The organism is Streptomyces sp. NBC_00536, assembly GCF_036346295.1.
Classification (GTDB): domain Bacteria; phylum Actinomycetota; class Actinomycetes; order Streptomycetales; family Streptomycetaceae; genus Streptomyces.
In genome coordinates this window covers 4,857,880-4,911,329 of the sequence record NZ_CP107819.1, presented here as the reverse complement: position 1 = coordinate 4,911,329, position 53,450 = coordinate 4,857,880, and the positions used below count along the sequence as shown (strand labels likewise).

The 53,450-nt window shown below is 69.9% G+C and carries 67 protein-coding genes (1 of these 67 running past the window's edge); 12 read left to right on the top strand and 55 right to left on the bottom strand.

All coding sequences use genetic code 11. The features are described from left to right. A protein-coding gene (locus tag OHS33_RS21815; RefSeq protein WP_330332073.1) for a WhiB family transcriptional regulator crosses the window boundary here: on the top strand, positions 1-236 show its 3' portion. Its footprint begins 106 nt before the window's first position; 236 of the gene's 342 nt are visible here — the last part of the coding sequence; its start codon lies off the left edge, out of view; its stop codon occupies positions 234-236. A 136-nt stretch (positions 237-372) separates the two neighbouring features. On the opposite strand, the gene OHS33_RS21810 is transcribed toward OHS33_RS21815, so the two are convergent. Beyond that, positions 373-1,278 carry a LysR family transcriptional regulator gene (locus OHS33_RS21810; protein ID WP_330332072.1) on the bottom strand — a complete coding sequence of 302 codons (906 nt, stop codon included), beginning with the start codon at positions 1,276-1,278 and terminating at the stop codon, positions 373-375. Between the two features lie 80 nt (positions 1,279-1,358). On the opposite strand from OHS33_RS21810, the gene OHS33_RS21805 reads away from it, so the two are divergent. The 3 genes from OHS33_RS21805 to OHS33_RS21795 all read left to right on the top strand — a co-directional run bounded on the left by OHS33_RS21805 (position 1,359) and on the right by OHS33_RS21795 (position 3,621). After that, entirely contained in the window at positions 1,359-2,048 is a 690-nt protein-coding gene (locus OHS33_RS21805) for an MOSC domain-containing protein (RefSeq protein ID WP_330332071.1), read from the top strand. Positions 2,049-2,073: 25 nt separating this feature from the next. Then, on the top strand, positions 2,074-2,847 hold the full coding sequence (locus tag OHS33_RS21800) for an SDR family NAD(P)-dependent oxidoreductase (protein ID WP_330332070.1): 774 nt from the start codon (positions 2,074-2,076) through the stop codon (positions 2,845-2,847). Between the two features lie 75 nt (positions 2,848-2,922). Beyond that, entirely contained in the window at positions 2,923-3,621 is a 699-nt protein-coding gene (locus OHS33_RS21795) for an ester cyclase (RefSeq protein ID WP_330332069.1), read from the top strand. Positions 3,622-3,731: 110 nt separating this feature from the next. Here the strand turns inward: OHS33_RS21795 and groL are convergent, their stop codons facing one another. Further along, positions 3,732-5,360 carry a chaperonin GroEL gene (gene groL / locus OHS33_RS21790; RefSeq protein ID WP_330332068.1) on the bottom strand — a complete coding sequence of 543 codons (1,629 nt, stop codon included), beginning with the start codon at positions 5,358-5,360 and terminating at the stop codon, positions 3,732-3,734. A gap of 132 nt (positions 5,361-5,492) precedes the next feature. After that, a complete protein-coding gene (gene groES / locus OHS33_RS21785) occupies positions 5,493-5,801 on the bottom strand; it encodes a co-chaperone GroES (RefSeq protein ID WP_008739621.1) in 309 nt (102 codons plus the stop codon). A gap of 221 nt (positions 5,802-6,022) precedes the next feature. Between groES and OHS33_RS21780 the strand changes: the two genes are divergently transcribed. From OHS33_RS21780 to OHS33_RS21765, 4 genes are read left to right on the top strand one after another with little or no spacing between them, the layout of a single operon-like run. Continuing rightward, positions 6,023-6,712 carry a response regulator transcription factor gene (locus OHS33_RS21780; RefSeq protein WP_330332067.1) on the top strand — a complete coding sequence of 230 codons (690 nt, stop codon included), beginning with the start codon at positions 6,023-6,025 and terminating at the stop codon, positions 6,710-6,712. Beyond that, on the top strand, positions 6,705-8,087 hold the full coding sequence (locus OHS33_RS21775) for a sensor histidine kinase (RefSeq protein ID WP_330332066.1): 1,383 nt from the start codon (positions 6,705-6,707) through the stop codon (positions 8,085-8,087). The genes OHS33_RS21780 and OHS33_RS21775 overlap by 8 nt, the downstream gene beginning before the upstream one ends. A 57-nt stretch (positions 8,088-8,144) precedes the next feature. Beyond that, on the top strand, positions 8,145-9,362 hold the full coding sequence (locus OHS33_RS21770) for an LCP family protein (protein ID WP_330332065.1): 1,218 nt from the start codon (positions 8,145-8,147) through the stop codon (positions 9,360-9,362). Next, positions 9,350-10,738: an FtsW/RodA/SpoVE family cell cycle protein gene (locus tag OHS33_RS21765; protein ID WP_330332064.1), complete on the top strand. Its 1,389-nt coding sequence runs from the start codon at positions 9,350-9,352 to the stop codon at positions 10,736-10,738. The genes OHS33_RS21770 and OHS33_RS21765 overlap by 13 nt, the downstream gene beginning before the upstream one ends. Positions 10,739-10,751: 13 nt before the next feature. Here OHS33_RS21765 and OHS33_RS21760 read toward each other — a convergent pair whose 3' ends face one another. The 3 genes from OHS33_RS21760 to OHS33_RS21750 all read right to left on the bottom strand — a co-directional run bounded on the left by OHS33_RS21760 (position 10,752) and on the right by OHS33_RS21750 (position 13,430). Continuing rightward, positions 10,752-11,534, bottom strand: a complete 783-nt coding sequence (locus tag OHS33_RS21760; protein ID WP_330332063.1) for a GNAT family N-acetyltransferase — start codon at positions 11,532-11,534, stop codon at positions 10,752-10,754. 85 nt (positions 11,535-11,619) lie between these two features. Then, complete coding sequence (locus OHS33_RS21755) at positions 11,620-12,519, bottom strand: polysaccharide deacetylase family protein (RefSeq protein WP_330332062.1); 900 nt, start codon at positions 12,517-12,519, stop codon at positions 11,620-11,622. Further along, positions 12,516-13,430 (bottom strand): polysaccharide deacetylase family protein, encoded by a 915-nt coding sequence (locus OHS33_RS21750; RefSeq protein ID WP_330332061.1) that lies wholly within the window; start codon positions 13,428-13,430, stop codon positions 12,516-12,518. Before OHS33_RS21750 ends, OHS33_RS21755 begins: the two co-directional genes overlap by 4 nt. Positions 13,431-13,566: 136 nt before the next feature. Here OHS33_RS21750 and OHS33_RS21745 point away from each other — a divergent pair, with 136 nt between their 5' ends. After that, entirely contained in the window at positions 13,567-14,751 is a 1,185-nt protein-coding gene (locus OHS33_RS21745) for a THUMP-like domain-containing protein (RefSeq protein ID WP_330332060.1), read from the top strand. Here OHS33_RS21745 and OHS33_RS21740 read toward each other — a convergent pair. The 5 genes from OHS33_RS21740 to tsaB form a co-directional block, all read right to left on the bottom strand. Continuing rightward, a complete protein-coding gene (locus OHS33_RS21740; protein WP_330332059.1) occupies positions 14,681-15,397 on the bottom strand; it encodes a hypothetical protein in 717 nt (238 codons plus the stop codon). The two genes, OHS33_RS21745 and OHS33_RS21740, sit on opposite strands and share 71 nt — an antisense overlap. Before the next feature lie 100 nt (positions 15,398-15,497). Continuing rightward, positions 15,498-15,779, bottom strand: a complete 282-nt coding sequence (locus OHS33_RS21735) for a hypothetical protein (protein ID WP_330332058.1) — start codon at positions 15,777-15,779, stop codon at positions 15,498-15,500. After that, entirely contained in the window at positions 15,776-16,939 is a 1,164-nt protein-coding gene (tsaD, locus tag OHS33_RS21730) for a tRNA (adenosine(37)-N6)-threonylcarbamoyltransferase complex transferase subunit TsaD (protein ID WP_330332057.1), read from the bottom strand. The genes OHS33_RS21735 and tsaD overlap by 4 nt, the downstream gene beginning before the upstream one ends. After that, the gene (gene rimI / locus OHS33_RS21725; protein ID WP_330335142.1) at positions 16,932-17,426 is read right to left on the bottom strand and encodes a ribosomal protein S18-alanine N-acetyltransferase; all 495 of its coding nucleotides are present in this window, start codon (positions 17,424-17,426) and stop codon (positions 16,932-16,934) included. The genes tsaD and rimI overlap by 8 nt, the downstream gene beginning before the upstream one ends. Positions 17,427-17,479: 53 nt before the next feature. Next, a complete protein-coding gene (gene tsaB, locus OHS33_RS21720; protein ID WP_330332056.1) occupies positions 17,480-18,142 on the bottom strand; it encodes a tRNA (adenosine(37)-N6)-threonylcarbamoyltransferase complex dimerization subunit type 1 TsaB in 663 nt (220 codons plus the stop codon). 108 nt (positions 18,143-18,250) lie between these two features. On the opposite strand from tsaB, the gene OHS33_RS21715 reads away from it, so the two are divergent. Further along, positions 18,251-18,814 carry a hypothetical protein gene (locus OHS33_RS21715; RefSeq protein ID WP_330332055.1) on the top strand — a complete coding sequence of 188 codons (564 nt, stop codon included), beginning with the start codon at positions 18,251-18,253 and terminating at the stop codon, positions 18,812-18,814. Between the two features lie 62 nt (positions 18,815-18,876). On the opposite strand, the gene OHS33_RS21710 is transcribed toward OHS33_RS21715, so the two are convergent. The 8 genes from OHS33_RS21710 to OHS33_RS21675 all read right to left on the bottom strand — a co-directional run bounded on the left by OHS33_RS21710 (position 18,877) and on the right by OHS33_RS21675 (position 27,167). Then, complete coding sequence (locus OHS33_RS21710) at positions 18,877-19,062, bottom strand: hypothetical protein (RefSeq protein ID WP_330332054.1); 186 nt, start codon at positions 19,060-19,062, stop codon at positions 18,877-18,879. Between the two features lie 141 nt (positions 19,063-19,203). Continuing rightward, positions 19,204-19,746: a tRNA (adenosine(37)-N6)-threonylcarbamoyltransferase complex ATPase subunit type 1 TsaE gene (gene tsaE, locus OHS33_RS21705; RefSeq protein WP_330332053.1), complete on the bottom strand. Its 543-nt coding sequence runs from the start codon at positions 19,744-19,746 to the stop codon at positions 19,204-19,206. Further along, a complete protein-coding gene (locus OHS33_RS21700; RefSeq protein ID WP_330332052.1) occupies positions 19,706-20,878 on the bottom strand; it encodes an alpha/beta fold hydrolase in 1,173 nt (390 codons plus the stop codon). The genes tsaE and OHS33_RS21700 overlap by 41 nt, the downstream gene beginning before the upstream one ends. 68 nt (positions 20,879-20,946) lie before the next feature. Continuing rightward, the gene (gene alr / locus OHS33_RS21695) at positions 20,947-22,086 is read right to left on the bottom strand and encodes an alanine racemase (protein WP_330332051.1); all 1,140 of its coding nucleotides are present in this window, start codon (positions 22,084-22,086) and stop codon (positions 20,947-20,949) included. A 380-nt stretch (positions 22,087-22,466) separates the two neighbouring features. Beyond that, positions 22,467-23,909, bottom strand: coding sequence for an NAD(P)H-hydrate dehydratase (locus tag OHS33_RS21690; RefSeq protein WP_330332050.1), 1,443 nt, complete (start codon positions 23,907-23,909; stop codon positions 22,467-22,469). Positions 23,910-24,006: 97 nt separating this feature from the next. Continuing rightward, the gene (locus OHS33_RS21685) at positions 24,007-24,375 is read right to left on the bottom strand and encodes a holo-ACP synthase (RefSeq protein ID WP_330332049.1); all 369 of its coding nucleotides are present in this window, start codon (positions 24,373-24,375) and stop codon (positions 24,007-24,009) included. A 25-nt stretch (positions 24,376-24,400) separates the two neighbouring features. Further along, on the bottom strand, positions 24,401-26,251 hold the full coding sequence (glmS, locus tag OHS33_RS21680) for a glutamine--fructose-6-phosphate transaminase (isomerizing) (RefSeq protein ID WP_330332048.1): 1,851 nt from the start codon (positions 26,249-26,251) through the stop codon (positions 24,401-24,403). Between the two features lie 130 nt (positions 26,252-26,381). Beyond that, positions 26,382-27,167, bottom strand: a complete 786-nt coding sequence (locus OHS33_RS21675; RefSeq protein ID WP_330332047.1) for a hypothetical protein — start codon at positions 27,165-27,167, stop codon at positions 26,382-26,384. A gap of 1,180 nt (positions 27,168-28,347) precedes the next feature. Here OHS33_RS21675 and coaA point away from each other — a divergent pair. Both coaA and OHS33_RS21665 read left to right on the top strand, forming a co-directional pair. Next, positions 28,348-29,439 (top strand): type I pantothenate kinase, encoded by a 1,092-nt coding sequence (coaA, locus tag OHS33_RS21670; protein WP_330332046.1) that lies wholly within the window; start codon positions 28,348-28,350, stop codon positions 29,437-29,439. A 38-nt stretch (positions 29,440-29,477) separates the two neighbouring features. Beyond that, complete coding sequence (locus tag OHS33_RS21665; protein WP_330332045.1) at positions 29,478-30,452, top strand: DUF389 domain-containing protein; 975 nt, start codon at positions 29,478-29,480, stop codon at positions 30,450-30,452. Positions 30,453-30,460: 8 nt separating this feature from the next. On the opposite strand, the gene glmM is transcribed toward OHS33_RS21665, so the two are convergent. The 36 genes from glmM to rpsJ form a co-directional block, all read right to left on the bottom strand. Continuing rightward, a complete protein-coding gene (glmM, locus tag OHS33_RS21660) occupies positions 30,461-31,819 on the bottom strand; it encodes a phosphoglucosamine mutase (protein WP_330332044.1) in 1,359 nt (452 codons plus the stop codon). 135 nt (positions 31,820-31,954) lie between these two features. After that, on the bottom strand, positions 31,955-32,476 hold the full coding sequence (gene rpsI / locus OHS33_RS21655; RefSeq protein ID WP_330332043.1) for a 30S ribosomal protein S9: 522 nt from the start codon (positions 32,474-32,476) through the stop codon (positions 31,955-31,957). 44 nt (positions 32,477-32,520) lie between these two features. After that, a complete protein-coding gene (gene rplM / locus OHS33_RS21650; protein WP_330332042.1) occupies positions 32,521-32,964 on the bottom strand; it encodes a 50S ribosomal protein L13 in 444 nt (147 codons plus the stop codon). 237 nt (positions 32,965-33,201) lie between these two features. Next, entirely contained in the window at positions 33,202-34,449 is a 1,248-nt protein-coding gene (locus tag OHS33_RS21645) for a glycosyltransferase family 87 protein (RefSeq protein ID WP_330332041.1), read from the bottom strand. A gap of 67 nt (positions 34,450-34,516) precedes the next feature. Next, complete coding sequence (locus OHS33_RS21640; protein ID WP_330332040.1) at positions 34,517-36,145, bottom strand: ABC-F family ATP-binding cassette domain-containing protein; 1,629 nt, start codon at positions 36,143-36,145, stop codon at positions 34,517-34,519. Positions 36,146-36,213: 68 nt separating this feature from the next. Beyond that, entirely contained in the window at positions 36,214-37,065 is an 852-nt protein-coding gene (truA, locus tag OHS33_RS21635; protein WP_330332039.1) for a tRNA pseudouridine(38-40) synthase TruA, read from the bottom strand. A 102-nt stretch (positions 37,066-37,167) separates the two neighbouring features. After that, positions 37,168-37,635 carry a 50S ribosomal protein L17 gene (gene rplQ, locus OHS33_RS21630; RefSeq protein ID WP_330332038.1) on the bottom strand — a complete coding sequence of 156 codons (468 nt, stop codon included), beginning with the start codon at positions 37,633-37,635 and terminating at the stop codon, positions 37,168-37,170. An 80-nt stretch (positions 37,636-37,715) separates the two neighbouring features. Next, the gene (locus OHS33_RS21625; RefSeq protein ID WP_283521070.1) at positions 37,716-38,738 is read right to left on the bottom strand and encodes a DNA-directed RNA polymerase subunit alpha; all 1,023 of its coding nucleotides are present in this window, start codon (positions 38,736-38,738) and stop codon (positions 37,716-37,718) included. A 148-nt stretch (positions 38,739-38,886) separates the two neighbouring features. Further along, complete coding sequence (gene rpsK, locus OHS33_RS21620) at positions 38,887-39,291, bottom strand: 30S ribosomal protein S11 (protein WP_006376016.1); 405 nt, start codon at positions 39,289-39,291, stop codon at positions 38,887-38,889. Between the two features lie 66 nt (positions 39,292-39,357). Further along, positions 39,358-39,738, bottom strand: a complete 381-nt coding sequence (gene rpsM, locus OHS33_RS21615; RefSeq protein WP_053682609.1) for a 30S ribosomal protein S13 — start codon at positions 39,736-39,738, stop codon at positions 39,358-39,360. A gap of 200 nt (positions 39,739-39,938) precedes the next feature. After that, entirely contained in the window at positions 39,939-40,052 is a 114-nt protein-coding gene (rpmJ, locus tag OHS33_RS21610) for a 50S ribosomal protein L36 (RefSeq protein ID WP_003956441.1), read from the bottom strand. A gap of 73 nt (positions 40,053-40,125) precedes the next feature. Beyond that, positions 40,126-40,347 (bottom strand): translation initiation factor IF-1, encoded by a 222-nt coding sequence (gene infA / locus OHS33_RS21605; protein WP_003956442.1) that lies wholly within the window; start codon positions 40,345-40,347, stop codon positions 40,126-40,128. A gap of 143 nt (positions 40,348-40,490) precedes the next feature. Further along, positions 40,491-41,342 carry a type I methionyl aminopeptidase gene (gene map, locus OHS33_RS21600; protein ID WP_330332037.1) on the bottom strand — a complete coding sequence of 284 codons (852 nt, stop codon included), beginning with the start codon at positions 41,340-41,342 and terminating at the stop codon, positions 40,491-40,493. Positions 41,343-41,436: 94 nt separating this feature from the next. Then, positions 41,437-42,084 carry an adenylate kinase gene (locus OHS33_RS21595; RefSeq protein WP_330332036.1) on the bottom strand — a complete coding sequence of 216 codons (648 nt, stop codon included), beginning with the start codon at positions 42,082-42,084 and terminating at the stop codon, positions 41,437-41,439. Continuing rightward, a complete protein-coding gene (gene secY / locus OHS33_RS21590; RefSeq protein WP_330332035.1) occupies positions 42,084-43,397 on the bottom strand; it encodes a preprotein translocase subunit SecY in 1,314 nt (437 codons plus the stop codon). Before secY ends, OHS33_RS21595 begins: the two co-directional genes overlap by 1 nt. Positions 43,398-43,583: 186 nt before the next feature. Then, positions 43,584-44,039 (bottom strand): 50S ribosomal protein L15, encoded by a 456-nt coding sequence (gene rplO / locus OHS33_RS21585; RefSeq protein WP_330332034.1) that lies wholly within the window; start codon positions 44,037-44,039, stop codon positions 43,584-43,586. Between the two features lies 1 nt (position 44,040). Then, entirely contained in the window at positions 44,041-44,223 is a 183-nt protein-coding gene (rpmD, locus tag OHS33_RS21580; protein ID WP_053682614.1) for a 50S ribosomal protein L30, read from the bottom strand. Further along, entirely contained in the window at positions 44,223-44,828 is a 606-nt protein-coding gene (gene rpsE / locus OHS33_RS21575; protein WP_214946843.1) for a 30S ribosomal protein S5, read from the bottom strand. Before rpsE ends, rpmD begins: the two co-directional genes overlap by 1 nt. A gap of 45 nt (positions 44,829-44,873) precedes the next feature. Continuing rightward, positions 44,874-45,257, bottom strand: a complete 384-nt coding sequence (gene rplR / locus OHS33_RS21570; protein WP_030026334.1) for a 50S ribosomal protein L18 — start codon at positions 45,255-45,257, stop codon at positions 44,874-44,876. Between the two features lie 2 nt (positions 45,258-45,259). Next, complete coding sequence (gene rplF / locus OHS33_RS21565) at positions 45,260-45,799, bottom strand: 50S ribosomal protein L6 (protein ID WP_330332033.1); 540 nt, start codon at positions 45,797-45,799, stop codon at positions 45,260-45,262. Between the two features lie 20 nt (positions 45,800-45,819). Continuing rightward, the gene (rpsH, locus tag OHS33_RS21560; protein ID WP_007265911.1) at positions 45,820-46,218 is read right to left on the bottom strand and encodes a 30S ribosomal protein S8; all 399 of its coding nucleotides are present in this window, start codon (positions 46,216-46,218) and stop codon (positions 45,820-45,822) included. Between the two features lie 223 nt (positions 46,219-46,441). After that, positions 46,442-46,627, bottom strand: coding sequence for a type Z 30S ribosomal protein S14 (locus OHS33_RS21555; protein WP_003956452.1), 186 nt, complete (start codon positions 46,625-46,627; stop codon positions 46,442-46,444). Positions 46,628-46,632: 5 nt separating this feature from the next. Then, the gene (rplE, locus tag OHS33_RS21550; RefSeq protein ID WP_030388859.1) at positions 46,633-47,184 is read right to left on the bottom strand and encodes a 50S ribosomal protein L5; all 552 of its coding nucleotides are present in this window, start codon (positions 47,182-47,184) and stop codon (positions 46,633-46,635) included. Beyond that, positions 47,184-47,507: a 50S ribosomal protein L24 gene (gene rplX, locus OHS33_RS21545; protein WP_330332032.1), complete on the bottom strand. Its 324-nt coding sequence runs from the start codon at positions 47,505-47,507 to the stop codon at positions 47,184-47,186. Before rplX ends, rplE begins: the two co-directional genes overlap by 1 nt. 2 nt (positions 47,508-47,509) lie before the next feature. Continuing rightward, positions 47,510-47,878: a 50S ribosomal protein L14 gene (rplN, locus tag OHS33_RS21540; RefSeq protein ID WP_003956455.1), complete on the bottom strand. Its 369-nt coding sequence runs from the start codon at positions 47,876-47,878 to the stop codon at positions 47,510-47,512. Positions 47,879-47,997: 119 nt separating this feature from the next. Then, positions 47,998-48,279 carry a 30S ribosomal protein S17 gene (gene rpsQ / locus OHS33_RS21535; protein WP_283455934.1) on the bottom strand — a complete coding sequence of 94 codons (282 nt, stop codon included), beginning with the start codon at positions 48,277-48,279 and terminating at the stop codon, positions 47,998-48,000. Continuing rightward, entirely contained in the window at positions 48,279-48,503 is a 225-nt protein-coding gene (gene rpmC / locus OHS33_RS21530) for a 50S ribosomal protein L29 (protein WP_073912892.1), read from the bottom strand. Before rpmC ends, rpsQ begins: the two co-directional genes overlap by 1 nt. Then, complete coding sequence (gene rplP / locus OHS33_RS21525; RefSeq protein WP_030026326.1) at positions 48,503-48,922, bottom strand: 50S ribosomal protein L16; 420 nt, start codon at positions 48,920-48,922, stop codon at positions 48,503-48,505. Before rplP ends, rpmC begins: the two co-directional genes overlap by 1 nt. Positions 48,923-48,927: 5 nt before the next feature. Then, positions 48,928-49,770: a 30S ribosomal protein S3 gene (rpsC, locus tag OHS33_RS21520; protein ID WP_330332031.1), complete on the bottom strand. Its 843-nt coding sequence runs from the start codon at positions 49,768-49,770 to the stop codon at positions 48,928-48,930. Next, positions 49,770-50,117, bottom strand: coding sequence for a 50S ribosomal protein L22 (rplV, locus tag OHS33_RS21515; protein ID WP_004571827.1), 348 nt, complete (start codon positions 50,115-50,117; stop codon positions 49,770-49,772). The genes rpsC and rplV overlap by 1 nt, the downstream gene beginning before the upstream one ends. A gap of 43 nt (positions 50,118-50,160) precedes the next feature. After that, the gene (gene rpsS / locus OHS33_RS21510; protein WP_023539342.1) at positions 50,161-50,442 is read right to left on the bottom strand and encodes a 30S ribosomal protein S19; all 282 of its coding nucleotides are present in this window, start codon (positions 50,440-50,442) and stop codon (positions 50,161-50,163) included. A gap of 12 nt (positions 50,443-50,454) precedes the next feature. Further along, on the bottom strand, positions 50,455-51,291 hold the full coding sequence (gene rplB, locus OHS33_RS21505) for a 50S ribosomal protein L2 (RefSeq protein WP_330332030.1): 837 nt from the start codon (positions 51,289-51,291) through the stop codon (positions 50,455-50,457). Between the two features lie 39 nt (positions 51,292-51,330). Then, positions 51,331-51,654 (bottom strand): 50S ribosomal protein L23, encoded by a 324-nt coding sequence (gene rplW, locus OHS33_RS21500; RefSeq protein ID WP_215023440.1) that lies wholly within the window; start codon positions 51,652-51,654, stop codon positions 51,331-51,333. Further along, entirely contained in the window at positions 51,654-52,304 is a 651-nt protein-coding gene (gene rplD, locus OHS33_RS21495; RefSeq protein ID WP_330332029.1) for a 50S ribosomal protein L4, read from the bottom strand. Before rplD ends, rplW begins: the two co-directional genes overlap by 1 nt. Positions 52,305-52,308: 4 nt before the next feature. Continuing rightward, on the bottom strand, positions 52,309-52,953 hold the full coding sequence (gene rplC, locus OHS33_RS21490; protein WP_112447750.1) for a 50S ribosomal protein L3: 645 nt from the start codon (positions 52,951-52,953) through the stop codon (positions 52,309-52,311). Positions 52,954-52,967: 14 nt separating this feature from the next. Then, a complete protein-coding gene (gene rpsJ, locus OHS33_RS21485; protein ID WP_003948644.1) occupies positions 52,968-53,276 on the bottom strand; it encodes a 30S ribosomal protein S10 in 309 nt (102 codons plus the stop codon). Positions 53,277-53,450: the final 174 nt, after the last annotated feature.

The following is a 53,450-nucleotide window of genomic DNA, read 5'->3' as shown; positions in this document are numbered from 1 at the left end:
GCGAGCGGGGCGCGGCCAGGAGCGCGCGCGAGACCTCGGCTAAAGAGGTCTGCATGCGATGCCCGGTGCGTTCGGAATGCGCAGCGCACGCACTCGCCGTCCGCGAGCCCTACGGGGTGTGGGGCGGCCTGACCGAGGACGAACGCGAAGAACTGATGGGCCGGGCCCGGCACCGGCTCATCCCGGCCACGAGCGTGACGGGGCCCGCCGCGACGGGGCCGACCGTCAGGCACTGAGTCCACCCGGTCCCACCCCGGTCCACCCCGACAGGACGAAACGCCCGAAGGAACGTTTCTTCGATTTCGGCACAACGACCCGGCACAACCACCATCACCGGTCCGTCACCCGTCCGGCCGTACCGCCGTACGACCGTCAGCGGGTGGCGGCCCGTTCCAGCTGGTCCAGGGTCGCCGCCACCGCGGGGACCCTGGCCAGGTCCGCCAGCGTGAGCGCCACGACCTCCCGCTCCACGGCCGGTTCCAGCGCCAGCGCGGCCACGCCCTTGGCCCGTACGGACTCCACCGCCAGCTCGGGCAGCACCGCCACGCCCAGCCCCGCGCCGACCAGGCCCACCACGGCCGGGTAGTCGTCGGTGGCGAAGTCGATCCGCGGGGTGAAGCCCGCGGCCTCGCAGACGTCGACCAGATGGCGGCGGCAGCGCGGGCAGCCCGCGATCCAGGGCTCCCCGGCCAGTTCCGCCATGCCCACCCGGCCCGCGCCCGCCAGCCGGTGCCCCTCGGGCACCAGGCCGACCAGCCGGTCGGTGAGCAGCGGGCGCACCACCAGGTCGTCCCACTCGGCCGCCGCCGCGTCCGGCGCCGTACCGGCGTACCGGAAGGCCAGCGCCACGTCGCAGTCGCCCTCGCGCAGCATCTCCACCGAGCGCGGCGGTTCCGCCTCGACCAGCGAGACGCGCGTGCCGGGGTGCGCGGCCCGCATCGCGGCGAGAGCGGTCGGCACCAGCGTGGAGCTGCCGCTGGGGAAGGAGACCAGCCGGACCCGGCCGGCCCGCAGCCCGGCGATGGCCGCCACCTCCTCCTCGGCGGCGGTCAGCCCGGCGAGGATCCCCGCGGCGTGCCGGACCAGCGCCTCCCCCGCCTCGGTCAGCCGCGTCTCGCGGCCGGCCCGGATGAGCAGGGGGGTGCCCGCGGACAGTTCCAGCGCCTTCATCTGCTGGGAAACGGCGGGCTGGGTGCAGCCCAGCTCGCGGGCGGCGGCGGAGAAGGAACCCGTACCGGCCACGGCGCGCAGGACTCGGAGATGACGTGCCTCGATCACCCTCCGAGCATAAGCCTTGCTTTGGATGTGGCGCCCGTACTCATGGACGGCTTTGAGGCCGCTCGGTTAGCGTGGTCCGCATGGAGCTGATTTCCCTCAACGTGGGCCGCGCGGCGGTCGTGGACTACACCGACGCCGAGGGCGGGGTGACCGGCAGCGACAAGCGGCCGGTGGCCGGGCCGCTCCGCGTCTTCGCCCCCGGCCCCAAGGGCACCGGCGCCGGCGGTGTCGAGGGGGACGCCGTCTGCGACCTGCGCCACCACGGCGGCGACCACCAGGCGGTCTACGCGTACGCGCGGGAGGACCTGGACTGGTGGGAGGGCGAACTGGGCCGGACCCTGCCCGGCGGCGTCTTCGGCGAGAACTTCACCACGGCGGGGCTCGACGTCACCGGCGCCCGCCTGGGCGAGCGGTGGCGGGTCGGCGCGGACCTGGTCCTCGAAGTGGCCTCTGCCCGGATCCCCTGCCGGACCTTCCAGGGCTTCCTGGAGGAGCCGGGCTGGGTCAGGCGGTTCACCCAGGAGGTCCGCCCGGGCGCGTACCTGCGGGTGATCGAGGAGGGCTCGGTCTCCCCCGGCGACCGGATCGAGGTCGTCCACCGGCCGGACCACGAGGTGACGGTCGGCTTCTGGTTCCGCGCCTTCACCACCGAGCGCGCGCTGCTGCCGCGCACGCTGGCGGCGGGCGACGCGATGGAGCCCGAGGCGCACGAGAAGGTCCGTGCGTACCTGGAGAAGCAGGGCGCCCGTGACGGCGGGGCGCGGGGCTGATACCGCGTACGGCTAGGTTGCGCTTATGACGACTGCGTTGATCACAGGATCCACGGCGGGCATCGGCGCCGCCTTCGCCCGCAAGCTCGCCGCCCAGGGGCACAACCTGGTGCTGGTGGCCCGCGACACCAAGCGGCTGGGCGAGCAGGCGACCGAGCTGCACGACCGGCACGGCATCGAGGCCGAGGTGCTGACGGCCGACCTCTCCACGGAGGAGGGCATCGCGGCGGTCGAGCAGCGCCTGGCCGACCTCAAGCACCCGGTGGACCTGCTGGTCAACAACGCGGGCTTCGGCAACAAGGGCCGCTACCTCGAAGTCCCGATGGCCGACGAGCTGACCATGATCAAGGTGCACATCGAGGCCGTGCTGCGGCTGACCTCGGCGGCGACGGAGTCGATGCGCACGCGCGGCCGCGGCGGCGTGGTCAACGTGGCCTCGGTGGCGGCGTTCCTGCCGCGCGGGACGTACGGGGCCAGCAAGGCCTGGGTCGTGCAGTTCACCCAGGGCGCGGCCAAGGACCTGGCGGATTCCGGGGTCCGGCTGATGGCCCTGTGCCCCGGGTTCGTCCGTACGGAGTTCCACGAGCGGGCGGGCATGGGCACCGGCAACATCCCCAACTGGATGTGGCTGGACGCGGACAAGCTGGTGGCCGAGGCGCTGGCCGACCTGGCGCGCGGGCGGACGGTGTCGATCCCGGACCCCCGGTACAAGGCGCTGATGAGCGTGGTGAAGCTGGCTCCGCGCGGGCTGCTGGGCGGGGTGTCCTCCCGTACGGGCCGCAAGTACGGGCCGCAGTGACCGCCGGGTAAACCACCCAAACAGCGCAATCCTCCCTAAACTGGAAAGGTCCCATTCCTCTTGGGAGGCGACGCGATGACATTCGTACAGGTAATCGATTATGAGACCACGCGCTTCGACGAGATGAACGCCCTCATCGACCGCTACGCGGAACAGACCGCGGGCAAGCGCACGGTCACCCACACCCTGATCGGCAAGGACCGCGACTCCCGGACGCACTACGTGGACCTGGTCGAGTTCCCCTCGTACGAGGAGGCCATGAAGAACTCCCAACTCCCGGAAACCGACCGGATGTTCCAGGAGATGGTGGCCCTCTGTGACGGCATGCCCAAGTTCATGAACCTCGACGTGGTCCGGGACGAGTACCTCAACAAACTCGTCGTGAACCGGCTGTTCGACGAGGTCGCGGTCAAGGGCAACTTCGACGTCATCGAAGAGTGCGTGGCATCCGGCTACATCACCCACGACATGATGGACACCGAAGGCCGGGGCAACGGCCGGGAGGGCCTGCGGCAGACGATCGGCATGTGGCGGGACGCGTTCGACTTCACCTTCGACACGACGCGGCAGATGGCCGAAGGGGACTGCGTCACCACGCTGTGGGACTTCAAGGGCAAGCACAAGGGCGAGTTCATGGGGGTCGCGCCGACCGGCAAGGACGTCACGATGTCGGGTTGTACGACCGTCCGCATCGAGAACGGCCAGATCGCGGAAGACTGGTGGTACTACGACGCACCCGGACTGATGCGCCAGCTCGGCATGCCGGGCATGTAGCGCGCACGGAGCAGGTGAGACGGAGAAAGCCCCGTTCCTCGGTGGGAACGGGGCTTTCTCACGCTGCAGGCGGGCTGGCGGACCAGCGCGCTAGCGCGCTACTGACGAGGTCAGTGGCTGTGGCCGTGGCCGTGGCCGTGACCGGCGTCGCCCTCGTCGTCAGCCGGCTTCTCGACGACCAGGGTCTCGGTCGTGAGCAGCAGGGAGGCGATGGAGGCGGCGTTCTCCAGGGCGGAGCGGGTGACCTTGACCGGGTCGATGACGCCGGCCTTGACCAGGTCGCCGTACTCGCCGGTCGCGGCGTTGAAGCCCTGGCCCTTGTCCAGCTCGGCGACCTTCGCGGTGATGACGTAGCCCTCGAGGCCGGCGTTCTCCGCGATCCAGCGCAGCGGCTCGACGGCGGCGCGGCGCACGACCGCGACACCGGTGGCCTCGTCGCCGGTCAGGCCGAGGTTGCCCTCCAGGACCTTGACGGCGTGGACGAGCGCGGAGCCACCGCCGGAGACGATGCCCTCCTCGACCGCGGCGCGGGTCGCCGAGATGGCGTCCTCAAGGCGGTGCTTCTTCTCCTTGAGCTCCACCTCGGTGGCGGCGCCGACCTTGATGACGCAGACGCCACCGGCGAGCTTCGCCAGGCGCTCCTGCAGCTTCTCGCGGTCCCAGTCCGAATCCGTGGACTCGATCTCGGCCTTGATCTGGTTGACGCGGCCGACGACGTCGTCGTGGCTGCCGCCACCGTCGACGATGACCGTGTCGTCCTTGGTGATCGTGACGCGGCGGGCGGAGCCCAGTACGTCCAGACCGGCCTGGTCGAGCTTGAGGCCGACCTCTTCGGCGATGACGGTGGCGCCGGTGAGGGCGGCCATGTCCTGGAGCATCGCCTTGCGGCGGTCACCGAAGCCGGGGGCCTTGACGGCCACGGCGTTGAAGGTGCCACGGATCTTGTTGACGACGAGGGTGGAGAGCGCCTCGCCCTCGACGTCCTCGGCGATGATCAGCAGCGGCTTGGAGGCGCCCGCCTGGATGACCTTCTCCAGCAGCGGCAGCAGGTCCTGGATGGACGAGATCTTGCCCTGGTTGATCAGGATGTAGGGGTCCTCGAGGACGGCCTCCATACGCTCCTGGTCGGACACCATGTACGGGGAGAGGTAGCCCTTGTCGAAGGCCATGCCCTCGGTGAACTCCAGCTCCAGGCCGAAGGTGTTGGACTCCTCGACGGTGATGACACCGTCCTTGCCGACCTTGTCCATCGCCTCGGCGATGAGCTCGCCGACCTGGGTGTCCTGCGCGGAGAGCGCGGCCACGGCGGCGATGTCGGACTTGTCCTCGATCGGACGGGCGGTGTCGAGCAGCTCGGCGGAGACGGCCTTGACCGCCGCGTCGATGCCCTTCTTCAGGGCGGCCGGGGAGGCGCCGGCGGCGACGTTGCGCAGACCCTCGCGGACCAGCGCCTGGGCCAGCACGGTGGCGGTGGTGGTGCCGTCACCCGCGATGTCGTTGGTCTTGGTCGCCACCTCCTTCACGAGCTGGGCACCGAGGTTCTCGTACGGGTCGTCGAGCTCGACCTCGCGCGCGATGGTGACACCGTCGTTGGTGATGGTGGGAGCGCCGAACTTCTTGTCGATGACGACGTTGCGGCCCTTGGGGCCGATCGTCACCTTGACCGTGTCGGCAAGCTTGTTCACGCCACGCTCAAGAGCGCGACGGGCGTCCTCGTCAAACTTAAGAATCTTCGGCATGGGAGCGGTTCAGCCCTCTCGTTGCGATCCCCGGCCGCTCACCGCGACCGCCTTGAACGAACTACGCCCCTCGCCGCCCGGCATCAGCAGGGGTGACCAGGGGCGTAGCTCAAAGCAAAACTGGAGAAGTGATTACTTCTCGACGATCGCGAGCACGTCGCGGGCCGAGAGGACGAGGTATTCCTCGCCGTTGTACTTCACTTCGGTGCCGCCGTACTTGCTGTACAGGACGACGTCGCCGACGGTGACGTCCAGCGGAAGACGCTGGCCGTCCTCGAAGCGACCCGGACCCACGGCGAGGACGACGCCCTCCTGGGGCTTCTCCTTCGCGGTGTCCGGGATGACCAGGCCGGAAGCCGTGGTCTGCTCGGCGTCGAGCGGCTGGACCACAATGCGGTCCTCGAGCGGCTTGATGGCAACCTTGGAGCTGGTGGTCGTCACGTTCCGGTCTCCCCCTTCGGAGATCTCACGGGGTTAACTGTTTTGGGGTGGCGACCAGGTGGTTCCGTCGTCGCGGGAGCCGGACCTGCCTGTCGCGCTGTTGGCACTCACCGGTGGCGAGTGCCAGGCCCGAGACTATTCCGGCGATTAGCACTCGGTCAAGCGGAGTGCCAATTATCCGCGTCCGGCGTTGCGGCGGCCACGTGTGTGACGCTTGGCGCGTGCGCATTCTCGTGGTCGAAGACGAAGAGGGGCTGGCCGAGTCCCTCCGGCGCGGCCTGTCCGCCGAAGGGCACTGGGTCGAGGTCGCGCACGACGGCCACCGCGGTCTGGAACTCGCGCTCAGCGGCGGCCCGTACGACGTGGTGCTGCTCGACCTGATGCTGCCCGGGCTCAGCGGGTACGAGATCTGCACCAGGATGCGCGCCCACGGCGACACCACCCCCGTGCTGATGCTCACCGCCAAGGACGGCGAGTACGACGAGGCGGAGGGCCTGGACTCCGGCGCCGACGACTATCTGACCAAGCCGTTCTCCTTCGTCGTCCTGGGCGCCCGCGTCCGGGCGCTGGCCCGGCGGGCCGGGGCCCCCGCGCGCACCACCCTCCAGGCCGGTGACCTCTTCCTGGACCCCGAGGGCCGCCGCTGCCGCCGGGGCACCCGGGACATCGAGCTGACCGCCCGCGAACTGGGCGTCCTGGCCTGCCTGATGGAGCACCCGGGGCGGGCCGTGGCCAAGCAGGAGATCCTCGACGAGGTCTGGCGCTCCCCCGGCGGCTCCGCGGGCATCGACCCGAACATCGTCGAGGTCTACGTCTCCTCGCTCCGCCGGAAGATCGACGCCCCCTTCGGCCGCCGGTCCATCCGCACCGTCCACGGCACCGGCTACCGGATGGCCCCCGACGGTGGCTGAGACCCCCCGGGGGAGGCTGCTGGGCAGCGTCCGGGCCCGCGCGGCCCTCGGCGCCGCCCTCGCGATGGCGGCCGTCCTGGCCGTGGGCGGGATCTGGCTCTACGGCGTGCTGCGCGCCAACCTGCTGGAGAACACCACCGGCCGCACCGAACTCGCCGCCCGCAAGGTGGCCGCCCAGCTCGACACCCGGGCCCTGCCCGCCGGCCGGCTGCCCGCCCCCGAGAGCGGGGTGGACCTGGTGTTCGTGCTGGACGCGGCGGGCCGGGTCACCGCGTCCACCGGGGACCCCGGACGGCTCGCCGCCGAGCTGGCGGCCCTGCGGCCCGCCGCCGGGGACGATTCGCGCGCGGCCGTCCTGCCGCCCCCGGCCCCCGGGGGCGGTGAGCGGCGCGCGGTGGTGGTGGTCAGCGCCCCCGGCCCGGCGGGCACCGCCGCGCACTACGTCTACGCGATGACCGTCCTCGGGGACGTGGACGACGCCACCCGTTCCGTCGCCTACGGGATGCTCGGCGGCGCTCCCCCGCTGATCGCCTTCGCCGCCGCGCTCGCCTGGTGGGTGGCCGGGCACGCGCTGCGCCCGGTCACCGCGATCCGCGACGCGCTGGCCGCGGTCACCGGGAGCGAGCTGGACCGGCGGGTGCCCGACCCGGGCGGGGCCGACGAGATCGCGCGCCTCGCCCGGACCGTGAACGACACCTTGGACCGGCTGGAGCGCTCCGACGCGCGCCAGCGCCAGTTCACCGCCGACGCCTCGCACGAGCTGCGCAATCCGCTGGCCGCGGTGCGGTCCCGGCTGGAGGTGGCGCTGGAGGACCCCGACCGGGAGTCGGTCGCGGCGGCCCTCGCCGACACCGAGCGGCTCCAGCGGATCGCGGCCGACCTGCTGCTGCTGGCCCGGCTCGACGGGCGGCCCGCGCCGCGCACCGAGCCGGTGGACCTGGCGCTGCTGGCCGCGGAGGACGCGGCCCGGCGGGGGGCGCCGCGGGTGCGGCTGCGGGTGGTGGCGGGGGCGCCCGTACCGGCGGCCGGGGATCCGGCGCGGCTGGAGCGGGCGCTGGCCAACCTGGTGGACAACGCGCTGCGGTACGCCCGTACGGAGGTCGTCGTACGGGCGTACGCGCGCGATGGCTGGAATGTGCTGGAGGTGACCGACGACGGTCCGGGGATCCCGGAGGCGGACCGGGACCGGGTCTTCGAGCGGTTCGTCCGCCTCGACGCCGACCGGGGCCGGGCCAGCGGCGGCACCGGGCTGGGCCTGGCCATCGCCCGCGAGGTCGCCCGCTCGCACGGCGGCGAGCTGGTGGCGCTGGATCCCGCCGGGGGCGCCGGGGGCGGGGCGCTGCTGGTGCTGCGGCTTCCTGCCGGGTCCTCCTGAACGCCTCTTCAGGACCCTCAGGTTTCCTTCAGCGGCCGTGCCCCAGCATCGACTGGCATGAGTGCGCATCGCAGGAAGACGGACCCTGGCACCCGCGGGACACGGGGACCGCACCGCCGGATCGGGCGCACGCTGCTGCTCACCGGCTGCGTGCTGACCGTGCTGGTGGGCGCGACGGGCTGGTATCTCTACGACGATCTGGCGGGCAGCATCGGCAGCTCCAAGGCGCTGGAGGGCGCAGAGAAGTCCCAGTCCGGGGACCTGAACATCCTGCTGATGGGGCTGGACAGCCGCCGCGACCAGAACGGCGAGCCGCTACCGGAGGCGGTCCTGGACAAGCTGCACGCGGGCAGTTCCGACATCGGCGGCTACAACACGAACACCCTGATCCTGCTGCACGTGCCGGCGGACGGCGGCAAGGCGAAGGCCTTCTCCGTCCCGCGCGACGACTTCGTGACGATGCACGGGGTGCCCGGGGACACGGGCAAACAGAAGATCAAGGAGGCCTACGGGCGGGCCAAGGCGAAGCGCGAGGAGCAGCTGTCCGGCCAGGGGGTCACGGACCGGCGGGAGCTGGAGCGGGAGGGGCGCGAGGCGGGGCGCAAGGCCTCGATCGCGACGGTGCGGGCGTTCCTGGGCGTGCCGATCGACCACTTCGCCGAGCTGAATCTGGCCGGTTTCTACCACCTGGCGGACGCGCTGGGCGGCGTACCGGTGTGTCTGAACAAGCCGGCCAAGGACAAGAACTCGGGGGCGGACTTCCCGGCCGGGCGGCAGACCCTCAACGGGCAGCAGTCGCTGGCCTTCGTCCGCCAGCGGATGGGTCTGGACGGCGGTGACCTGGACCGGACGAAGCGGCAGCAGGCGTTCCTGGCCGGGGCGACGAAGAAGCTGAACGACGGCGGGACCTTCACGGATCCGGTGAAGCTGCTCAAGCTGATCGACACGGCGAAACAGGACGTGGTGACCGATCAGGGCTGGGACCTGATGTCCTTCGTCAAGCAGGCGAAGAACCTCTCCGGCGGCCATGTGGAATTCACGACACTGCCCATCGAGGGGTTCGGAAGCAACCATGGGGCCGACATCAACGTCGTAGACGATATGAAGATAAAGCGCCTCATTGCCGAGCAGATAGGGCCCAGGGCTTCCGCGAGCCCGAGCGTACCGGGCGCCGCATCCTCGTCACCGGGTGCCAGCACTCCGGATTCGGCCCCGGCCGCCTCGCCCGAGAAGAGGTCCGCCATCGACGGCGGCGGCATCCCGTGCGTGGACTGAGCGCGCGTACGACCTCGGGCGCCCGGCGTCGTACGGAAGCACTGCTGCTGGTCCTGGTCGTCGCCATCACCGTCTCCGGGCACGTGAGCGCGAGCCTGGCGATGAACGGCCAGCTGCCCGCCAACCTCACCGGCTTCACGGTCAGCATGACGCTGCTGTCGCTGGTGGGGCACCTCGGCGTGCGCCGGTTCGCGGCGTACGCCGATCCGCTGATCCTGCCGCTGGCGATGCTGCTGACCGGGCTCGGGCTGGTGCTGCTGCACCGGCTGGACCAGTCCTACATCGAGCGGTACAACTCCACGGCGGTCGCGCCCGGGCAGCTGGTGTGGTCGGTGATCGGCGTCGCGGCCTGTCTGGGCGTGGTGGCGCTGCTGCGCGACCACCGCCTGCTCCAGCGCTTCATCTACATCACGATGGTCGTCTCGCTGGTGCTGCTGATCGCGCCCGCGTTCTTCGGCGCGGACAAGTACGGCGCCAAGCGGTGGATCATCCTCTTCGGGATGTCGCTCCAGCCGGGCGAGTTCGTGAAGATCATGATCGCGGTCTTCTTCGCGGGCTATCTGGTGCTGCACCGCGACACGCTCGCCCTGGCCGGGCGCAAGTTCCTCGGCATGCGGCTGCCGCCGATGCGCCAGCTCGGCCCGATCATCACGGTGTGGCTGGTCTCGCTGATGGTGCTCGTCTTCGAGCGTGACCTCGGCACCTCGCTGATCTTCTTCGGGGTGTTCGTGGTGATGCTCTACGTCGCCACCGAGCGCACCAGCTGGATCGTGTGCGGCGGGATCATGGCCGCCGTCGGCGCCTTCGTCGTCGGCTCGACCGAGCCGCACGTCAAGGGGCGCGTCGCGGCCTGGCTGGACCCGCTGTCGTACTACCAGGACCCCCGGCCGCCGGGCATCACCTCCGACCAGTCGGCGCAGGCGCTGTTCAGCTTCGGCACCGGCGGGGTCTCGGGCACCGGGCTGGGCATGGGCCACCCCGAGCTGATCAGCTTCGCCGGGCGCAGCGACTTCATCCTGACCACGGTCGGCGAGGAGCTGGGCCTGGCCGGGGTGATGGCGGTGCTGCTGCTGTACGCGCTGCTGGCCCAGCGGGGGCTGCGGATGGCGCTCGGCGCCCGCGACCCCTTCGGCAAGCTGCTGGCCGTCGGCTTGGCCTCGGCGCTGGCGCTCCAGGTGTTCGTGGTCGCGGGCGGGGTGACCGGGCTGATCCCGCTCACCGGAAAGGCGCTGCCGTTCCTGGCGAGCGGCGGGTCCTCCCTGCTGGCCAACTGGATCATGATCGGGCTGCTGATCCGGATCAGCGACAGCGCGGAACGGCAGCGGGAGGCGGACTCCCGGCCGATGTCGGAGCCGCCGGCGACGCTGGCCGCGTAGGGGCTGGCGGGGCTCAGGCCCGTTCGAAGACGTGTCCCCGGCCCACGGGGACGAAGCCCCGGCGCGCGTACCAGTGCCGGGGCCAGTCCGCCCCGTCGGCGGTGAGGAAGCGCGTACCGCAGCCCGCGGCGGCGGCCGTGCGCAGGGCCGCGGCGAGGACGGCGTCGCCGTGGCCGCGGCCCAGCTGGGCCGCGTCGGCCATCAGGTCCTCGATCTGGGCCGTGCCGGAGGCCGGGTCGAGGTAGAGGTCGGCCCAGGCGGCGACGTCCCCTCCGGGGGTACGGGAGCCCAGGAAGCGCACCGTGTCGGCGCCCCGGAAGCGGGCCCGGCGCCGGTCCACGAGCTGGTCCACGACCTCGTCCTCGGCATCCGGCAGGAACCCGCGCCAGCGGCGGGCGAGCGGCTCGCGGAACGCGGCCAGGTCCACCTCGGCGGCGGGAGGCACCAACGGCGCCGTCGGTACCGGCCCGGTGTGCCGCAACACGACCAGCGTCATGTGGCTGTACCCGGCGCGGACCATCGGCTCGACGCAGGCCGCCCCGCCCTCGTCGTCGAAGACGCTGACCATCCGGAAGGGCAGGTGCCCCAGCGCCTCGTCGGCGATCCCCGCCAGCGTGTCCGGGTCCAGGGCGGCGGGATCGTCGATGACGACCTGGTTGTCGGCATGGGAGTGGTGAAAGGTGTCATCGAGCGCCGCGAACCCCCCGGGCAGGTCGACGGTCCGCTCCGCCTGCCGCCGGGCGAAGCCGGACATGAAGGCACTGATCTGCTGTATCCCGGACTCCGCTGCACGCATGCCCGCACCCTAACCAGGCCCGGGCCGGAGCCGCCCGGCCTTTTCCGCCGGCCGGGGACCGGTGGACCGGCCGGGGACCGGTGGACTACAGGTAGTCGTCCAGCCGTCCTATCTTGTAGCCCTGCTCCTGTATGCGCTGGAGCATCCGGGTCGTCATCTCGATCTCCGTCGAGCCCTTGAGCTCGGCCGGGCCGCGGAAGTGGGCCAGGATGATGTCACCCGGTTTCAGGGCGCTGCCTTCCTGGTACTGGAAGCTGTTGATCTGCATCGAGGCCTGCCACAAGACCGCGTACGAGAGCCCGCACTCCGAGGCGGCCCGCAGGGTGTCGTCGTTGTAGTTGCCGTACGGCGGGCGGAAGAGCGTCGGCCGCTTGCCGAAACGCTTCTCCAGGCGTTCCTGCTGGCCGCATATCTCCTTCTTCTGCGCCGCGAAGGACAGCGTGGGCAGGTTCGGGTGGCTCAGCGTGTGGTTGTTTATCGTGCTGGCCGAGCCGTTGTCGCGGAGCGACTGGAAGTGGCCGTAGTCCGACGAGGCGATGTCGTCGGTCAGGAACATGGTGATCGGCAGTTTGAGGTCCGCCGCCATCTTCAGGAACTCGGGGTTCTTCTCCGCGCCGTCGTCGAAGGTCAGGAAGACCGTCTTCTCCCCGGCGGGCACGGGTATCCGGTTCACCACGGGTATCTTGCCCGGCCCGGCCTTCGGGAACTGCGGCTTCTGCGCGGGCTTCGCCGCGAACTCCAGCGGCTTGGCCAGGCCCCACTTCTTGTACGCGTCGTTCGCGGAGGCGCCGGCGGAGGGCGCGGGGGACGGCTTGCCGCTGCCCGCGCCCGTACCGCCCGCCTCCGCGCTCTGCGAGGCGGAGGCGGACGCCGTCTTGCGGCCGAGCCGCTCGATCGGGTCCACGCTGTTCCCGCACCCCGAAAGGGACAGCGCGAGCGCGCCGGCCGCCAGCGTTCCGGCTGTCAACCGGCGCGCGATGCTCACAAGTAATCCTCCAAGCGGGCCACGGCGTATCCCTTCGCCGTGACGGTCTTCATCACCTGGCGGATCATGTCAGGCATCGTGCCCTTCCAGTCCTCCCGCCCCCGGAAGTGCGTGAGGATGATGTCGCCCGGGTGCAGGTCCTTGTCTTCTTCCCGCCAGTCCATTCTGTCCGTGAACGCCTCCTCGTTCCAGATGGGGACGGCCTTCACTCCGCACGACTTCGCCGCGCGCAGCGTGTCGTCGTTGTAGTTGCCGTACGGCGGCCGGAAGAGGGTGGGCCGCTTGCCGAACTCCTTCTGGATCGTGTCCTGCATACCGCAGATCTCCTGGCGCTGCTTCTCGTAGGGGAGCGCGGGGAGGTAGCGGTGGTTGAGCGTGTGGTTGTTGATGGAGACGCCCTGCGACTGCATCTGCTTGAAGTACGCGTAGTTGTCGCGCACCAGGTAGTCGCTGAGGAACGCCGTGTACGGGATCTTCAGCTCCTGCATCATCTTCAGGAACTCGGGGTCCTTCTCCGCACCGTCGTCGATCGTCAGGAAGACGACCTTGTCCTCGGTGGGCACGGTCGTGAAGACCGGCGGGAGGTTGTCGCCGTCCTCCACCTCGAAGCCCTTGCGGAAGGTGATCTCCGGCTTGGTCTTCGGCGCCGGGGGCGCGGCCAGCGGTGCCGCGGCCAGCCCCCACTTCTTGGCGGCGAGGGCCCGGGCCTGCTGGAGCTGCCTGGCGTTGGCCGCGGCGCCGCCCTGGGCGCCGGAGGCGCCGTTCTGGCCGGACTCCGCCGTCTTCGCCTTCTTGTCCTTCACCGCGGGGGCGGACTCCGTGGAGCCGCAGGCCGTCCCGAGGGCGGCGACCAGCAGCGCGGCCAGCGCCACCCCGTACCGGCCGCGCGTGCCCGCGACTCGGTGACCCATACGCGCCTTATTTCCGTTTTTTCCTACTAGCTGCATAGCTGCGCATCCTGACACCCGCGCACCACCCGCCCGCGACGACACCGCGACCGTCCCCGGACGATCCATCGAGTGGCCCACACTGGCCGACAATGGAGCCGTGAACCCCGAAGAATTCGCCGCCCTGCTCGCCCCCGAGGGCCGCGCCCTGCTCGACTCGCTGCGCGACTACGACCCGGCCCGGGAACTCGCCGTGGCCACCCGGCTGCGCCGCGACCACCCGGCCGCCCTGGTCTCCGCCGCCCTCGGGCAGGCCCGGCTGCGCCAGCGCGCGGTGGTGAAGTTCGGCGCCGAGGACGCCCACCGGATGTACTTCACGCCCGGCGGCGGCGAGATGGCCACCCGGGCCGCCGTGGCGACGTACCGCGCCGAGCGGATCGCCGCCCTCGGCGTACGGTCGGTCGCCGACCTGTGCTGCGGCATCGGCGGGGACGCGCTGGCCCTGGCCCGCGCCGGGATCCGGGTGCTCGCCGTGGACCGGGACCCGCTGACCGTCGCCGTCGCCCGGGCCAACGCCGAGGCGCTGGGGCTGGCCGGTCTGATCGAGGTCGTGGAGGCGGACGTCACCGAGGTCGACACCGCCGGGTACGACGCCGTCTTCCTCGACCCGGCGCGGCGCGGCGGACGCGGGCGGATCTTCGACCCCGAGGGGTACTCGCCGCCGCTTTCCTGGGCCGTCGAGGCCGCCCGTACGGCGAAGTACGCGGCCATCAAGATCGCCCCCGGCATCCCGCACGAGGCCGTCCCGGACGGGGCCGAGGCCGAGTGGATCTCCGACGGCGGGGATGTCAAGGAGGCCGTGCTCTGGTTCGGGACCTCGCCCGGGGCCATCCGGGCGACCCTGCTCCCCGGACCGCGCACCCTGCGCACCGAGGACCCGCTGCCGGACCCGGAGGCCGGACCGGTGGGCCGCTACCTGTACGAGCCGGACGGCGCGGTCATCCGCGCCCACCTCGTCGCCGAGGTCGCCGAGCAGCTCGGCGGGCGGCTGATCGACCCGACCATCGCCTACATCACCGCCGACGAGCTGCGCGCGACGCCGTACGCCACCGCGTACGAGATCACCGACGTGCTCCCCTTCGGCCTCAAGAAGCTCAAGGCGCTGCTGCGCGAGCGCGGGGTGGGCATCCTGACCGTCAAGAAGCGCGGCTCCGCGATCGAACCGGAGGAGCTGCGCAAGAAGGTCAAGCCGCAGGGGCCGAACTCCGCGACGGTCATCCTGACCCGAGTGGCGGGCGCTCCTTCGATGCTGATCGGCGCTCCTGTGCGGGCACCTGAGCAGTGACGGCGGCGGGCTCTGATGCGACCGACGGCCGCGCCCGCGGCCGGAAAGCCCGCAGCGCCCACCGGTAGTGCGCGGCCGCCTTCCCGGCGCCCAGCAGCCCGGTGATCCACAGGATCATCCCGAGGCCCATCAGGTAGGCCACCTCGCCGTAGGTGTCCGCGCCGGGCCGGGCGCCGCCCGCGCTCCCGAAGGTCACCCACAGGCCGAGCGCGCACAGGGCGAGCGAGGACAGCAGCCAGCCCAGGCTCCGCCCCGGCATCCGCAGCCGGGCGTCGCTCACCGGATCACGGCCCGACTCGGCCCACGCGCACAGCAGTTGGCGCACCCGGCGGTCCCGCTTGGCACCCCACACGAACCAGAACCCGGCCGGTACGAGGACCCCCGCGCCCAGCACCAGGAAGACGGCCCCGACGAACGCCTCGACCATGGTGCCCTCTTCGAAGGCCATCAGCGCCATGCCGACGAAGGACCAGCCGAGGGCGAAGACGGCACTGACCGCCCAGAGCAGCAGCAGCCGCCCCGTGCCCAGGCTCAGCCGCCCCAACTCCCCCAGGAATCGGGCCCGGTCGGCCCGGACGGCGGTCTCGTCCAGCCATGCGCGCAAGTGTGCGGGCGGCGGCGGTGGCGGCAGGTCACGGCGGGGCATGCGCACGACGATAGCGGCAGCGCGGAGCGCTCCGGCCCCGGGTCCACCGCCTCCCCCGGACCGGCCCCGGACCGGCCCCGGGTCAGCCCCCGGGCCGGTCTCAGGTCAGCTCGACGGACTCGAACCGCCACCGGTGCACCGGCCGGGCGATCAGGTCGGCGGCCGGTTCCGGCAGTTCGGGCAGCGCCCGCGCGCCGCCGTCCGCCGCGTCCGTCCCGGTCTCCCACCAGGTGATGACCAGGACCCGGTCCTGCGGGGCCCGGAACACCTCGCGGCGCGCCGGTTCGCGGGCGAGCACCTGCGAACGGGCCCATTCCAGCAGCTCGTTGCCCCGCCCGTCGGCCGCCCGGGCCTCCCACATCACGGCGATGGTGGTGCTCATGAGTACAAGTTGTCCTTGCTCAGCTCGTGCACATGGTCGTGATCGTGCGCGTGACCATGACCGTGACCGTGATCATGCCCGTGCTCATGCCCGTGCTCATGCCCGTGCTCATGCGACGTACCGGGCACGTGCGGGTCCGTCACCGGCAGCGAGGAGTCCGCCGACAGGTCCCAGTCCGAGGCGGGCCGGTTCCGCTTGACCATCTCCGCGCCCAGCGCCGCGACCATCGCGCCGTTGTCCGTGCACAGCCCCGGCCGCGGCACCCGCAGGATGATCCCCGCGTCGTCGCAGCGCTCCTGCGCGAGCGAGCGCAGCCGCGAGTTCGCCGCCACGCCGCCGCCGATCATCAGGTGGTCGACGCCCTCGTCCTTGCACGCGCGGATCGCCTTGCGCGTCAGCACGTCCACCACGGCCTCCTGGAAGGACGCGGCCACATCGCGCACCGGCACGTCCTCGCCGGCCTTGCGCTTCGCCTCGATCCAGCGCGCCACGGCCGTCTTGAGGCCGGAGAAGGAGAAGTCGTACGCCGCGTCGCGCGGCCCGGTCAGTCCGCGCGGGAAGTTGATCGCCTTCGGGTCGCCCTCGCGCGCGAGCCGGTCGATGACCGGGCCGCCCGGGAAGCCGAGCTGGAGCACCCGGGCGATCTTGTCGAAGGCCTCGCCCGCCGCGTCGTCGATGGTCGCGCCCAGCGGCCGTACGTCGCTGGTGATGTCCGGGGCCAGCAGCAGCGAGGAGTGCCCGCCGGACACCAGCAGGGCCATCGTGGGCTCGGGCAGCGGGCCGTGCTCCAGCTGGTCCACGCAGATGTGGGAGGCCAGGTGGTTCACCCCGTACAGCGGCTTGCCGAGCGCGTAGGCGTAGGCCTTCGCCGCCGACACGCCGACCAGCAGTGCCCCCGCGAGACCGGGACCCGCGGTCACCGCGATGCCGTCGAGGTCGCGGGCGCTGACCCCGGCCTCCTTCAGCGCGCGCTCGATGGTCGGGACCATCGCCTCCAGGTGCGCGCGGGAGGCCACCTCGGGCACGACCCCGCCGAAGCGCGCGTGCTCGTCCACGCTGGACGCGATCGCGTCGGCGAGCAGGGTCGTGCCGCGCACGACACCGACGCCGGTCTCGTCGCAGGACGTCTCGATACCGAGGACGAGCGGTTCGTCAGCCATGGGATTCACCTTGTACGGGTCCGTCTGTGGATACGGAGCTTGCGGGATCGGAGAGTCGCATCACGAGGGCGTCGACATTGCCGGGCTGGTAGTAGCCGCGCCGGAAGCCGATCGCCTCGAAGCCGAAGCGCTCGTAGAGCCGCTGGGCGCGGATGTTGTCCACCCGTACCTCCAGCAGCACCTCGGCGCATTCGAAGGCGGTGGCGGCGGCGAGCAGATCGGTGAGCAGCCGGGCACCGAGCCCGGTCCCCCACTGGTCGCGGGCCGCCGCGATGGTCTGTACGTCGCCCAGGTCACCGGCGGCGGAGAGCCCGGCGTAGCCGACCAGGCGGCCGCTGCCCGCCTCTTCCGCGACGACGTAGCGGCGGGTGGCCAGCGGGCCGCGGGCGTGCGCCAGCTCGGACCAGAACATCCCCGCGGACCAGGCGTCCTCGGGGAACAGCTCGTGCTCCAGTTCCAGCACGGGCCCGATGTCCCACCAGCGCATCTCGCGCAGCAGGACGGCCGGGGCGGGCGGCGCGCTCGGGGCGCTCGGGGCCGTCACTGGGGCGTGACCACCTTGTAGTTCTTGGGCACCTGGGCGTCGGGGCGGCGCAGGTAGAGCGGGGTCGGCGGGAGGAACTCCGCCCCCGCCGCCAGCCGCTCCGCGGCCAGCGAGACCAGGGCGCCGGCCGACTGGTGCTCGGGGGCGCGCGCGTCCGGGAAGGAGCCGGGGTAGAGCAGCGCGCCCGCGCCGACCACGGGCAGTCCGGCGAGCTGCTCGGCGATGTCGGCCGGGCGGTCCACGGCGGGTTCGGTGACCCGGGTGCGCGGGTCCTCGTACCGCGCCCAGTACACCTCCTTGCGGCGGGCGTCGGTGGCCACCGCGAAGGGGCCCTCGATCCCGGCCTCCTGGGCGGCGTAGGCCAGCCCGTCGAGGGTGCACAGGCCGTGCACCGGCACGCCGAGGACGGAGGCGAAGGTGGCGGCGGTGACGAGGCCGACGCGGAGCCCGGTGTACGGGCCGGGGCCGACGCCCACGACGATGCCGGTCACGGCGTCGAGCCCCAGCCCGGCCCGGGCGAGGACCTCGTCCACGGTGGGCAGCAGCAGCTCCCCGTGGCGGCGGGCGTCGACCTGGTGCGCCTCGGCGATGACGGACGCACCGTCGTGCAGGGCGACGGTGACGGCGGGCGTGGCGGTATCTACAGCGAGCAAGAGCACGCGAACAGCCTACGACTCCGCGGCCCGGGCCCCTCGCGGCCGGTTGGGCGGCACCCCGGCTGCTACCGTCAGCGCGGGTGTACCAGCGGCAGTGAGAGGTGGAGCAAGGTGGCACGCAGCAGCTCGGGAATCGTGGCCGGGCTCATCGCCGCGGCACTGGCAGCGGTCGGTTTCCTCGGCTACCAGGCGTCGGCGAGCGCCCCGGCCCGCCCGGTCGCGGCCCCCAAGCAGCCGGCCCCCGCCTCCGCCGCCCCGAGCCAGTCCGCCGCGCCCGAGGCGCCGGGCAAGCCGGGTCCGGTGCCGGCCGATTCGGGCAAGGGCGTACGGGTGGTCTACTCCGTGTCCCAGAAGCGGGTCTGGCTGGTGGGCGAGGACGGCGTCGGGACGAAGACCTTCACGGTGATGCCGAGCACGGTGCACCCCAAGGCCGGCAGCTACTCGGTCGACACGCGCCAGGGCTCGGTCACCGGGTCGGACGGCGCGGCGGTCGAGCACATCGTGCGGTTCGCGACGACGGACGGGGTCGTGATCGGTTTCAGCGCCCGCAAGGACGGCGCGACGCCGGAGCCGGACGCCACGAAGAAGACCGGCGGCATCCGCATGAACAAGGCCGACGGCGACACGATGTGGAACTTCGCCACGATCGGCACGCGGGTCGTCGTCGTCGCGTGACGGCGTGACGCGAGACCGCCGGGATTGACCCGTACGGGTGACGCGGATCAGATGAATACGACTCAGGCCGCTTCGGATTCCGGAGCGGCCTGTGTGCGTACGGGCGTGGGGGCGGGCGCGGACTCGACCGGCCGCCTGGGCGGGGTCGACACGGCGGTGGCGGCCCGGCACGCGGCGAGCAGCGCGCCCATCGACGGTCCGGGGGCGGGCGCGGCGGACGGGCGGGAAACTCGCTCTTCTGCCGACATGGCTGCCTCCTGGGCGCTCGACCGACCGTCGAAGTTAGGCATGCCTAACCGACTCTCGGTACCATGTCATCACGGCCCCCGCCATCGGCGCAACATTTTGCCGACGACTTGTCGGTACCCGTCGGTACCCTGCTGGAATCCCTAAGAACCGGCCAGCGCCTCGATGCCCGCGTCAGCCCAGCGCGCGCCCACCCCGTACACCGACACCTGGCGCATGTCGTCGAGGACCTCCTCGTGGCCCACCGCGCGGGCGATCACCACGTGCAGCCGGTCGTCGGACAGCTCCTCCACCTTGCCGTCGCCCCATTCGACGACGACCACGGACTCGGGCAGCGAGACGTCGAGGTCCAGGTCCTCCATCTCGTCCAGCCCGCCGCCGAGCCGGTACGCGTCCACGTGGACCAGCGCCGGACCGCCGGCCAGCGGCGGGTGGACCCGGGCGATCACGAAGGTCGGCGAGGTCACGGCCCCGCGCACGCCGAGGCCCTCGCCGAGGCCCCGGGTCAGGGTGGTCTTGCCCGCTCCGAGTTCACCGGTCAGCAGGACGAGGTCGCCGGGGCGCAGCAGCGCGGCGAGCCTGCGGCCCAGGTCCCCCATGCCCTCGGGGGAGTCGATCGTGATCAGGGTCGCGCCGGTCGCGGCCTCAGCCGCCCGGTCGTGCGGTGCTTGCAGCGGTGCTTCCATGCCCGCCAACGTTAGCCGCTGCCGGGACCGCGCCCGTGCGGGCCAGCAGGCCGGTCAGCAGCGCGGTGACGGTCTCCGGGCGCTCCAGCATCATCAGGTGCCCGGTCTCCTCCAGGACCACCAGTTCCGCGTCGGGCAGCTCGGCGGCGATGGCCACGCTGTGCTCGGGCGGGGTGATCATGTCGCGGTCGCCGGCTATCACGGTGACCGGGAGGTCCGCGAACTGCCGCAGCGCGGCCGTCTTGTCGTGCAGCATGATCGCCGGGAAGAACTCGGCGACCACGTCGATCGGGGTCGCCTCGATCAGCCGCTCGGCGAAGCGCGCCACGTCCGGGTCCACGTCGGGCGAGCCGAAGGAGTACCGCTTGATCATGCCCGCGAAGAGGTCCGCGGTGGCCCGGCGCCCCTTCTCCACCAGCTCCACCTGCGAGCACAGCGCCCGCAGCACGCCCGGCAGCACCCGCCGCACCGCGCTGACCCCGACGGAGGGGAGCCCGTAGGTCACCTCGCCGAGCCGGCCGCTGGAGGTGCCGACGAGCGCGACGCCGACCACCCGGTCGCGCACCAGCTCGGGGTACTGGGCGGCCAGCGCCATGATCGTCATGCCGCCCATGGAGTGGCCCACGAGGACCAGCGGGCCCTCGGGCGCGGCGGCGTCGATGACCGCCTTCAGGTCGCGGCCGAGCTGGTCGATGCTGACCGGTTCGCCGTCGGCCTGCGCGAGGCCGCGGGCCGAGCGGCCGTGGCTGCGCTGGTCCCAGTACACGGCGCGGACCACCCCGCGCAGCGCGGCGCGCTGGAAGTGCCAGGAGTCCTGGGCGAGGCAGTAGCCGTGGCAGAAGACGACGGTGGCGGCGGGGGCGGGCTTGCGGCGCAGGCGGCGGCGCTTGGCGCCGTCCTCGGGCAGCTCGTCGCTCTCGTAGTGGAGCAGGGTGCCGTCCTCGGCCCGGCAGGTGCCCTCGGTGCCGCGCAGGGTGCCGTAGGGGCCCGACGCGTCGAGCGCGAGGCGCGCCTTCATCCGGATCCCGCGGCCGACCGTGAGCCGCTCGACGGCCACTCCGGCCGCCGCACCCGCCGCCACGACGCCGATCGCGGCGCCCGCCCAGCCCGCCTTTCGCCAGTTCTCGCTCACGCCGACCTCACTCAGCACTCAGCCATGAAACCCAGACGTACCGGACAAACAACTATGGCAATCACTCATCACTCATGCAGATGCACCCGGGGGACCCGGGACCCGATCCGCGTGACGATCTCGTAGGCGATCGTCCCCGCGGCCCGCGCCCAGTCCTCGGCCGTCGGTTCGCCCTGGTCGCCCGGGCCGAAGATGACGGCCACGTCGCCGGAGCGGACGTCCGCGCCGGGCCCGAGGTCGACCACGAACTGGTCCATGGCCACCCGCCCGGCCACCGTCCGCCACTCCCCGCCGACCAGCACCGGGCCGGTGCCCGAGGCGTGCCGCGGGATGCCGTCGGCGTACCCGGCCGGGATCAGGGCCAGCCGGGTGTCCCCCGGCGTCGTGTAGTGGTGCCCGTAGCTGACGCCGTGGCCGCCGGGTACGTCCTTGACCAGGGCGACCGAGGCCTTGAGCGTCATCGCGGGGCGCAGCCCGAGCTGGGCGGACGTGCCGAGTTCGGGGGCGGGCGAGACGCCGTACACCGCGAGGCCGCAGCGCACCAGGTCGAAGTGGCTCTCGGGGAGCGTGAGGGTGGCGGGCGAGTTGGCGATGTGCCGGACCTCGGGGTCCACGCCCTCCTTCTCGGCGTAGCCGAGCATGTCGCGGAAGGCGGTCAGCTGGAGCTGGATGGAGGGGTGGCCGGGCTCGTCGGCGCAGGCGAAGTGCGACCACACGCCGGTGACCTTGACGGTGCCCTCGGCCTGGGCGGCGACCGCCTCGCCGACCAGTTCGGCCCAGTCGGCGGGCTGGCAGCCGTTGCGGCCGAGGCCGGTGTCGGCCTTGAGCTGGATCCTGGCGGTGCGCCCGGCCGCGCGCGCAGCGGCCCGTACCTCTTCGAGCGCCCACAACCCGCTCACGGACACATCGACATCCCGCTCGATGGCCTCCCGCCAGGGCCCGCCCGGGGTCCACAGCCAGCACATCACCCGGCCCGTGATGCCCGCGTCGCGCAGCGCGAAGGCCTCCTGCGGGGTCGCCGTGCCGAGCCAGGTCGCGCCCGCCTCCTGGGCAGCCCTGGCACAGGCCACGGCCCCGTGACCATAGGCGTCCGACTTGACGACGGCCATCAGCTCGGCCCGGGGTGCGCGGTCGCGCAAAGCGCGCACGTTCCCCCGTACGGCGTCAAGATCGATCTCGGCGTGTACGCGCGGCGGTGTCTCGTTCATCGCCGCAAGTGTCTCAGAACCCCACCAGCGCGCCGCTCAAGCACCCAAGGAGCCCACACCTTGACCACGTCCCACCCCGGCGAGGCCGCCCGCACCGGCGGGACCAGCCCAGCCAAATTCAGCCCGTCCGGCGTTTGAGGACCCGCCGGAGGCCCCACCCGGCCGCACCCCGGGGACCAACCGTCGTGAGCGGCCGCGGCCCGCACGCCCTCCGGGGGCGCCTCAAACGCCGGCGAGGCTGGAGGGGGACGGCTCAGGCGCCAGCCAGGCTTAGAGGGGGCACCTGAAACTCCGACGAGGCTGGAACGAAGGCTCAGCCAAATCCAGCCCGTCCGGCGTTTGAGGACCCGCCGGAGGCCCCACCGGGCCGCAGGGACGGCTCAGGCGCCGCCCAGGCCGGGCACGGGCGGGGTCAGCACGTCCCGCCACGCACCCGGAAGCGCATCCGCCACCTCCTGCGCGAGCACCGGCGCAGCCGAAGAGGCCCGCCGCCCCGCCAGCCCGTGCAGGTACGCCGCCACCGAGCCCGCGTCCACCGCCCCCACCCCCGCCGCCATCAGCGACCCGGCCAGCCCCGACAGCACGTCACCGCTGCCGGCGGTGGCCAGCCACGGCGTCCCGGTCGCGTTCACCCGCACCGGCCCGCCGGAGCCCCCCGGCCCCGCGACCAGCGTCGTGGATCCCTTCAGCAGCACCGCGGCCCCGTACCGCCCCGCCAGCTCCCGTACGGACGCCAGCCGCGCCGACTCCACCTCCGCCCGCCGCACCCCGAGCAGCGCCGCCGCCTCCCCCGCGTGCGGCGTCAGCAGCACCGCCCCCGCGCCCGGCCCGGACAGCCCCCGCAGCCCGTCCGCGTCCACCAGCACCGGCACCCCCTCCGCGGCCGCCGTCGCGAGCAGCTCCGTGACCTCGTCCTCCCGCCCCGCGCCCAGGCCCGGCCCGATCACCCAGGCCTGCACCCGCCCGCGCCCGATCAGCGTCTCGGGGTACCGCGCGAGCACCATCTCCGCCGCGTGCGCGGGCCCGACGTACCGCACGGCCCCCGCCCCGCCCCGCAGCGCGCCCGCGACGGACAGCACGGCCGCCCCCGGGTACTGCGCGGACCCGGCGACGATGCCCACGACCCCGCGCCGGTACTTGTCGCTCGAAGCCGTCGGCGCGGGCAGCAGCGCGGCCACGTCGGCGTGCTGGAGGGCCCGCGCCGCCGCTGCGTCCGGCTCCGGCAGCGTCAGCCCGATGTCCACCAGCCGCACCACTCCGGCCCGCGAGGCCCCGGGATCGATCAGCAGCCCCGGCTTGTACGCCCCGAAGGTCACGGTCACGTCGGCCCGTACGGCCGCCCCCGCGACCTCGCCGGTGTCCGCGTCCACCCCGCTCGGCAGGTCCACCGCGACGACCGGGACGCCCTGCGGCACCCGCGCCACCAGTGCGGCCGCCGCCGGGCGCAGCCCGCCGCGGCCGCCGATGCCCAGCAGCCCGTCCACGACCAGGTCCACCCGCTCCGGCAGGCGTTCGGCCACCCGGCCCCCGGCGGCGCGCAGGGCGGCCAGTGCGCCCGCGTGCGCCCGTTCGGGGTCCAGGAGCACGGCCGTCACGCCCGCGCCCCTGCGCGCCAGGCGTGCGCCCGCGTAGAGCGCGTCGCCCCCGTTGTCCCCGGTGCCCACGAGCAGCGCCACGCGCGCCCCGTAGACCCGGCCGAGCAGCCCGGCGCAGACGGTGGCCAGTCCGGCCGCCGCCCGCCGCATCAGGGTTCCTTCGGGCAGCCGCGCGATCAGCTCGCGCTCGGCGGCCCGTACGGTCTCCACGCTGTAAGCAGTTCGCATGCCCCCAGCGTGCCCGACGACGTGCCCCGGCCCCCGGCAATCAACGGTCTGCAAGCACGAGGCGCCCCCTCACCCCTGGGCGATCACCCCTCGGCGATCACCCCTCGGCGACCACCACCGCCGAGGCCACCCCCGCGTCGTGGCTGAGCGAGAGGTGCAAGGACCGCACCCCGAGCGCCTGCGCCCGCGCGGCCACCGTCCCGGTGACCCGCAGCTTCGGCTGCCCGCTCGCCTCGACGTACACCTCGGCGTCGGTCCACAGCATCCCGCCGGGCGCGCCGAGCGCCTTGGCCAGGGCTTCCTTCGCGGCGAACCGGGCGGCGAGCGAGGCGGCTCCGCGCCGCTCGCCGCTCGGCAGGATCAACTCCGCGTCGACGAACAGCCGCCGCGCCAGCCGGGGCGTCCGTTCCAGCGACTCCGCGAACCTGTCGATCGCGGCCACGTCGATCCCCACACCGATGATCACTTATCGGACTCCGAACTCGCTTCGCTCACTCCACCGTCACGGACTTGGCGAGGTTACGCGGCTGGTCCACCTCGTTGCCCCGCGCGGTCGCCAGCTCGCAGGCGAACACCTGCAGCGGCACCGTCGCCACCAGCGGCTGGAGCAGCGTCGGCGTGGCCGGGATCCGGATCAGGTGGTCGGCGTACGGGACCACCGCCTCGTCGCCCTCCTCCGCGATCACGATGGTGCGCGCCCCGCGGGCCCGGATCTCCTGGATGTTCGACACGATCTTGTCGTGGAGCACCGACCGGCCCTTCGGCGAGGGCACCACGACCACCACCGGCACGTCCTCCTCGATCAGCGCGATCGGCCCGTGCTTCAGCTCGCCCGCCGCGAAGCCCTCGGCGTGCATGTACGCCAGCTCCTTGAGCTTGAGCGCGCCCTCCAGCGCCACCGGGTACCCGACGTGCCGCCCCAGGAACAGCACGGTGTTCTTGTCCGCGAGCGACCGCGCCAGCTCCCGGACCGGCTCCATCGTCTCCAGTACGGTCTCCACAGCGCCCGCGATGTCCGACAGTTCGCGGATCACCGCCCGGATCTCGTCGCCCCACTTCGTCCCGCGCACCTGCCCGAGGTACAGCGCGACCAGGTAGCAGGCGACCAGCTGGGTCAGGAACGCCTTGGTCGAGGCGACGGCGACCTCCGGCCCGGCGTGCGTGTAGAGGACCGCGTCGGATTCGCGCGGGATGGTCGACCCGTTCGTGTTGCAGACGGCCAGCACCTTCGCGCCCTGCTCCCGCGCGTGGCGCAGCGCCATCAGGGTGTCCATCGTCTCGCCGGACTGCGAGATGGCGATGACGAGGGTGCGCTGGTCGAGGATCGGGTCCCGGTAGCGGAACTCGCTGGCCAGCTCCGTCTCGCAGGGGATCCGCGTCCAGTGTTCGATGGCCAGCTTCGCGATCATGCCCGCGTGGTACGCCGTACCGCAGGCCACGATGACGACCTTGTCGACCTCGCGCAGGACGGAGGCGGGGATGCGGACCTCGTCCAGGGTCAGCGAGCCGCTCGCGTCGATCCGGCCGAGGAGGGTGTCGGCGACCGCCTTCGGCTGCTCGGCGATCTCCTTGAGCATGAAGTAGTCGTAGCCGCCCTTCTCCGCGGCGGAGGCGTCCCAGTCGACGTGGTACGCCCGCACGGAGGCGGCCGAGCCGTCGAAATTGGTCACCGAGACCCCGTCGCGGCGCAGTTCGACGACCTGGTCCTGCCCCAGCTCGATCGCGGACCGGGTGTGGGCGATGAAGGCGGCCACGTCCGAGGCAAGGAAGTTCTCGCCTTCTCCAACGCCCACCACGAGCGGGGAGTTCCGGCGCGCGCCGACCACCACGTCCGGGGCGTCCGCGTGCACGGCGACCAGCGTGAACGCGCCCTCCAGCAGGCGGCAGACGCGCCGCATCGCCTCCGCCAGGTCCCCGCCCGCCTCGGCGAAGCGCTCGGCCAGCAGGTGGGCGACGACCTCGGTGTCCGTCTCGGACTCCAGCCGGTGCCCACGCTCCGTCAGCTCGGCCCGCAGTACGGCGAAGTTCTCGATGATGCCGTTGTGCACGACGGCCACGCGCCCGGAGTTGTCCAGGTGGGGATGGGCGTTGAGGTCGGTGGGCCCGCCATGGGTGGCCCACCGGGTGTGCCCGAGTCCCGTGGAACCGGCGGGCATCGGATGCCCGACCAGTTCCTTCTCCAGATTGACCAGCTTGCCGGCCTTCTTGACGGAGACGAGCCCTCCGTCGGCGAGCACGGCGACACCCGCCGAGTCGTAGCCCCGGTACTCCAGCCGCTTGAGTCCGGCGATGACCACATCGAGCGCAGATTGCGCTCCCACGTAACCCACGATTCCGCACATAGGCGGCACCCTACGCCGCGGGCAGCGCTCAGCCCGGTACCCGAACCGGACGAAAAACCCGCCCCGGCACGTGTGCCGGGGCGGGTTCGACGTGCTCTGACCCGGGATCAGCCGGGCTCCTCGACCGGGATCAGCCGAGCTTCTTGACCTGCGCGTCGACGATCGCCTTGGGCTGCGCGGCGGCGGTCAGCGGGGAGAGCGAGTAGAAGGACGCGAGGGTGTTGCCCTTGCGGACCACCACGAGCTGGGTGGCGAGCTTGTCGCCGTCCGCGTCGCGCTCGACGGCGAAGGCGACGGCCTCGTCACCGGCGCTCACCGGGGTGCCCTCGGTGACCTTCGTGACCTTGCCGGTGTCGGACTCCTTGGCCCCCGGGTAGCCGGCGACGCACGCGGTGCCCGCGGCCTTCACCGCGGCGAAGGCATCGGCGGCGCCCTTGCCGTCGTAGGAGCTCAGGCTGACCATCGTGACCGTCACGCCCGCGGCGTCCTTGATGGCCTTGAGCTTCTCCTCCGGGGAGGCGTCCGCGGCGGGCGCCTTCGGAACGCTGCTGACCTTGGTCGCCGCGCTGCCCACGGACTTGCCGACCCCGGCGCCCGACATCGCCTGCGCGAGCGGCTGGCACTCGGCCTTGGTGGTGGCGTACGCGGCGGCAGCGCCGGTGACCTCGTCCGGCGCGGCCTCCTTGACCTTGTACTCCGCCAGGTCGGCCTGCGTGACCAGCTGCGCCTTCAGCTCCGCGGCGGTCTTGGCCTTCGCCGCCGGGTCGGCGGCCGGCGCGGACGGAGCGGCCGACGACGCGCCGCCGCCCTTCGGCTCGTCCTTCGCCGCCTTGTCCGAACCACAAGCGGTGACCAGCAGCGCGAGCGACACCGCCGAGGCGGTCAGGACGGAACGGCGGACGAGGGTGGAACGCACGATGAATCTCCCCTATGACTCAAAAATGATCTCTGCATGAGCGCAGCCTGAGTAATGTACGAGTAAATTCGCACTGGCGTACTGCAATATCCAACCGCGGCCGGTAATCGTGACCATGGCGATACCCGACCCCCACCCCGGCTCCGCCGGGGCGCGGCTGCGCCGCTCTTGCCTGTGCTTCGAGCGTCCGGGGTCGGTGGGGTTCCGGGGGCTGCCCGTCAGTTCAACTGTCTCTTCGTGGTGCCGTGACCTGTCAAGGGCGCTCCCTGCGGTCGCGTCGCTTCGCGATGGCCTTCGGCCACCCTTGACAGGTCACGGCACCACGAAAAGCCAAGAACTGTCGGGCGGCCCCCGGGGGAAGGCATGGGGGACCTGGTCCCATCGGCCACATCTTGATCACCGGCCCGGGGTCTGGGTGAGCCCAAGCCGCGCCCTCCGGGCGGACAGGCGACAGACGACAAGCGACAAGCACGCGGGCAGATCGCTACACAGTCCCGGTCACAGCGGCGTCTGCGGGCTGTTTGGGGCCCGGACTTCCGTCAGGCCGAAGTGGAGACGGGTCACCCGGCCGTCCGCCCCAAAGTGGTGGGTCCAAAGCGCAACAAAAGGGGCATTTTGAAGGGGTGTTGAGTGTCGGGAGCGGCTTGACCTGACTCCATGCTCATCTGGCCGAGCTTTCGGCCTCTCCGCACCACTCACCAGCCCCAAACGGGCCGCAGACGCCGCTCTCGGAGGAGCGCGTAGCGATTTGGGTGCGGCTTTGTCGCCTGTTCGCCCGGAGGGCGCGGCTTGGCCGTATCCGGGACCGGGCTGGCCCGCTCCCACCCCTGGGAAGTGCTGTCGGTCCCCCCTGCCTTCCCCCGGGGGCCGCCCGACAGTTCTTGGCTTTCCGGGGTGGGACGGGCGGTCAAGGGTGGCCGTAGGCCATCGCGTAGCGACGCGACCGTAGGGAGCGCCCTTGAGGGCCCGGCCCACCCCGGAGAGACAGTTGAACTGGCGGGCAGCCCCCGGAACCTCCCCGACCCCGGACGCACAACGCCACCGCCCCCGCGGCGAAGCCGCGCCCCGACCCCGCCCGGACCCTGGAGTCCCGGTGGAAACGGCGGCAACCGGCCAAGATCACCGGTCACGTGACCGACCACACCACCCACAACCGCCCCGGACCCCCGACAATGGCGTTGTGATCACTTCGCCGCCACGAAGCACCACGGACCCCGCCACGGGCCTCCCCACGGCCCCGGCCACCGACCCGGCTCCGGCCACCGCCCCCGCCCCGGCCACGCATCCGGCCACCGGCCCCCGGCCCGCCCACCGCCGGGCGGACGCCTCGCCGTACGTCGACCTCACCCGGGCCGAGTGGAGCGCGCTGCGCGAGCGCACCCCGCTGCCGCTGACCGCCGACGAGCTGGAGCGGCTGCGCGGCCTCGGGGACGTCATCGACCTCGACGAGGTCCGCGACGTCTACCTGCCGCTGTCCCGGCTGCTCAACCTCTACGTCGGCGCCACCAGCAACCTGCGCGGCACCCTCAACACCTTCCTCGGCGACGCGGGCAACGGCCACGGCGCCCAGCAGGGCACCCCCTTCGTCATAGGCGTCGCCGGTTCCGTGGCCGTCGGCAAGTCCACCGTGGCCCGTCTGCTCCAGGCGCTGCTCGCCCGCTGGCCCGAGCACCCGCGGGTGGAACTGGTCACCACGGACGGTTTCCTCTACCCGATGAAGGAGCTCCAGCGGCGCGGCCTGACCGCCCGCAAGGGCTTCCCCGAGTCCTACGACCGCCGCGCGCTCACCCGTTTCGTCGCCGACATCAAGGCCGGCAAGGACGAGGTCACGGCCCCGGTCTACTCGCACCTCATCTACGACATCGTCCCCGGCGAGCAGCTCGTCGTGCGCCGCCCCGACATCCTGATCGTCGAGGGCCTGAACGTCCTGCAGCCCGCGCTGCCCGGCAAGGACGGCCGCACCCGGGTCGCCCTCGCCGACTACTTCGACTTCAGCGTCTACGTCGACGCGCGCCCCGAGGACATCGAGCGCTGGTACCTGGGCCGCTTCCGCAAGCTGCGCGAGACCGCCTTCCAGAATCCTTTCTCCTACTTCCGCAAGTACACCCAGGTCTCCGAGGAGGAGGCCATGGACTACGCCCGGACCATGTGGCGGACCATCAACCGGCCCAACCTGCTGGAGAACGTCGCCCCGACCCGCGGCCGCGCCACCCTCGTCGTCCGCAAGGGCCCCGACCACAAGGTGCAGAAGCTCAGCCTGCGCAAGCTCTGACACCCCGGATCCACCGGCTCGGCCGCTAACCTGCCGGAATGCTGCACGTACGGATGATCAGCCCGGCCCGCCTCACCGACCAGGTGGTCGCGCTCGTGCGGCGGACGGTCGGGACCACGCACCTGGCCGTGCTGACGGGCGCCGCCCTCGATCCGCCCGGCGACGTGGTGCTCTGCGACGTGGCCCGGGAGTCCGCCGACGAACTGCTCGCGGAGCTGCGCGCGCTCGGCCTCGACGACGTCGGCTCGATCGCCGTCGAGAACATCGACATCTCCCTCTCCCGCAGCGCCGACCGGGCGGAGGAGGAGGCTCCGGGCGAGGGCGCCGACGCGGTGATCTGGGAGCAGCTGACCGAGGCGACCCACGAGGAGTCCACCCTCTCGATCACCTACCTGGCCTTCCTCGCCCTCGCGACGATGATCGCGGCCTGCGGTGTGGTCCTGGACAACGCGATCCTGATCGTGGGCGCGATGGCGGTCGGCCCGGAGTTCGGCCCGCTCGCCGGGGTGTGTACGGGCCTGGTCCAGCGGGCGCCCCGACTGGCCGCCCGCTCCCTGACCGCCCTGCTGGTGGGATTCGCGGTCGCGATGGCGGCGACGACCCTGTTCAGCCTGGTCATGGACGCGCTGGGCCAGTTCCACGAGGGCATGCTGGACAACCCGCGCCCGAACACCAGCTTCATCTGGCAGCCGGACCCGTTCTCGTTCGTCGTCGCGGTGCTCGCGGGCGTGGCGGGCGTACTGTCCCTGACCTCGGCCAAGTCGGGTGCGCTGGTCGGGGTCGCGATCTCGGTGACCACCGTCCCGGCGGGCGCGAACGCCGCGGTGGCCCTCAGCTACGGCGAGTTCGCCCAGATGTGGGGCTCCGCCGAGCAACTGCTGCTGAACCTCGTCGGCATCATGATCGCGGGCACGCTCACCCTCAGTGCCCAGAAACTGCTGTGGCGCACCCAGCGGGACCGGATGCTCCGGTCGCCGGGTGCGCCATCACTGCGCGACCAGCTCAAGGACTAAAACACGCCCTAGCCGAGGGCGGACTTCACGACGTCGGCGAGGCGGCCCGCGATCGCGCGCGCCTGCTCGATGTCGGCGGCCTCGACCATCACCCGAACGAGCGGCTCCGTACCGGACGGACGGAGCAGTACCCGGCCGGTGCTGCCCAGCTCGCGCTCGGCCTCGGCCACCGCCGCGGCCAGCTCGCCGGAGGTGGCGACCCGGGTGCGGTCCACGTCGGGGACGTTGACGAGGACCTGCGGCAGCCGCGACATCACCCCGGCCAGGTCGGCCAGCGTCCGGCCGGTCGCCGCGACCCGGGCGGCCAGCATCAGGCCGGTCAGGGTGCCGTCACCGGTGGTGGCGTGGTCGAGGATGATCACGTGGCCGGACTGCTCGCCGCCCAGCGCGTAGCCGTGCTCCTTCATCGACTCCAGCACGTAGCGGTCGCCGACACCGGTCTGCACGACCTGGATGCCCTCGCCCTCCATGGCCAACTTGAAGCCGAGGTTCGACATCACGGTGCCGACCACGGTGTTCTCCCGCAGCTGGCCCGCCTCGCGCATGGCCAGCGCCAGCACGGCGAGGATCTGGTCCCCGTCGACCTCGTTGCCCTCGGCGTCCACGGCGAGGCAGCGGTCGGCGTCGCCGTCGTGCGCGATGCCGAGGTCCGCGCCGTGCTCGACCACGGCCGCCTTGAGCAGGCCGAGGTGGGTGGAGCCGCAGCCGTCGTTGATGTTGAGGCCGTTGGGCTCGGTGCCGATCGTGATGATCTCGGCGCCCGCGCGGGTGAAGGCCTCCGGCGAGACGTGCGCGGCCGCGCCGTGCGCCTCGTCCAGGACGACCTTGAGCCCGTCGAGCCGGTTCGGCAGGACGCCGATCAGGTGGGCGACGTAGCGGTCGAAGCCCTCGGTGTAGTGGGAGATCCGGCCGACGCCGGAGCCGGTGGGCCGGTCCCAGGGAGCGCCGGTGCGGTGCTCCTCGTAGACGGACTCGATCCGGTCCTCCAGCTCGTCGGCGAGCTTGTGGCCGCCGCGCGCGAAGAACTTGACGCCGTTGTCGGGCATGGCGTTGTGGCTGGCGGAGAGCATCACGCCGAGGTCGGCGCCCAGCGCACCGGTGAGATACGCCACCGCCGGGGTGGGCAGCACACCGACGAGCAGGACGTCCACGCCCGCGCTCGCGAGGCCGGCGACGACCGCGGCCTCCAGGAACTCGCCCGAGGCCCGGGGGTCACGGCCGACGACGGCGGTCGCGCGGTGCCCCTCGAAGGTGCCCGCTTCCGCGAGGACATGGGCGGCCGCCACAGAGAGGCCGAGCGCCAGCTCGGCCGTCAGATCCGCGTTGGCGACACCGCGTACACCGTCTGTGCCGAAGAGTCGTCCCATGTTGTCCTCCGAGGTTTCGCGTTTCACGCAGTGACCGCTTGTGACAGGTATTTGCCGCTTGTGGCGGTAAACGAACCGCCCCGGCAGCACAGAGTGTGCCGCCGGGGCGGGATCGTGCAGAGCAGCAGGCGCAGATTAACGCTTGCTGTACTGCGGGGCCTTACGGGCCTTCTTGAGACCGGCCTTCTTGCGCTCGACCGCACGGTCGTCACGCGAGAGGAATCCGGCCTTCTTGAGCGCGGCGCGGTTGTTGTCCACGTCCGCCTCGTTCAGCGCGCGGGCCACGCCGAGGCGCAGGGCGCCGGCCTGACCGGAAACGCCGCCACCCGAGATGCGGGCGATGACGTCGTAGCGGTTGTCGAGCTCGAGCACCTTGAAGGGCTCGTTGACTTCCTGCTGGTGCACCTTGTTGGGGAAGTAGTCCTCAAGGGTGCGACCGTTGATCTTCCACTTGCCGGTGCCCGGAACGATCCGGACGCGGGCGATGGCGTTCTTGCGACGGCCCAGGCCGGCGGCCGGCTGCGGGTCGCCGAAGCGGCCCGCGAGCGACTCGGAGGTGTAGTCACCCTCCGGAACGTCCGCAGACTCGGTGGTGTACTCCTCGACAGCGCCCTCGAACTCTTCGTCGATGACAGTCTCGGTGGTGGTCTCGGCCACGATGCTCCTCAGAATTTTCTACGTCTTAGGGGGTGTGGCCGGAACTACTGCGCGACCTGGGTGATCTCGAACGGCACCGGCTGCTGGGCAGCGTGGGGGTGCACATCGCCCGAGTAGACCTTCAGCTTCGAGAGCATCTGGCGGCCCAGGGTGTTCTTCGGGATCATGCCCTTGATGGCCTTCTCGACGGCCTTCTCCGGGTTGTTCTTCAGGAGGTCGTCGTAGCGGACCGAGCGGAGACCACCCGGGAAGCCAGAGTGGCGGTACGCCATCTTCTGGGTCGCCTTGTTGCCAGACAGGTGAACCTTGTCGGCGTTGATGATGATGACGAAGTCGCCCATGTCCATGTGGGGGGCGTAAGTCGGCTTGTGCTTGCCGCGGAGCAGGGTCGCGGCCTGGGTCGCCAGACGGCCGAGGACAATGTCCCGGGCGTCGATGACGTGCCAGACGCGCGAGATGTCGCCGGGCTTGGGGCTGTACGTACGCACGGTCGTAGCCTTCGCTTCTTCAGTGATGGGTATTCCCATATGGCGTGAGACCTTGGGAACGGGTCCTGACAAGGCCACCACGGACGATCACGACAGCCCTGGTCCACAACGGGGACGCAACCCGTGTGTACCGCTGGTCATCGGCCCGGTGGACCGGCGTAAGGGCCCTTTCACGTGAGAATGAACAAGCCAATACGCATAACGAACCAGCAGGATACCCGTGATGCCCCGGACGGGTCAAAACGCCGAGCGAGCACCTGCGTCCGCAGGCTCGTCGGCGCGTGCGCGACCGGGCACGGCTCCTGCCGTTCGTACGTCATCCAGGTTAACCCGAGCCGGAGCCCCGCACCTCCGCATGAGCGTGAGCGCGAGCACGCCCAGAGTGAAGAAGTCCTTGAACGCGCGCCGCTTGTCCTCCAGCTGGGAGGGCCACGGCACCCCCGCGATCTGCGGCCCCACACCCACCCAGAACCAGGGCGAACGCACCACGGAGTCCTCCCGCACCGCCGACGCCAGCAGCAGCGGGAGCACCACCAGCAGGTAGTGGTCGAAGGACGGCCGCGACACCAGGAATGCGGCGAGCATCACCATGCAGCCCGTCTCCGCCAGCCGCATCTGCCCCGTGTCCCGGTCGTCCGTACGGTGCCACCTGCGCCAGGCCGCCCACAGCCCGCCCAGCGCCCCCGCACCCGCCACCAGGACCGCCACCGGCTGCGGCACCCCCAGCCGCGGCAGCACCGCGATCGGCGAGGCGTCCCAGGGCAGCGCGTAGGCGTCCTGCCCGTGCAGCAGGAACGGCAGGGTCTTGGTGAAGAACAGCGAGGGGCTCGGCATCATCAGCGCCCCCGCCAGCGACAGCCCCAGCGGCACCAGCACCGCCGCCGCCAGCCCCCGCCACTGCCGGGCCACCAGGAACAGCAGCCCCAGCGGCACCAGCATCGGCTTGCAGGCGATCGCGAGACCCACCACCAGCCCGGCCGCCGCCCAGGACCTGCGGTGCGCGAGCAGCAGCGCGAGCGGCAGGGCGGCCGCCGAGATCGCCGTCCAGTTCCCGATCACCACCAGGTTGATGTACGGCTTGTAACCGATGGCGAACAGCGCGAAACCGCCCACCGCGAAGCGGGAGCGCATCGGCACGGAGAACAGCTTGAGCGCCCCCCACCAGCCCAGCGCCAGCAGCCCCGACATCACCAGCGGCAGCACCCAGCGCAGCACCGGCATCGGCAGCAGCGCCTCCGGCACCGCCATCAGCACCGCGCTGGGCAGGTAGAGGAAGCGCTTGTCCTCGTACGGCGAACCCCCCGACAGCAAGGTGTCCGCGGCCTTGACCACGAAGGCGTTGTCCGAGCCCCAGTTGTGCCGCAGGCTCACCGACACCGCGATCCCGAGCACGACCGCCAGCGAGACGGCCTTCCACGAGCGCGGCGCCGGACGCAGCAGCCAGTCGACGGCCCGGTTCCCGGAGTCCCGCTTGTCCCACTTCATGAGCCAGATGCTAGGCCGCAGGCCCACAACGCCTCCCCCTCGACTCGCACGGGGGCGGTCTCCCCCCTCAGCGCTTCCGGTCGACCCTACGTTCGTCCCACACGGGTTCCTGAGTCTCCCGTACAACACCGTCCGAACCGAAGACCAAATAACGGTCAAAAGTACGGGCGAACCACCGGTCGTGCGTGACGCAGAGCACAGTTCCGTCGTAGCTCTCCAGACCGTCCTGCAGCGCCTCCGCCGACTCCAGGTCCAGGTTGTCCGTCGGCTCGTCCAGCAGCAGCGCGGTGGTGCCGGCCAGCTCCAGGAGCAGGATCTGGAAGCGCGCCTGCTGCCCGCCCGACAGCTTCTCGAAGGGCTGGTCGCCCTGTCGCTCCAGCTCGTAGCGGCGCAGCGCGCCCATCGCCTGGCCCAGGGGCTTCGCCGCCTCCGTCCACAGGATGTCGACCAGCGTGCGGCCGAACAGCTCCGGGTGGGCGTGGGTCTGCGCGAAGTGGCCGGCGACCACCCGGGCGCCGAGCTTCCACGTACCCGTGTGCTTGACGTCCTCGCCCGCCATCAGGCGCAGGAAGTGGGACTTGCCCGACCCGTTCGAGCCCAGCACCGCGACCCGCTCGCCGTAGAACACCTCCAGCGAGAACGGCTTCATCAGGCCGGTCAGCTCCAGGTTCTCCACGGTCAGGGCGCGCACGCCCGTACGTCCGCCCTTGAGCCGCATCTTGATGTCCTGCTCCCGCGGCGGCTCCGGCGGCGGACCGGCGTCCTCGAACTTCTTGAAGCGGGTCTGCATCGCGTGGTACCGCGAAGCCATGTCGGGGCTGCTCGCGGCCTGGCCGCGCAGTCGCAGCACCAGGGCCTTCAGCCGGGCGCGCTCCTCGTCCCAGCGCCGCTTCAGCTCCTCGAAGCGCGCGAAGCGCTCCTTGCGGGCGTCGTGGAAGGTGGCGAAGCCCTCGCCGTGCACCCACACGTCCGAGCCCGTGGGGCTCGCCTCCAGGCTGATGATCTTCTCGGCCGCCTGGGTGAGCAGCTCCCGGTCGTGCGACACGAACAGCACCGTCTTGCGGGTGGCCTTGAGCTGGTCCTCCAGCCACCGCTTGCCCGGCACGTCCAGGTAGTTGTCCGGCTCGTCGAGGAGGAGCACCTCGTCCGGCCCGCGCAGCAGCGCCTCCAGCACGAGCCGCTTCTGCTCACCGCCCGAGAGCGTGCGCACCTCGCGGAACTGCGCGCTGTCGTACGGAACCGCCAGCGCGGCCATCGTGCAGACGTCCCACAGGGTCTCCGCCTCGTAGCCCTGGACGTCCGCCCAGTCGCTCAGCGCCTGGGCGTACGCCATCTGCGCGGACTCGTCGTCCACCGTCAGGATCAGGTGCTCGGCCCGGTCGACGGCCTTCGCCGCCTCCCGGATCCGCGGCTGCGCCACCGAAACCAGCAGGTCGCGCACGGTGGTCTCGTCCCGGACCGAACCGACGAACTGCGACATCACACCGAGGCCGCCGTTGATGGTGACCCCGCCGCCGTGCGGCTGGAGCTCACCGGAGATCAGCTTCAGCAGGGTGGTCTTGCCGGCCCCGTTCGCCCCGACCAGGGCGACCACGGACCCCTCCCCCACCCGGAAGGAGACGTCGGGAAGCAGGACCCGCCCGTCGGGAAGGTAATACTCCAGATGACTCGCTTCGAGATGTCCCATGCCGGGCATTGTCCCGGTCCGCCCTCGTTCCGCCCAAACGGGTTACGTTCCGCCCCAACGGATCAGCAGCAGGCGGATCAGCAGCAGCCCGCCCCGGGCAGCGTCCGCATGTTCCGCGCCTCCTTGCTCCGCGCGGCGAGCAGCTCGTCCGCCGGGTAGCCGACCTCTTCGAGGGTCAGCCCGTGCGGCCGTACGACGTGCACGGAGGAATCGCGCACCGCGGCCCCCAGCACCTTCCCGGGCCACTCCACCGGCCGGTGCCCGTCGCCGACGTGCAGCAGCGCCCCCACCAGCGAACGCACCATGTTGTGGCAGAAGGCGTCGGCGCGCACGGTCGCGGTGATGATCCCCTCCGCGTCCCGCACCCAGCTGAGCTGCTGGAGCGTACGGATGGTCGTCGCGCCCTCACGCTTCTTGCAGTACGCGGCGAAGTCGTGCTCGCCGAGCAGCGGCTTCGAGGCCTCGTTCATGGCGTCCACGTCCAGCGGCCAGGAGTGCCACAGCACGTGCCCGCGGCGCAGCGGGTCCACCCCGGCCGTGTGGTCGCCCACGCGGTAGGCGTACCGGCGCCAGATCGCCGAGAAGCGCGCGTTGAACCCGGCGGGGGCCTCGGCCACCTTCCACACCCGGATGTCGTGCGGCAGCCGCCCCGCGAGCCGCCGCAGCAGCTTGTCGTGGTGCTCGGCCCACACCTCGTCGGCCACGTCGAACTGGGCGACCTGTCCGCGCGCGTGCACGCCCGCGTCCGTACGCCCGGCCACCGTCAGCTCGACCGGCCCGGGCAGCCGCATGACGGTCGCCAGGGCCGACTCCAGCTCGCCCTGCACGGTCCGCAGCGTCCGCTGCTTCGCCCAGCCGGAGAAGTCCTTGCCGTCGTACGACAGGTCCAGCCGCACCCGGACGTGTCCGGGGTCCACCTCGTCACTCACGTGACCGATCCTCTCCTCAGAAGCCCTGCAATGCAGAACGGGCCCGCCCCCGGAAGGGGCGGGCCCGTTCAGAGCCGATCAAGCAAGCGAGATCCCGGAGGATCAGGCCTCCTTGGTCTCCTCGGCGGCGGGAGCCTCGGCGACAGCCTCGGCGTCCTTCGCGGCGCGCTTGGTGGCAGCCTCGGCCTCACCGGTGGCGACCTGCGCCACGGTCAGGGCCTCGACCAGCTCGATGACCGCCATCGGGGCGTTGTCGCCACGACGGTTGCCGATCTTGGTGATGCGCGTGTAACCACCGGGGCGGTTTTCGTAGCGCGGGGCGATCTCGGTGAAGAGCGTGTGCACGATGCTCTTGTCCGTGATCGTCTGCAGCACCAGGCGACGGTTGTGGATGTCGCCCTTCTTGGCCTTGGTGACCAGACGCTCGGCGTAGGGACGCAGGCGGCGGGCCTTGGCCTCGGTGGTGGTGATGCGGCCGTGCTCGAAGAGCGCCTTCGCGAGGTTCGCGAGGAGGTGCTTCTCGTGCGCGGCGCTGCCGCCCAGACGGGCACCCTTTGCGGGACGCGGCATGGTCTTACTCCTTCATATCTGCACCGGCCGTGTCAGGTACCGGTGTCAGTTCCCCCGGGGCGGATGCCCCGGGAAAGTTCTTAGTACTGCTCGGTCTCGACGAAACCGGCGTCCGCGTCGTCGTCGGCGCCAAAGGCGTCGGCGGCAGCGGTCGGGTCGAATCCGGGCGGGCTGTCCTTGAGGGCCAGGCCCATGCCGGCGAGCTTCGCCTTGACCTCGTCGATCGACTTCGCACCGAAGTTGCGGATGTCGAGCAGGTCCGCCTCGGAGCGGGCCACCAGCTCGCCCACCGAGTGGATGCCCTCGCGCTTGAGGCAGTTGTACGAGCGGACCGTGAGCTCAAGCTCCTCGATCGGCAGCGCCAGATCGGCGGCCAGGGCCGCGTCCGTCGGCGAGGGGCCCATGTCGATGCCCTCGGCGTCGATGTTGAGCTCGCGGGCCAGACCGAACAGCTCGACCAGGGTCTTGCCGGCGGACGCCATGGCGTCGCGCGGGCGCATGGCCTGCTTGGTCTCGACGTCGACGATGAGCTTGTCGAAGTCGGTGCGCTGCTCGACTCGGGTCGCCTCGACCTTGTAGGTGACCTTCAGCACGGGGCTGTAGATGGAGTCGATCGGGATGCGACCGATCTCCTGGCCGACCTGCTTGTTCTGGACGGCGGAGACGTAGCCGCGACCGCGCTCGACGGTCAGCTCCATCTCCAGCTTGCCCTTGCCGTTGAGCGTGGCGAGGACCAGGTCCGGGTTGTGCACCTCGACACCGGCCGGGGGCGCGATGTCGGCGGCGGTGACCAGGCCGGGACCCTGCTTGCGCAGGTACATCACGACGGGCTCGTCGTGCTCCGAGGAGACGACGAGCTGCTTGATGTTGAGGATGAGGTCGGTGACGTCTTCCTTGACACCCGGCACGGTGGTGAACTCGTGCAGGACGCCGTCCACGCGGATGCTGGTGACAGCGGCACCCGGGATCGAGGACAGGAGCGTGCGGCGGAGCGAGTTGCCGAGGGTGTAACCGAAGCCCGGCTCGAGCGGCTCGATCACGAACCGCGAGCGGTACTCGTCGACGACCTCTTCGGTCAGCGACGGACGCTGAGCGATAAGCATGTGTGTTCCTTCAGTCGTGGACGCCCACTATTTGACGTCCTACTGGCACTACTGGCACTGCACTACGAACTACAAGGGTACGGGCGGTACGTCCCCCGCGAAGGGTTCGTACCGCCCGGACACTCAAAGACGCACAGGCGTCGCTGCGTCAGACGCGGCGGCGCTTCGGCGGGCGGCAACCGTTGTGCGGGGTGGGGGTGACGTCCTGGATCGAGCCGACCTCCAGGCCAGTGGCCTGCAGGGAGCGGATCGCGGTCTCGCGGCCGGAGCCCGGACCCTTGACGAAGACGTCAACCTTGCGCATGCCGTGCTCCTGCGCGCGGCGGGCGGCCGACTCGGCGGCCATCTGCGCGGCGAAGGGGGTGGACTTGCGCGAGCCCTTGAAGCCGACGTGACCGGCGGAGGCCCAGGAGATCACGTTGCCCGCGGGGTCCGTGATCGACACGATGGTGTTGTTGAACGTGCTCTTGATGTGGGCGTGCCCATGAGCGACGTTCTTCTTTTCCTTGCGGCGCACCTTCTTGGCAGCGCCCTGACGACCCTTGGGGGGCATCTATATCTCCTACGGGAGGTGGTCGGTCCTACAGCGAAGACCGCTGAGTAAGCGTCCGGCTGAGGACTACTTCTTGCCCGGCTTCTTCTTACCGGCGATCGCGCGACGCGGGCCCTTACGGGTACGGGCGTTCGTGCTGGTGCGCTGACCGTGAACCGGGAGGCCGCGACGGTGGCGGACACCCTGGTAGCACTGGATCTCGACCTTGCGGCGGATGTCAGCCTGGATCTCGCGGCGGAGGTCACCCTCGGTGCGGAGGTTGGCGTCCACGTACTCGCGGATCTTGACCAGGTCCTCTTCGGCCAGGTCACGAACGCGGGTGTCGGGGTTCACACCGGTGGCCGCAAGGATTTCCTTGGACCGGGTGCGACCGACACCGAAGACGTAGGTAAGTGCGATCTCCACACGCTTTTCGCGCGGGATGTCAACACCGGAAACGCGTGCCATTCAATGGCTCCTGTGTGTTCGGGGGTCTTCAGCAGAACCGAACCCCGGCCGCCGACCACACCTGTTGGGTGGTGGTACGTCCGGGTCCCCGGCCCCCGCCGGAGGTGCCGCCGGCCCTGGTCAGGGCTAGGCGGGTTCTGCGTATGTACGTTTTCTTACGTCGCGCGAAGAACTGCGTAGTGCAGGTCGGTCGGCGTGCGTCAGCCCTGGCGCTGCTTGTGGCGCAGGTTGTCGCAGATGACCATGACCCGACCGTGACGGCGGATCACCTTGCACTTGTCGCAGATCTTCTTGACGCTCGGCTTGACCTTCATGTTGGTGAGGTTCTCCGGGTCAGTGCCACCACCCGCACCGGGACGGATGCCCAGGCAGGAGTGAGGACAAGATCTACTTGTATCGGTAGACGATCCGGCCACGCGTCAGGTCGTACGGAGAGAGCTCCACGACAACCCGGTCATCAGGGAGGATGCGGATGTAGTGCATGCGCATCTTGCCGCTGATGTGCGCGAGGACCTTGTGACCGTTCTGGAGTTCCACCTTGAACATGGCGTTCGGGAGGGACTCGATCACGGTGCCCTCGATTTCGATGGCACCTTGCTTCTTGGCCACGCTTCGCCTTTCGAATCGGCTACCTTGATCGGCCTCGCGCCCATGCCCATGCAGGCATGGAAGTGCACGAGAGCCGACGAGTCAGTCTACGTCAGGGCACCCAGAAAGACGAATCCGGAAAGTTTGCCCCGTAGTCTAGATCATTAACCGAGGGGGTCCGGAGCCGTGGTGACCCCGTACTCCGCCAGCTTCGCCTTCCCACAGTCCGGCGAGGTCAGGACGATGGGCCCGGCCTCGGTCAGGGCGATGGAGTGCTCCCAGTGGGAGGACCAGGTGCCGTCGGTCGTGATGACGGTCCAGTCGTCCGCCAGGACCTCCGTCTGGGCGGTGCCCAGGGAGACCATGGGCTCGATCGCCAGGCAGACGCCCGGGACCAGCTTGATGCCCTTGCCGCGCTTGCGCGAGACGTAGTTCAGCAGGTGGGGGTCCATGTGCATCTCGGACCCGATGCCGTGGCCGCCGTAGTCCTCGATGATCCCGAACTTGCCGAGGCTGTGCTCACCGGTGGTCGGACGCGGCTGGCGCTTGATGTAGGTCTCGATCGCCTTGGAGATGTCCACGAGGCGGTTGCCGAGCTTCATGGCGGCGATCCCCGCCCACATGGACTCCTCGGTCACCCGGGACAGCTCCACCAGCTCAGGCGCGTGCCCAGTGCCCACGAAGGCCGTGTAGGCGGCGTCGCCGTGCCAGCCGTCGATGATCGCGCCCGCGTCGATCGAGATGATGTCGCCGTCCTTGAGGACGGTCTTGTCGTCCGGGATGCCGTGGACGACGACCTCGTTGACCGAGGTGCAGATGGTCGCGGGGAACCCGCCGTAGCCGAGGAAGTTCGACTTCGCTCCGGCGTCGGCGATCACCTTGCGCGCGACCATGTCCAGGTCCCGCGTCGTGGCGCCCGGCACGGCCGCCTCACGGGTGGCGGCGTGAATGGCGGCGACGACCAGTCCGGCCTCCCGCATCTTCGCGATCTGCTCGGGGGTCTTCAGCTGCACCATAGGACGTGCCTTCCACCTTCGGTTCGGGTCTTACAACAGTACGGCCGCGGCGCCCCCGAAGGGACACCGCGGCCGGTACGGCAAACAGGGAGAGCTACTTCTTCAGGGCGTCCATCGCGCGCTGCGTGACGTCCTTGACCTCGCCGAGGGCGGGGATCGTCACGAGCAGGCCCTGGGCCTTGTAGAAGTCGATGATCGGCTCGGTCTGCGTGTGGTAGACGTCGAGGCGGTTGCGCACCGTGGCCTCGGAGTCGTCGTCACGCAGGTAGAGCTCGCCACCGCACACGTCGCACACGCCCTCGACCTTCGGCGGGGCGTAGTCGACGTGGAAGATGTGCTTGTTGTCGTTGCGGCAGGTGCGCCGCCCCGCGATCCGCTTGACGACCTCGTCCTCCTCGACCTCCAGGTCGAGGACGGCGTCGAGCTTGATGCCCTGGGCCTTGAGGATCTCGTCCAGCGCCTCTGCCTGGGAGACGTTGCGCGGGAAGCCGTCGAGCAGGAAGCCGTTCTCGGCGTCCGGCTGCTCCATGCGGTCCTTGGCCATGTCGATCGTGACCTGGTCGGGGACCAGGTCACCCTTCTTCATGTAGGACTGCGCACGCTGGCCCAGCTCGGTCTTCTGGCTGATGTTCGCGCGGAACAGGTCGCCCGTGGAGATGTGCGGGATGGAAAGGGTCTCGGCAAGCACGGTTGCCTGCGTTCCCTTGCCCGCACCAGGAGGTCCGACGAGGACGATACGCATCAGCGGAGGAACCCTTCGTAATTGCGCTGCTGGAGCTGGCTCTCGATCTGCTTCACGGTCTCCAGACCCACACCCACGATGATCAGGATGCTCGTCCCGCCGAACGGGAAGTTCTGGTTCGCGCCGAAGCCCGCCAACGCCATCGTCGGCACAAGAGCGATGAGTCCCAGGTACAGCGACCCCGGCCAGGTGATCCGGTTGAGCACGTAGCTCAGGTACTCGGCAGTAGGTCGGCCTGCCCGGATACCCGGGATGAAGCCACCATACTTCTTCATGTTGTCTGCAACTTCCTCGGGGTTGAACGAGATCGCCACATAGAAGAAGGCGAAGAACACGATCAGGAGGAAGTAGGCAGCGATGTAGTACGGGTGGTCGCCCTTGACGAAGTGCTGCTGGATCCAGGTGGCCCAGGCCGCCTTCGAGCCGCTGAACTGCACGATCAGGGCCGGGATGTAGAGCAGCGACGAGGCGAAGATGACGGGGATGACGCCCGCCTGGTTCACCTTGAGCGGGATGTAGGTCGAGGTCCCGCCGTAGGCGCGACGACCGATCATGCGCTTCGCGTACTGCACGGGGATCCGGCGCTGGGCCTGTTCGACGAAGACCACGAGGGCCACCATCGCGAGACCCACCAGGATGACCACACCGAACTCGACCCAGCCACCGGCGATCTTGCCCTGGAGCTTGATGGTCCACAGGGCGCTGACGAAGCCGGCGGCGATCGAGATGAACATGAGGATCGACATGCCGTTGCCGATGCCGCGGTCGGTGACGAGCTCACCGAGCCACATGACGACACAGGTACCGGCGGTCATGGTGATGACCATGGTGACCATGGTGAAGATCGAGCGGTCCGGGACGATCTTGCTGGCGACCTGGCAGCCCTGGAACAGGGCGCCGCTCTTGGCGGTGGCGACGAGGCCGGTGCCTTGGAGGATCGCGAGCGCGACCGTCAGATAGCGCGTGTACTGAGTGATCCTCGCCGTGCCGGACGAACCCTCTTTTTTGAGGTTCTCCAGCTTCGGGATGACCACGGTCAGCAGCTGCAGGATGATGCTCGCCGTGATGTACGGCATGATGCCGAGCGCGAAGATCGTGATCTGCAGCAGCGCACCGCCGCTGAACATGTTGACGAGCCCGAAGAGGCTGTTGCTGCTGCCCATCGAGTCGACACAGATCTGAACGTTCTTGTAGCTCACGCCGGGTACCGGGATGTGGGACCCGAGCCGGAACAGCATGATGATGCCGAGCGTGAAGAGCAGCTTCTTGCGCAGGTCGGGCGTCTTGAACGCCCGGGCGAACGCGGTGAGCACGGTGCCTCCTGCGACCCCCGCGCTACTGCGTCAGAGGTGACGGTCTGAGGGATCGACGAATAAGACAAAGCAAAGGTGCAGGCCACCATACCGGCGAGAAGGCCCGCCTAGGAACGACCAACCGGGGATGCCCCATATGTGAGGCATCCCCGGTCGGGTTTCTAGCTATAAATCACTGGGTTCGTCTTAGACGAGCTCGGTGACGGTGCCGCCGGCAGCGGCAATCTTCTCCTTGGCGGAGCTGGAAACGGCGTCAACCGAAACCTGCAGCGCCACGGAGATCTCGCCCTGTCCGAGGACCTTGACGAGGCTGTTCTTGCGAACCGCGCCCTTGGCGACCAGGTCGGCCACCGTGACCTCTCCACCCTCGGGGTAGAGAGCGCCGAGCTTGTCCAGGTTCACGACCTGGAACTCGGTGCGGAACGGGTTCTTGAAGCCCTTGAGCTTCGGCAGACGCATGTGGAGGGGCATCTGCCCACCCTCGAAGCGCACCGGGATCTGGTAGCGGGCCTTCTGGCCCTTCGTACCACGACCAGCCGTCTTACCCTTCGACGCCTCACCACGACCGACACGGGTCTTCGCGGTCTTGGCACCGGGGGCGGGACGGAGGTTGTGGGCCTTCAGCGGGCTGTTCTCAGCCATGTTAGTCAACCTCCTCAACCGTCACGAGGTGGCGGACGGTCTGCACCATTCCGCGGAACTCGGGGCGGTCCTCCTTGACGACCACGTCGTTCAGGCGCTTGAGCCCGAGCGAACGCAGAGTGTCGCGGTGGTTCTGCTTGCTGCCGATGTACGACTTCGTCTGCGTGATCTTGAGACGGGCCATTACGCACCCGCTCCCGCAGCACGTGCACGAAGGAGCGCCGCCGGGGCAACGTCCTCCAGCGGAAGACCACGGCGAGCCGCGATCTCCTCGGGACGCTGCAGACCCTTGAGGGCCGCAACCGTCGCGTGCACGATGTTGATCGCGTTCGAAGAACCGAGCGACTTCGACAGGATGTCGTGAACGCCGGCGCACTCCAGAACGGCGCGCACCGGGCCACCGGCGATAACGCCGGTACCGGGGGAAGCCGGCTTCAGGAGCACGACGCCCGCGGCACGCTCGCCCGTGATCGGGTGAGGGATCGTGCCCTGGATGCGCGGAACCTTGAAGAAGGACTTCTTGGCTTCCTCGACACCCTTGGCGATGGCCGCGGGAACTTCCTTGGCCTTGCCGTAACCGACACCTACAGTGCCGTCACCGTCGCCCACCACGACCAGCGCGGTGAAGCTGAAGCGGCGACCACCCTTGACAACCTTGGCGACGCGGTTGATCGCGACAACGCGCTCAACGTAAGCGGTCTTCTCGGCGGCAGGGCCACCGTCGCGACCCTTCCGGTCCCGCCGCTCGCCGCCACCGGCACCGCTTCCGCGGCGCTGGGGTCCAGCCATTGGATTACCTCTCTCTGTTACGTCCGTTAGTCCCGGAACCGGGGCTTAGAACTTCAGCCCGGCTTCGCGGGCGGCGTCAGCCAGAGCGGCAATGCGCCCGGCGTATCGGTTGCCACCGCGGTCGAACACGACGGTCTCGACACCCGCAGCCTTGGCACGCTCGGCGACGAGCGCGCCGACAGCCTGGGCCTGAGCGCTCTTGTCGCCTTCGCCACCGCGGATCGAAGCGTCCAGGGTCGACGCAGACGCCAGGGTGTGACCCTGGAGGTCGTCGATGACCTGAGCAACGATGTTGCGGTTGGAACGCGTCACGACGAGGCGCGGACGCTCCGCCGTACCCGAGACGTTCTTGCGGATGCGGATGTGGCGGCGAGCCTTGGCAGCGCGCTTGTACGCGTCGCCCTTGGCGATCTTCACACCGTATGCCATGGCTACTTACCAGCCTTTCCGACCTTGCGGCGGATGACTTCGCCGGCGTACTTGACACCCTTGGCCTTGTACGGGTCGGGCTTCCGCAGCTTGCGGATGTTGGCGGCGACCTCGCCGACCTTCTGCTTGTCGATGCCCTCGACCGTGAACTTGGTGGGCGACTCGACCTTGAAGGAGATGCCCTCGGGCGCCTCGATCAGGATCGGGTGGCTGTAACCAAGCTGGAACTCCAGGTTGGAGCCCTTCGCGGCGACGCGGTAACCGACACCGCTGATTTCGAGCGCCTTCACGTAACCCGTGGTCACGCCGGTGATCATGTTCGCCACCAGCGTGCGGGACAGGCCGTGCAGGGCCTTGTTCTGACGCTCGTCGTTGGGGCGCGTGACGGTGAGGACACCGTCCTCGCCCTTAACGACACCGATGGGCGACGCGACGGTGTGCGCGAGGGAACCCTTGGGGCCCTTCACGGAGACCGTGCTGCCATCGATGGTGACGTCCACACCGGCGGGAACCTGGATGGGGAGCTTGCCGATTCGCGACATTTGCTTTCCTCCGTTCCCGACTACCAGACGTAGGCGAGGACTTCCCCACCTACGCCCTTCTTGCCTGCCTGCTGGCCGGTGAGGAGACCGTGGGACGTGGAGATGATCGCCACGCCCAGGCCGCCGAGCACCTTGGGCAGGTTGGTGGACTTCGCGTACACGCGCAGACCGGGCTTCGAGATCCGCTTGATGCCCGCGATGGAGCGCTCACGGTTCGGCCCGAACTTCAGCTCGAGGACGAGGTTCTTGCCGACCTCGGCGTCCTCGACCTTCCAGCCGGTGATGAAACCCTCTTGCTTGAGGATCTCCGCGATGTGCGACTTGATCTTGCTGTGCGGCATCACGACGGTGTCGTGGTACGCCGAGTTAGCGTTACGCAGACGAGTCAGCATGTCTGCGATCGGGTCAGTCATGGTCATGAATCGGCCTTCGGCCTCTCTCGCCGGGGTTTCCTGTATGCGCCATCCCTCTCCCCACTCAGTGGCGGGACGGGTGCGGTGCGGGGACCTACGGCGTAGTAAGTCGTTATGGACGGCGGGCGCCCAACCCCACAAGCCTACGGCATGCGGAGCGGGGCACCCACCGGCCAGGTGCTTACCGAGAGTCTCTGGTGATTCCCAAGTCCCTAAGGACGAGAGGGAATTACCAGGAGCTCTTGGTCACGCCCGGCAGCTCGCCACGGTGAGCCATCTCACGAAGGCACACGCGGCACAGGCCGAACTTGCGGTACACGGAGTGGGGACGACCGCAGCGCTGGCAGCGGGTGTACGCACGCACACCGAACTTGGGCTTGCGGGCAGCCTTCGCGATGAGAGCCTTCTTCGCCATCTCGCTTACGCCTCCTTGAAGGGGAAGCCGAGGTGACGAAGGAGGGCGCGGCCCTCGTCGTCGTTGGTCGCCGTGGTGACCACGGTGATGTCCATACCCCGGGTACGGTCGATCTTGTCCTGGTCGATCTCGTGGAACATGACCTGCTCCGTGAGACCGAAGGTGTAGTTGCCACGGCCGTCGAACTGCTTCGGCGACAGACCACGGAAGTCACGGATACGCGGCAGCGCGAGCGACAGCGTACGGTCCAGGAACTCCCACATGCGGTCACCACGGAGGGTGACGTGGCAGCCGATCGGCTGACCCTCACGCAGCTTGAACTGCGCGATGGACTTCCGGGCCTTCGTGACGGCCGGCTTCTGACCGGTGATCGTCGTCAGGTCCTTGATGGCGCCGTCGATCAGCTTGGAGTCGCGGGCGGCGTCGCCCACACCCATGTTGACCACGATCTTCACGAGGCCGGGGATCTGCATGACGTTCTCGTAGGAGAACTCTTCACGCAGCTTGCCCGCGATGTCCTCGCGGTACTTCGTCTTGAGACGCGGAGTGGTAGCCATCAGATGTCCTCACCCGTCCGCTTGGCAACGCGGATCTTGTTGCCCTCGTCGTCGAAGCGGTAGCCGACGCGGGTGACGACCTTCTGGCCGTCCTTCTCCACAACCAGCTGAACGTTGCTGACGTGGATCGGCGCCTCGGTGATCACGATGCCACCGGTCTGCGAACCACCAGCGGTCTGACCGGCCTTGGTGTGCTTCTTGACCCGGTTGACACCCTCGACCAGGACGCGGTTCTCAGTAGGGATGGCCACAATGACCTTGCCCTGCTTGCCCTTGTCCTTACCGGTGATGACCTGAACCAGGTCGCCCTTCTTGATCTTCATGCTTACAGCACCTCCGGCGCGAGCGAGATGATCTTCATGAACTTCTTCTCGCGCAGCTCACGGCCCACGGGGCCGAAGATACGGGTGCCACGAGGGTCGCCGTCGTTCTTGAGAATGACAGCGGCGTTCTCGTCGAAGCGGATGTACGAGCCGTCCTGGCGGCGGCGCTCCTTGACGGTGCGAACGATGACAGCCTTGACGACGTCACCCTTCTTCACGTTGCCGCCCGGGATCGCGTCCTTGACGGTGGCGACGATGACGTCACCGATGCCCGCGTAGCGGCGACCCGAACCACCGAGAACACGGATGCAAAGGATTTCCTTGGCACCAGTGTTGTCGGCGACACGCAGTCGCGACTCCTGCTGGATCACGTCTATCTCCTGTTTGTCTGCCGGTTCCCGGCAGGGGCTTCGCGGTGCTCTTTCAAGCGGTGGAAGCCCCTACCGAGCCTGGCGGAACTGACCTGAGGGAAACCCCCCAGGCAATTTCCTTACTTGGCCTTCTCGAGGATCTCGACGATGCGCCAGCGCTTGCTCGCCGACAGCGGACGCGTCTCCATGATGATGACGCGGTCGCCGACGCCGGCAGCGTTCTGCTCGTCGTGCGCCTTGAGCTTGTTCGTACGGCGGATGACCTTGCCGTACAGGGCGTGCTTCACGCGGTCCTCGACAGCGACGACGACGGTCTTGTCCATCTTGTCGCTGACGACGAGACCCTCACGGGTCTTGCGGAAGCCGCGGGCAGTCGTCTCAGTCACGTTCTTCTCGCTCATCAGGCGCTCTCCACCGTCTCGATACCGAGCTCACGCTCGTGCATCAGGGTGTAGATGCGAGCGATGTCCTTACGGACGGAACGGAGCCGACCGTTGTTCTCCAGCTGACCCGTGGCCGCCTGGAAGCGCAGCTTGAACAGCTCTTCCTTGGCCTCGCGCAGCTTGCCAACGAGCTCCTCGTTACCGAGCTCACGCAGCTCGGACGCCTTGGTTCCCGTCGCCATCACGACTCACCTGCCTCGCGCCGAACAATCCGGCACTTCATCGGAAGCTTGTGAGCAGCGCGGGTGAGCGCCTCACGAGCAATCTTCTCGTTCGGGTAGGACAGCTCGAACATGACCCGGCCCGGGTGCACGTTCGCGATCCACCACTCGGGAGAACCCTTACCGGAACCCATGCGGGTCTCGGCAGGCTTCTTCGTCAGGGGACGGTCCGGGTAGATGTTGATCCAGACCTTGCCGCCACGCTTGATGTGGCGGGTCATCGCGATACGAGCCGCCTCGATCTGGCGGTTCGTCACGTAGGCGGGGGTAAGCGCCTGGATGCCGTACTCGCCGAACGAGACCTCAGTACCGCCCTTGGCCATACCGCGGCGCTTGGGGTGGTGCTGCTTGCGGTGCTTGACCCTACGAGGGATCAGCATGTCGGTCAGGCCTCCGTTCCGGTGCTCTCGGCCGGAGCGGCAGCGGGAGCCTCGGCCTTGGGGGCCTCGACACCAGCAGCCTGCTGCGGCTTGCGGCCACCACGGCCGCCGCGCTCGCCACCACGGCCACCACGGCCGGCGGGACGGTCGCCAGCGCCCTGCGCACCACGGGCCGGGCGGTTACCCGCACGGGCCGCAGCGTTCTCGGCGCGAACCTCGGCGATGTTCTTGACGTCGCCCTTGTAGATCCAGACCTTCACGCCGATACGGCCGAAGGTGGTCTTGGCCTCGAAGAAGCCGTAGTCCACGTTCGCGCGCAGCGTGTGCAGCGGCACACGACCCTCGCGGTAGAACTCGGACCGGCTCATCTCGGCGCCGCCGAGACGGCCACCACACTGGATCTTGATGCCCTTGGCGCCGGCCTTCATCGTGCCCTGCATGCTCTTACGCATGGCGCGACGGAAGGAGACGCGGGAGGACAGCTGCTCCGCAACGGCCTGAGCAACCAGCTGAGCGTCCATCTCGGGGTTCTTGACCTCGAGGATGTTCAGCTGGACCTGCTTGCCCGTGAGCTTCTCGAGGTCACCGCGGATGCGGTCGGCCTCGGCGCCACGGCGGCCGATGACGATGCCGGGACGCGCGGTGTGGATGTCCACACGCACACGGTCACGGGTGCGCTCGATCTCAACCTTCGAGATGCCGGCGCGCTCCATGCCGGACGTCATCATCCTGCGGATGGCGACGTCTTCCTTGACGTAGTCCTTGTACAGCTTGTCGGCGTACCAACGCGACTTGAAGTCGGTGGTAATGCCGAGCCGGAACCCGTGCGGGTTTACCTTCTGGCCCATTACCGGGTTCCTTCCTTGCTGCTGACGACCACGGTGATGTGGCTGGTCCGCTTGCGGATCCGGTAGGCACGGCCCTGAGCACGCGGACGGAACCGCTTCAGGGTCGGGCCCTCGTCCACGTACGCCTCGCTGATGACCAGCGAAGAGGCGTCCGTGTGGTCGTAGTTGTGAGCCGCGTTGGCAATGGCGCTGTCCAGCACCTTGCCAACGGGCACGCTCGCGGCCTGCGGGGCGAAACGCAGGACCGCCTGAGCCTCCGTGGCATCCATGCCACGGATAAGGTCCACCACTCGGCGGGCCTTCATGGGCGTGACGCGGATGTACCGCGCCTGGGCCCTGGCTTCCATGGTTGTCCCTTCGGTGTAAGTCATAGTCGTTACCACCCCGCCTTTAGCGGCGCTTCGACTTCCGGTCGTCCTTGACGTGGCCGCGGAAGGTGCGAGTCGGCGAGAACTCGCCGAGCTTGTGGCCGACCATCGACTCGGTGACGAACACCGGGACGTGGATCTTGCCGTTGTGCACCGCGATGGTGTGACCCAGCATGGCCGGGATGATCATCGAGCGACGGGACCAGGTCTTGATGACGTTCTTGGTACCAGCTTCGTTCTGTACGTCCACCTTCTTGATGAGGTGTCCGTCGACGAAGGGTCCCTTCTTGAGACTGCGCGGCATCTAAACCCGCTCCTAGCGCTTCTTGTTCGTCTTGCGGCGGCGGACGATGTACTTGCTCGAAGCCTTCTTCGGCGAGCGAGTACGACCCTCCTTCTGACCCCACGGGGAGACCGGGTGGCGACCACCGGAGGTCTTACCCTCACCACCACCGTGCGGGTGGTCAACCGGGTTCATCGCGACACCGCGGACGGAGGGGCGAACGCCCTTCCAGCGCATACGGCCGGCCTTGCCCCAGTTGATGTTCGACTGCTCGGCGTTGCCGACCTCGCCGACCGTGGCGCGGCAGCGGACGTCGACCAGGCGAACCTCGCCCGACGGCATACGCAGGTGGGCGTACTGGCCCTCCTTCGCCAGGAGCTGCACGGACGAACCGGCAGAACGGGCGAACTTGGCGCCACCACCGGGACGGAGCTCGATCGCGTGGATCGTGGTACCGACCGGGATGTTGCGGAGCGGGAGGTTGTTGCCCGGCTTGATGTCGGCGCCAGGGCCGTTCTCAATCCGGTCACCCTGGCTCAGCTTGGCCGGGGCGATGATGTAGCGCTTCTCGCCGTCTGCGTAGTGCAGGAGCGCGATGCGCGCAGTGCGGTTCGGGTCGTACTCGATGTGAGCGACCTTGGCCGGCACGCCATCCTTGTCGTGACGACGGAAGTCGATCACGCGGTAGGCGCGCTTGTGGCCGCCGCCCTGGTGGCGAACAGTGATCCGACCGGTGTTGTTACGGCCGCCCTTGCTGTGCAGCGGGCGAACCAGCGACTTCTCCGGCGTGGACCGCGTGATCTCGACAAAGTCGGCGACGCTGGAGCCACGACGGCCCGGGGTCGTCGGCTTGTACTTGCGGATACCCATTTCTCAGTCCTCGTCCGATTCCGGACGACTAGACCTCCGTTAGGAGGCCTGGCCGCCGAAGATGTCGATTCGGTCGCCCTCAGCGAGGGTCACGATGGCGCGCTTGGTGTCAGCGCGCTTGCCGAAACCGGTCTTGGTGCGCTTGCGCTTACCCTGACGGTTGATCGTGTTGACCCCGGTGACCTTGACCGAGAAGACCGCTTCCACAGCCTGCTTGATCTGGGTCTTGTTCGAGCCCGGCGCGACGATGAACGTGTACTTGTTCTCGTCGAGCAGCGCGTAGCTCTTCTCCGAGACAACCGGCTTGATCAGCAGGTCGCGCGGGTCAGTGAAGGTCTTGCTGGTAACGGTCGCGTCAGACATTACGCGTCGCTCCCTTCGGTCTCGTCGGCCTTGGGGCCAGACACGAAGGACTCGAAAGCGGCCTGAGTGAAGACCACGTCGTCAGAGACGATCACGTCGTACGTGTTCAGCTGGCCCGGCTCCAGGATGTGCACCTGGGGCAGGTTGCGGGCGGACAGCCACGCGGCCTCGTCGGCGCGGTCGACGACCAGGAGCAGGTTCTTGCGCTCCGAGATCTTGCCGAACAGCGTCTTGGCGGCCTTCGTGGAGGCTGCACCCTCGACCACACCGGTGACGATGTGGATGCGGGAGTGGCGCGCGCGGTCCGAGAGGGCACCACGGAGAGCGGCGACCTTCATCTTCTTCGGGGTCCGCTGCGAGTAGTCACGCGGCTGCGGGCCGTGGACGACGCCACCGCCGGCGAACTGCGGAGCGCGGGTCGAACCCTGACGGGCGCGGCCGGTGCCCTTCTGGCGGTACGGCTTGCGGCCACCACCACGGACTTCGCCACGGCGCTTGGTCTTGTGCGTGCCCTGACGGGCAGCAGCCAGCTGAGCGACAACGACCTGGTGGATCAGCGGAACGCTGGTCTTCGCGTCGAAGATCTCCGCGGGGAGCTCGACGGTACCGGCCTTGTCGCCTGCCGGCGAAAGGATGTCAATGGTGCTCATTACCTCAAGCCCCCTTGGCCGCGGTACGGACCAGGACGAGGCCGCCGTTCGGACCGGGGACCGCACCCTTGATGAGGAGCAGACCCTTCTCCGCGTCAACCGCGTGGATGGTCAGGTTCTGGGTGGTGACACGCTCGTTACCCATACGACCGGCCATGCGCATGCCCTTGAAGACACGCCCAGGGGTGGCGCAGCCACCGATCGAACCGGGGGAGCGGTGCTTGCGCTGAACGCCGTGACCGGCGCCGAGGCCCTTGAAGTTGTGACGCTTCATGACACCGGCGAAGCCCTTGCCCTTGCTGTTGCCCGTGACGTCAACCTTGACGCCGGACTCGAACACGGCCGCGGTGATCTCCTGGCCGAGCGTGTACTCGCTGGCGTCGGAGGTGCGGAGCTCCACCAGGTGGCGGCGCGGGGTTACGTCAGCCTTGGCGAAGTGACCCTTGAGGGGCTTGTTCACCTTGCGCGGGTCAATCTCGCCGAAGGCGATCTGGACCGACTCGTAGCCATCGATTTCGTTCTTGCGGACCTGGGTAACGACGCAGGGCCCGGCCTTGACGACGGTCACCGGGACGACACGGTTGTTCTCGTCCCAGACCTGGGTCATGCCGAGCTTCTCGCCCAGGACGCCCTTGATCTGCTTTGCCATCTTCTCCGTGCCTCTCAGAGCTTGATCTCGATGTCAACGCCGGCCGGAAGGTCCAGGCGCATCAGCGAGTCAACGGTCTTGGGCGTCGGGTCGAGGATGTCGATCAGGCGCTTGTGCGTGCGCATCTCGAAGTGCTCGCGCGAGTCCTTGTACTTGTGCGGCGACTTGATGACGCAGTACACGTTCTTCTCAGTGGGCAGCGGCACCGGGCCCGCGACCGACGCACCAGTGCGCGTCACCGTCTCGACGATCTTCTTCGCCGAGGAATCGATGACCTCGTGGTCGTAGGCCTTGAGCCGGATGCGGATCTTCTGTCCCGCCATGGCTACTCCGTAGTCCTGTCTGTTGTGGAAACGCTCTGGCTCCCGGTCGGCTGTGGATCGCTCCACTGCCTCTCCTCCGACCCACGCGGTCGGGCGTGTCGCACTCCCTCCAAAGAAATTTCCATACGGAAATTCCCTGCCAAGGGGGTGCGGTCCCAAGACCGCGCATCGGGG

Coding starts and splice junctions, on each gene's coding strand:
- OHS33_RS21805 (WP_330332071.1), top strand. CDS start 1,359: ATGGAGCTGATTTCCCTCAACGTGGGCCGCGCGGCGGTCGTGGACTAC.
- OHS33_RS21800 (WP_330332070.1), top strand. CDS start 2,074: ATGACGACTGCGTTGATCACAGGATCCACGGCGGGCATCGGCGCCGCC.
- OHS33_RS21795 (WP_330332069.1), top strand. CDS start 2,923: ATGACATTCGTACAGGTAATCGATTATGAGACCACGCGCTTCGACGAG.
- groL (WP_330332068.1), bottom strand. CDS start 5,360: ATGCCGAAGATTCTTAAGTTTGACGAGGACGCCCGTCGCGCTCTTGAG.
- OHS33_RS21770 (WP_330332065.1), top strand. CDS start 8,145: ATGAGTGCGCATCGCAGGAAGACGGACCCTGGCACCCGCGGGACACGG.
- OHS33_RS21760 (WP_330332063.1), bottom strand. CDS start 11,534: ATGCGTGCAGCGGAGTCCGGGATACAGCAGATCAGTGCCTTCATGTCC.
- OHS33_RS21750 (WP_330332061.1), bottom strand. CDS start 13,430: ATGGGTCACCGAGTCGCGGGCACGCGCGGCCGGTACGGGGTGGCGCTG.
- OHS33_RS21740 (WP_330332059.1), bottom strand. CDS start 15,397: ATGCCCCGCCGTGACCTGCCGCCACCGCCGCCGCCCGCACACTTGCGC.
- OHS33_RS21735 (WP_330332058.1), bottom strand. CDS start 15,779: ATGAGCACCACCATCGCCGTGATGTGGGAGGCCCGGGCGGCCGACGGG.
- tsaD (WP_330332057.1), bottom strand. CDS start 16,939: ATGGCTGACGAACCGCTCGTCCTCGGTATCGAGACGTCCTGCGACGAG.
- rimI (WP_330335142.1), bottom strand. CDS start 17,426: ATGCGCTGGTGGGACATCGGGCCCGTGCTGGAACTGGAGCACGAGCTG.
- OHS33_RS21710 (WP_330332054.1), bottom strand. CDS start 19,062: ATGTCGGCAGAAGAGCGAGTTTCCCGCCCGTCCGCCGCGCCCGCCCCC.
- tsaE (WP_330332053.1), bottom strand. CDS start 19,746: ATGGAAGCACCGCTGCAAGCACCGCACGACCGGGCGGCTGAGGCCGCG.
- alr (WP_330332051.1), bottom strand. CDS start 22,086: ATGAACGAGACACCGCCGCGCGTACACGCCGAGATCGATCTTGACGCC.
- OHS33_RS21690 (WP_330332050.1), bottom strand. CDS start 23,909: ATGCGAACTGCTTACAGCGTGGAGACCGTACGGGCCGCCGAGCGCGAG.
- glmS (WP_330332048.1), bottom strand. CDS start 26,251: ATGTGCGGAATCGTGGGTTACGTGGGAGCGCAATCTGCGCTCGATGTG.
- OHS33_RS21665 (WP_330332045.1), top strand. CDS start 29,478: ATGCTGCACGTACGGATGATCAGCCCGGCCCGCCTCACCGACCAGGTG.
- glmM (WP_330332044.1), bottom strand. CDS start 31,819: ATGGGACGACTCTTCGGCACAGACGGTGTACGCGGTGTCGCCAACGCG.
- OHS33_RS21645 (WP_330332041.1), bottom strand. CDS start 34,449: ATGAAGTGGGACAAGCGGGACTCCGGGAACCGGGCCGTCGACTGGCTG.
- OHS33_RS21640 (WP_330332040.1), bottom strand. CDS start 36,145: ATGCCCGGCATGGGACATCTCGAAGCGAGTCATCTGGAGTATTACCTT.
- rplQ (WP_330332038.1), bottom strand. CDS start 37,635: ATGCCGCGTCCCGCAAAGGGTGCCCGTCTGGGCGGCAGCGCCGCGCAC.
- OHS33_RS21625 (WP_283521070.1), bottom strand. CDS start 38,738: ATGCTTATCGCTCAGCGTCCGTCGCTGACCGAAGAGGTCGTCGACGAG.
- rpsK (WP_006376016.1), bottom strand. CDS start 39,291: ATGCCCCCCAAGGGTCGTCAGGGCGCTGCCAAGAAGGTGCGCCGCAAG.
- rpsM (WP_053682609.1), bottom strand. CDS start 39,738: ATGGCACGCGTTTCCGGTGTTGACATCCCGCGCGAAAAGCGTGTGGAG.
- rpmJ (WP_003956441.1), bottom strand. CDS start 40,052: ATGAAGGTCAAGCCGAGCGTCAAGAAGATCTGCGACAAGTGCAAGGTG.
- map (WP_330332037.1), bottom strand. CDS start 41,342: ATGGTGCAGCTGAAGACCCCCGAGCAGATCGCGAAGATGCGGGAGGCC.
- OHS33_RS21595 (WP_330332036.1), bottom strand. CDS start 42,084: ATGCGTATCGTCCTCGTCGGACCTCCTGGTGCGGGCAAGGGAACGCAG.
- rplO (WP_330332034.1), bottom strand. CDS start 44,039: ATGGCTGAGAACAGCCCGCTGAAGGCCCACAACCTCCGTCCCGCCCCC.
- rpmD (WP_053682614.1), bottom strand. CDS start 44,223: ATGGCCCGTCTCAAGATCACGCAGACGAAGTCGTACATCGGCAGCAAG.
- rpsE (WP_214946843.1), bottom strand. CDS start 44,828: ATGGCTGGACCCCAGCGCCGCGGAAGCGGTGCCGGTGGCGGCGAGCGG.
- rplR (WP_030026334.1), bottom strand. CDS start 45,257: ATGGCATACGGTGTGAAGATCGCCAAGGGCGACGCGTACAAGCGCGCT.
- rplF (WP_330332033.1), bottom strand. CDS start 45,799: ATGTCGCGAATCGGCAAGCTCCCCATCCAGGTTCCCGCCGGTGTGGAC.
- rpsH (WP_007265911.1), bottom strand. CDS start 46,218: ATGACCATGACTGACCCGATCGCAGACATGCTGACTCGTCTGCGTAAC.
- OHS33_RS21555 (WP_003956452.1), bottom strand. CDS start 46,627: ATGGCGAAGAAGGCTCTCATCGCGAAGGCTGCCCGCAAGCCCAAGTTC.
- rplE (WP_030388859.1), bottom strand. CDS start 47,184: ATGGCTACCACTCCGCGTCTCAAGACGAAGTACCGCGAGGACATCGCG.
- rplX (WP_330332032.1), bottom strand. CDS start 47,507: ATGAAGATCAAGAAGGGCGACCTGGTTCAGGTCATCACCGGTAAGGAC.
- rpsQ (WP_283455934.1), bottom strand. CDS start 48,279: ATGAGCGAGAAGAACGTGACTGAGACGACTGCCCGCGGCTTCCGCAAG.
- rpmC (WP_073912892.1), bottom strand. CDS start 48,503: ATGGCGACGGGAACCAAGGCGTCCGAGCTGCGTGAGCTCGGTAACGAG.
- rplP (WP_030026326.1), bottom strand. CDS start 48,922: ATGCTGATCCCTCGTAGGGTCAAGCACCGCAAGCAGCACCACCCCAAG.
- rpsC (WP_330332031.1), bottom strand. CDS start 49,770: ATGGGCCAGAAGGTAAACCCGCACGGGTTCCGGCTCGGCATTACCACC.
- rplV (WP_004571827.1), bottom strand. CDS start 50,117: ATGGAAGCCAGGGCCCAGGCGCGGTACATCCGCGTCACGCCCATGAAG.
- rpsS (WP_023539342.1), bottom strand. CDS start 50,442: ATGCCGCGCAGTCTCAAGAAGGGACCCTTCGTCGACGGACACCTCATC.
- rplB (WP_330332030.1), bottom strand. CDS start 51,291: ATGGGTATCCGCAAGTACAAGCCGACGACCCCGGGCCGTCGTGGCTCC.
- rplW (WP_215023440.1), bottom strand. CDS start 51,654: ATGTCTGACGCGACCGTTACCAGCAAGACCTTCACTGACCCGCGCGAC.
- rplD (WP_330332029.1), bottom strand. CDS start 52,304: ATGAGCACCATTGACATCCTTTCGCCGGCAGGCGACAAGGCCGGTACC.
- rplC (WP_112447750.1), bottom strand. CDS start 52,953: ATGGCAAAGCAGATCAAGGGCGTCCTGGGCGAGAAGCTCGGCATGACC.
- rpsJ (WP_003948644.1), bottom strand. CDS start 53,276: ATGGCGGGACAGAAGATCCGCATCCGGCTCAAGGCCTACGACCACGAG.